The sequence below is a fragment of the Bacteroides sp. AF32-8BH genome, from assembly GCF_003435205.1.
GTDB lineage: Bacteria > Bacteroidota > Bacteroidia > Bacteroidales > Bacteroidaceae > Bacteroides > Bacteroides ovatus.
On record NZ_QVLZ01000020.1, the window covers coordinates 1 to 57,671 of the forward strand.

General features: G+C 53.2%; 50 protein-coding genes, 1 pseudogene and 1 riboswitch. Of the genes and pseudogenes, 13 read left to right on the top strand and 38 right to left on the bottom strand.

All coding sequences use genetic code 11. The features are described from left to right. Nucleotides 1-118 (top strand): annotated as a pseudogene (locus tag DWZ47_RS15095) (DUF5119 domain-containing protein); the annotation flags it as partial. Nucleotides 119-161: 43 nt separating this feature from the next. Then, complete coding sequence (locus tag DWZ47_RS15100; protein WP_117513708.1) at nt 162-1,289, top strand: fimbrillin family protein; 1,128 nt, start codon at nt 162-164, stop codon at nt 1,287-1,289. Between the two features lie 184 nt (nt 1,290-1,473). On the opposite strand, the gene DWZ47_RS15105 is transcribed toward DWZ47_RS15100, so the two are convergent. From DWZ47_RS15105 to DWZ47_RS15195, 19 genes are all read right to left on the bottom strand, one after another. Continuing rightward, a complete protein-coding gene (locus tag DWZ47_RS15105) occupies nt 1,474-2,067 on the bottom strand; it encodes a DUF6549 family protein (RefSeq protein WP_008860767.1) in 594 nt (197 codons plus the stop codon). Further along, on the bottom strand, nt 2,060-2,266 hold the full coding sequence (locus tag DWZ47_RS15110) for a hypothetical protein (RefSeq protein ID WP_008860768.1): 207 nt from the start codon (nt 2,264-2,266) through the stop codon (nt 2,060-2,062). The genes DWZ47_RS15105 and DWZ47_RS15110 overlap by 8 nt, the downstream gene beginning before the upstream one ends. Nucleotides 2,267-2,288: 22 nt before the next feature. Beyond that, nucleotides 2,289-2,588: a hypothetical protein gene (locus tag DWZ47_RS15115; protein WP_004322861.1), complete on the bottom strand. Its 300-nt coding sequence runs from the start codon at nt 2,586-2,588 to the stop codon at nt 2,289-2,291. A 3-nt stretch (nt 2,589-2,591) separates the two neighbouring features. Further along, nucleotides 2,592-2,750: a hypothetical protein gene (locus DWZ47_RS30660; RefSeq protein WP_008860769.1), complete on the bottom strand. Its 159-nt coding sequence runs from the start codon at nt 2,748-2,750 to the stop codon at nt 2,592-2,594. Further along, nucleotides 2,731-3,252, bottom strand: a complete 522-nt coding sequence (locus DWZ47_RS15120) for a hypothetical protein (protein ID WP_009316566.1) — start codon at nt 3,250-3,252, stop codon at nt 2,731-2,733. Before DWZ47_RS15120 ends, DWZ47_RS30660 begins: the two co-directional genes overlap by 20 nt. Then, nucleotides 3,221-3,580: a hypothetical protein gene (locus DWZ47_RS15125; RefSeq protein ID WP_009316565.1), complete on the bottom strand. Its 360-nt coding sequence runs from the start codon at nt 3,578-3,580 to the stop codon at nt 3,221-3,223. The genes DWZ47_RS15120 and DWZ47_RS15125 overlap by 32 nt, the downstream gene beginning before the upstream one ends. After that, complete coding sequence (locus DWZ47_RS15130) at nt 3,577-4,344, bottom strand: PolC-type DNA polymerase III (RefSeq protein WP_008860772.1); 768 nt, start codon at nt 4,342-4,344, stop codon at nt 3,577-3,579. Before DWZ47_RS15130 ends, DWZ47_RS15125 begins: the two co-directional genes overlap by 4 nt. A 6-nt stretch (nt 4,345-4,350) precedes the next feature. Further along, a complete protein-coding gene (locus DWZ47_RS15135) occupies nt 4,351-6,528 on the bottom strand; it encodes a DNA polymerase III subunit alpha (RefSeq protein ID WP_117513710.1) in 2,178 nt (725 codons plus the stop codon). Next, a complete protein-coding gene (locus tag DWZ47_RS15140) occupies nt 6,525-7,067 on the bottom strand; it encodes an HNH endonuclease (RefSeq protein WP_004293556.1) in 543 nt (180 codons plus the stop codon). Before DWZ47_RS15140 ends, DWZ47_RS15135 begins: the two co-directional genes overlap by 4 nt. Then, a complete protein-coding gene (locus tag DWZ47_RS15145) occupies nt 7,060-7,827 on the bottom strand; it encodes a DNA-methyltransferase (protein WP_004293557.1) in 768 nt (255 codons plus the stop codon). The genes DWZ47_RS15140 and DWZ47_RS15145 overlap by 8 nt, the downstream gene beginning before the upstream one ends. Next, nucleotides 7,793-9,550, bottom strand: a complete 1,758-nt coding sequence (locus tag DWZ47_RS15150) for a PHP domain-containing protein (protein ID WP_004293558.1) — start codon at nt 9,548-9,550, stop codon at nt 7,793-7,795. The genes DWZ47_RS15145 and DWZ47_RS15150 overlap by 35 nt, the downstream gene beginning before the upstream one ends. Further along, complete coding sequence (locus tag DWZ47_RS15155; protein ID WP_004293559.1) at nt 9,547-10,587, bottom strand: toprim domain-containing protein; 1,041 nt, start codon at nt 10,585-10,587, stop codon at nt 9,547-9,549. Before DWZ47_RS15155 ends, DWZ47_RS15150 begins: the two co-directional genes overlap by 4 nt. Nucleotides 10,588-11,221: 634 nt before the next feature. Beyond that, nucleotides 11,222-12,577, bottom strand: coding sequence for a DnaB-like helicase C-terminal domain-containing protein (locus DWZ47_RS15165; RefSeq protein WP_004293560.1), 1,356 nt, complete (start codon nt 12,575-12,577; stop codon nt 11,222-11,224). Then, a complete protein-coding gene (locus DWZ47_RS15170) occupies nt 12,574-13,191 on the bottom strand; it encodes a hypothetical protein (protein ID WP_008672745.1) in 618 nt (205 codons plus the stop codon). The genes DWZ47_RS15165 and DWZ47_RS15170 overlap by 4 nt, the downstream gene beginning before the upstream one ends. Continuing rightward, nucleotides 13,169-13,771: an RNA polymerase sigma factor gene (locus DWZ47_RS15175; protein ID WP_004322848.1), complete on the bottom strand. Its 603-nt coding sequence runs from the start codon at nt 13,769-13,771 to the stop codon at nt 13,169-13,171. Before DWZ47_RS15175 ends, DWZ47_RS15170 begins: the two co-directional genes overlap by 23 nt. A 144-nt stretch (nt 13,772-13,915) precedes the next feature. Then, entirely contained in the window at nt 13,916-14,401 is a 486-nt protein-coding gene (locus DWZ47_RS15180; protein ID WP_004293563.1) for a crossover junction endodeoxyribonuclease RuvC, read from the bottom strand. After that, on the bottom strand, nt 14,376-16,700 hold the full coding sequence (locus tag DWZ47_RS15185) for a hypothetical protein (RefSeq protein ID WP_004293564.1): 2,325 nt from the start codon (nt 16,698-16,700) through the stop codon (nt 14,376-14,378). The genes DWZ47_RS15180 and DWZ47_RS15185 overlap by 26 nt, the downstream gene beginning before the upstream one ends. Next, on the bottom strand, nt 16,688-17,755 hold the full coding sequence (locus DWZ47_RS15190; RefSeq protein ID WP_004293565.1) for an exonuclease SbcCD subunit D: 1,068 nt from the start codon (nt 17,753-17,755) through the stop codon (nt 16,688-16,690). The genes DWZ47_RS15185 and DWZ47_RS15190 overlap by 13 nt, the downstream gene beginning before the upstream one ends. Nucleotides 17,756-17,829: 74 nt before the next feature. Then, a complete protein-coding gene (locus DWZ47_RS15195; protein ID WP_004293566.1) occupies nt 17,830-19,089 on the bottom strand; it encodes a hypothetical protein in 1,260 nt (419 codons plus the stop codon). 14 nt (nt 19,090-19,103) lie between these two features. Here DWZ47_RS15195 and DWZ47_RS30665 point away from each other — a divergent pair, with 14 nt between their 5' ends. After that, complete coding sequence (locus DWZ47_RS30665; RefSeq protein ID WP_008672739.1) at nt 19,104-19,262, top strand: hypothetical protein; 159 nt, start codon at nt 19,104-19,106, stop codon at nt 19,260-19,262. A 108-nt stretch (nt 19,263-19,370) separates the two neighbouring features. On the opposite strand, the gene DWZ47_RS30995 is transcribed toward DWZ47_RS30665, so the two are convergent. From DWZ47_RS30995 to DWZ47_RS15240, 10 genes are all read right to left on the bottom strand, one after another. Continuing rightward, nucleotides 19,371-19,730 carry a hypothetical protein gene (locus DWZ47_RS30995; RefSeq protein ID WP_224241394.1) on the bottom strand — a complete coding sequence of 120 codons (360 nt, stop codon included), beginning with the start codon at nt 19,728-19,730 and terminating at the stop codon, nt 19,371-19,373. A gap of 34 nt (nt 19,731-19,764) precedes the next feature. Then, a complete protein-coding gene (locus DWZ47_RS31000) occupies nt 19,765-19,977 on the bottom strand; it encodes a hypothetical protein (RefSeq protein ID WP_191835317.1) in 213 nt (70 codons plus the stop codon). 2 nt (nt 19,978-19,979) lie between these two features. Further along, on the bottom strand, nt 19,980-22,562 hold the full coding sequence (locus DWZ47_RS15205) for a hypothetical protein (RefSeq protein WP_117513712.1): 2,583 nt from the start codon (nt 22,560-22,562) through the stop codon (nt 19,980-19,982). Beyond that, nucleotides 22,559-23,125: a hypothetical protein gene (locus DWZ47_RS15210; RefSeq protein WP_004293571.1), complete on the bottom strand. Its 567-nt coding sequence runs from the start codon at nt 23,123-23,125 to the stop codon at nt 22,559-22,561. Before DWZ47_RS15210 ends, DWZ47_RS15205 begins: the two co-directional genes overlap by 4 nt. Next, nucleotides 23,115-24,008, bottom strand: a complete 894-nt coding sequence (locus DWZ47_RS15215; protein WP_004293574.1) for a hypothetical protein — start codon at nt 24,006-24,008, stop codon at nt 23,115-23,117. The genes DWZ47_RS15210 and DWZ47_RS15215 overlap by 11 nt, the downstream gene beginning before the upstream one ends. Further along, nucleotides 24,005-24,937 (bottom strand): hypothetical protein, encoded by a 933-nt coding sequence (locus tag DWZ47_RS15220; protein ID WP_004293575.1) that lies wholly within the window; start codon nt 24,935-24,937, stop codon nt 24,005-24,007. Before DWZ47_RS15220 ends, DWZ47_RS15215 begins: the two co-directional genes overlap by 4 nt. Further along, nucleotides 24,930-25,607, bottom strand: coding sequence for a hypothetical protein (locus DWZ47_RS15225; protein WP_004293576.1), 678 nt, complete (start codon nt 25,605-25,607; stop codon nt 24,930-24,932). Before DWZ47_RS15225 ends, DWZ47_RS15220 begins: the two co-directional genes overlap by 8 nt. A gap of 110 nt (nt 25,608-25,717) precedes the next feature. Next, on the bottom strand, nt 25,718-26,041 hold the full coding sequence (locus DWZ47_RS15230) for a hypothetical protein (RefSeq protein WP_004293577.1): 324 nt from the start codon (nt 26,039-26,041) through the stop codon (nt 25,718-25,720). 5 nt (nt 26,042-26,046) lie between these two features. Next, the gene (locus DWZ47_RS15235) at nt 26,047-26,334 is read right to left on the bottom strand and encodes a hypothetical protein (RefSeq protein WP_004293578.1); all 288 of its coding nucleotides are present in this window, start codon (nt 26,332-26,334) and stop codon (nt 26,047-26,049) included. A 51-nt stretch (nt 26,335-26,385) separates the two neighbouring features. After that, nucleotides 26,386-31,155 (bottom strand): hypothetical protein, encoded by a 4,770-nt coding sequence (locus DWZ47_RS15240; protein ID WP_004293579.1) that lies wholly within the window; start codon nt 31,153-31,155, stop codon nt 26,386-26,388. A gap of 91 nt (nt 31,156-31,246) precedes the next feature. Continuing rightward, nucleotides 31,247-31,435: riboswitch (cobalamin riboswitch) on the top strand. A 156-nt stretch (nt 31,436-31,591) separates the two neighbouring features. On the opposite strand from DWZ47_RS15240, the gene DWZ47_RS15245 reads away from it, so the two are divergent. The 9 genes from DWZ47_RS15245 to DWZ47_RS15285 all read left to right on the top strand — a co-directional run bounded on the left by DWZ47_RS15245 (nt 31,592) and on the right by DWZ47_RS15285 (nt 43,140). Next, on the top strand, nt 31,592-32,551 hold the full coding sequence (locus DWZ47_RS15245) for a DUF4465 domain-containing protein (protein ID WP_004293580.1): 960 nt from the start codon (nt 31,592-31,594) through the stop codon (nt 32,549-32,551). Nucleotides 32,552-32,604: 53 nt separating this feature from the next. Beyond that, complete coding sequence (locus DWZ47_RS15250; protein WP_087393864.1) at nt 32,605-34,413, top strand: PKD-like domain-containing protein; 1,809 nt, start codon at nt 32,605-32,607, stop codon at nt 34,411-34,413. 1 nt (nt 34,414) lies between these two features. Further along, nucleotides 34,415-36,541, top strand: a complete 2,127-nt coding sequence (locus tag DWZ47_RS15255) for a hypothetical protein (protein WP_008142913.1) — start codon at nt 34,415-34,417, stop codon at nt 36,539-36,541. Between the two features lie 71 nt (nt 36,542-36,612). Beyond that, nucleotides 36,613-37,683, top strand: a complete 1,071-nt coding sequence (locus DWZ47_RS15260) for a glutaminyl-peptide cyclotransferase (protein WP_004293583.1) — start codon at nt 36,613-36,615, stop codon at nt 37,681-37,683. Next, nucleotides 37,683-38,180, top strand: a complete 498-nt coding sequence (locus DWZ47_RS15265) for a transposase (RefSeq protein WP_004303978.1) — start codon at nt 37,683-37,685, stop codon at nt 38,178-38,180. Before DWZ47_RS15260 ends, DWZ47_RS15265 begins: the two co-directional genes overlap by 1 nt. Continuing rightward, complete coding sequence (locus DWZ47_RS15270) at nt 38,177-40,234, top strand: TonB-dependent receptor (RefSeq protein ID WP_004293585.1); 2,058 nt, start codon at nt 38,177-38,179, stop codon at nt 40,232-40,234. Before DWZ47_RS15265 ends, DWZ47_RS15270 begins: the two co-directional genes overlap by 4 nt. Nucleotides 40,235-40,258: 24 nt before the next feature. Continuing rightward, entirely contained in the window at nt 40,259-41,398 is a 1,140-nt protein-coding gene (locus DWZ47_RS15275; protein WP_004293586.1) for an ABC transporter substrate-binding protein, read from the top strand. Continuing rightward, nucleotides 41,399-42,379 carry a FecCD family ABC transporter permease gene (locus DWZ47_RS15280; RefSeq protein ID WP_004293587.1) on the top strand — a complete coding sequence of 327 codons (981 nt, stop codon included), beginning with the start codon at nt 41,399-41,401 and terminating at the stop codon, nt 42,377-42,379. Then, complete coding sequence (locus DWZ47_RS15285; protein WP_004293588.1) at nt 42,376-43,140, top strand: ABC transporter ATP-binding protein; 765 nt, start codon at nt 42,376-42,378, stop codon at nt 43,138-43,140. Before DWZ47_RS15280 ends, DWZ47_RS15285 begins: the two co-directional genes overlap by 4 nt. A gap of 85 nt (nt 43,141-43,225) precedes the next feature. Here DWZ47_RS15285 and DWZ47_RS15290 read toward each other — a convergent pair whose 3' ends face one another. From DWZ47_RS15290 to DWZ47_RS15305, 4 genes are read right to left on the bottom strand one after another with little or no spacing between them, the layout of a single operon-like run. Next, on the bottom strand, nt 43,226-44,536 hold the full coding sequence (locus DWZ47_RS15290) for a hypothetical protein (RefSeq protein ID WP_004293589.1): 1,311 nt from the start codon (nt 44,534-44,536) through the stop codon (nt 43,226-43,228). A 6-nt stretch (nt 44,537-44,542) separates the two neighbouring features. Then, entirely contained in the window at nt 44,543-46,810 is a 2,268-nt protein-coding gene (locus tag DWZ47_RS15295; protein WP_004293590.1) for a hypothetical protein, read from the bottom strand. A 3-nt stretch (nt 46,811-46,813) separates the two neighbouring features. Beyond that, on the bottom strand, nt 46,814-48,502 hold the full coding sequence (locus DWZ47_RS15300) for a hypothetical protein (RefSeq protein ID WP_004293591.1): 1,689 nt from the start codon (nt 48,500-48,502) through the stop codon (nt 46,814-46,816). Then, nucleotides 48,499-49,389, bottom strand: a complete 891-nt coding sequence (locus tag DWZ47_RS15305) for a hypothetical protein (protein ID WP_004293592.1) — start codon at nt 49,387-49,389, stop codon at nt 48,499-48,501. Before DWZ47_RS15305 ends, DWZ47_RS15300 begins: the two co-directional genes overlap by 4 nt. Before the next feature lie 81 nt (nt 49,390-49,470). Between DWZ47_RS15305 and DWZ47_RS15310 the strand changes: the two genes are divergently transcribed. Next, nucleotides 49,471-50,661 (top strand): toll/interleukin-1 receptor domain-containing protein, encoded by a 1,191-nt coding sequence (locus DWZ47_RS15310; RefSeq protein WP_224200102.1) that lies wholly within the window; start codon nt 49,471-49,473, stop codon nt 50,659-50,661. Between the two features lie 9 nt (nt 50,662-50,670). Here the strand turns inward: DWZ47_RS15310 and DWZ47_RS15315 are convergent, their stop codons facing one another. From DWZ47_RS15315 to DWZ47_RS15335, 5 genes are all read right to left on the bottom strand, one after another. Beyond that, on the bottom strand, nt 50,671-51,996 hold the full coding sequence (locus DWZ47_RS15315; RefSeq protein ID WP_004293594.1) for a hypothetical protein: 1,326 nt from the start codon (nt 51,994-51,996) through the stop codon (nt 50,671-50,673). Then, complete coding sequence (locus DWZ47_RS15320) at nt 51,987-52,964, bottom strand: DUF6046 domain-containing protein (protein ID WP_004293595.1); 978 nt, start codon at nt 52,962-52,964, stop codon at nt 51,987-51,989. Before DWZ47_RS15320 ends, DWZ47_RS15315 begins: the two co-directional genes overlap by 10 nt. Nucleotides 52,965-52,976: 12 nt before the next feature. Then, nucleotides 52,977-56,819 (bottom strand): phage tail tape measure protein, encoded by a 3,843-nt coding sequence (locus DWZ47_RS15325; protein WP_117513715.1) that lies wholly within the window; start codon nt 56,817-56,819, stop codon nt 52,977-52,979. A 93-nt stretch (nt 56,820-56,912) separates the two neighbouring features. Next, nucleotides 56,913-57,098 carry a hypothetical protein gene (locus tag DWZ47_RS15330; protein WP_004293597.1) on the bottom strand — a complete coding sequence of 62 codons (186 nt, stop codon included), beginning with the start codon at nt 57,096-57,098 and terminating at the stop codon, nt 56,913-56,915. 11 nt (nt 57,099-57,109) lie between these two features. Then, entirely contained in the window at nt 57,110-57,466 is a 357-nt protein-coding gene (locus DWZ47_RS15335) for a hypothetical protein (protein ID WP_008860783.1), read from the bottom strand. Nucleotides 57,467-57,671 lie beyond the last annotated feature (205 nt).

The following is a 57,671-nucleotide window of genomic DNA, read 5'->3' on the forward strand; positions in this document are numbered from 1 at the left end:
TGTGCATCTGGTGTTGAATTTTGATTATGAGGTACCATCCGAGCCGGGAAGTGGCGGTCCGGGATTTGATGTGGACGTTGATGATTGGGATGATGTGAATGTGGATATAGTGTTGTAATCGAGTTTTATTAATTATATTTATTAACAATTTTATTCATTTTATGAAAAAAAGTACAGTAATGCTTGGGGCAATCTTTGGAACATTGTTGATGGGTTGCTCAGACGAGGAGATTGCGAATGTGGAAACCTCCTCACGAAATGCGATTGGTTTTAACGTGTTAAGTAATGCGGCGGAAACGAGGGCTACCCCTACTACCCCCGACAACTTGAAGAACACCGATTTCGACGTGTTCGCTTTTACGGGGGATGGTACTGCCTTCATGGGAAAGGTAGACACGGAATTTGGACATGACGGAGTGAATATCGTGTACAATAATGGTAAGTGGGATTATAAAAATGCGAGCGACCTTCGTTATTGGCCTACCGGGGCTTTGGACTTTTACGCGTTCAATCCCGGAACGGTTAGTGAAGACATGATGATGAATTATATGTGGGAAGCCTCCGGGACTGTCCAAAAGATAAGTTATACCTGCATCGATGAGTATGGAGCCAACACGGGTCATGCAAACTACGACGTGATGTATGCCATGGCCAAAGGCCAGACAAAAGACATGAACAACGGAATAGTGAAATTTAATTTCAAACATATTCTGTCACAGGTCGTATTCAAAGCAAAGACCCAATACGATAACATGCAGGTGGACATCAACATGATCAAGATTCATAATGTCAAAATGGGCGGCTTCTTCACATTGCCTGCGACAGCCGATGGAACGGGAAGTTGGAGTGATCCTGCTGATTTACCAAGTGAAGTATCAGGTCTGGGCAAATTTACCGTAGTGAAAGACGTAAACATCACGGTCAAAAGTAATACTATAGCTACCGATATTTCCACAACTACTCCTATGCTGAATAGACCACAGGAGCTGACTGCTTGGACTGTTTCCGGAGCCAGCAAAACCAAGAAGGGTGCCGACGATGCGAAGCAATGTTATCTGGAGATCGCCTGCAAAATCCGGCAGTCCGGAGCTTATCTGTTGGGTTCAGCAAGCGAATACAAAACAATTTATGTTCCGTTCGGAGATACATGGGAACAGGGCAAGCGTCATATCTACACGTTGATTTTCGGTGGTGGTTATACTGATCAGGGAGAGGCTGTGTTGAATCCGATCCAGTTTGATGCAGAGACAACAGGCTGGGTTAATGCGGCAAAAGACGTAAACGTTTAATTAATATCGTACCCGTTGGCAGGTTAAACATGAATATATCTGTTATTTAATTTTTCACCTGAAAACTAATCCCGGGGAAACCATTGCATGAATATTCATCTGCCTTTAACACATCTAAAAGCAAAAAGTTCCTTGGCGCACCGGCGTCACAGGAACTTTTCACATATAAAAGACACATGTTCTTTCACTGTATGCGTATATATTCCGAATACCTGATTTCCACATACGGGTTGTCACTGGAAATGGACTGATGGATAGCCTTTACACGCTTCCAGAACCACCATCCCTTGTATTCTACCCAAACCGCCTGATTGAGGGTTACCGGAACTTTGATGTCGCCTTTGAGCCGTTTGTTCTCGATCAACCCGGTAAGTTGGATATACGGTGTAACCATCTCCACCTTCTGCCGCAGCAGTGGAACGGTATCACGGATAATGAGCGTGTCACGGATGGCGGCATCTATCGGGGCTTTCACTTCGACTTCATGCCGTGCAGCCACTTCGAGGTTCCTGATTTTCACGCCTAGCCTTTCGATGGTCTCGGCATCCTTGGCACGGAACTCTTTATACTCATCTATAGTCAGCCGCAATGCCTTGGCATCGAGGACCATCGTCGCTGAATCGATCTGCATCCGCTTCACATCGGAAAGCAGTGCGGTGCTGTTCATGCGGAATCGGTCGCGTTCTTCCGTGAGGCGTATTGTCCGCCGGTGCTGCAGCCAGAGGATGCTACAGAGCAGCAACACCGTTGCCAGAAGTATTCTGTTTAATCTACTCATATGATACTGATTCTTCGGGGATGAACCACAGAAATTCATCCATATAGATTTCTTCCAACAATACAAGGCCGCCCCGGTTCTTTTTTCGGTTCTGCGGGAGGTCTTCAACGACCAGTCCACGGCGACCGACCAGTTCGTCCAACCTCATTTCGGAGAGTTCAGGCGAAGCGATGATGGTAACGTATGCATTCTTTTTCATAACTGGTCTTTCCACGATGTTTTTACTTGTGCGTTCCCTGACATTTGAGAAGTTCACGGATATCGGCACGGATTTCGTGCAGGTCATTCTGTACCGTGTTGAGCTGCATCATGGTTGCCTCGAACACGGACTTGTCCAGCTTCATGGCGTTGATACGGTCATACTGGTTCTTGATTTCCACTTCCAAACCGATACATTTGGTTTCCAGTTCTGCAATTTGGGCGGTGTTGTTGACATGCTGTATGTACAGTGTCAGCGAGAACGAGAGTACCACGACAATGATCTTGAAGTACTTCATTACAAATTCTTTGAGTTGTTCCATATCTTATTCCATTAAAAGTGAGAATGCGTCCCTGATAGCCCTCAGCAGAGTCTCGGCTGCCGCACTATCCCGGAACCCATAGATGACAAGCGCGATCATCATCGCCAGATAGACCCACCAGGCGATTTCTTCCTTAGTGATTTTACGTTTCCGCTTCGCCATCTTTTACAGGATTTTGGGGTACGATTACATTGAAGATAACATTGCCGTCGCTGCCTTCGATACGCAGGCGGTTCTCCTCCTTGTGCCTGATGGGGAAGATATCCATCAGCGCCTTGGCGGCATTGACCGACACGGCCCTGAGCGGTGCCGGAGAGAGCGGCACACCGAAACGGTCTGTATAGTCCGAAGTGGCCGTCTCGTCCATGATTGCCTTGAGAGTCTCGGTCACCTGCAGCTTTACAGCCATCGTCTCCATCTCGAACCGTTCCGAGGAGAGCAATGCCTTGATATGTGCCAGCACATGCGGTTTGTTCATCAGGTAATTGGCCGAAGCATACGGGTTCTTCACCGTATCCTCACCGAATACCTCCACAAAGCATTTTTTCGGCCGTCCGGCATATTCCAGCCCGCCGTTCACATAGAGGTTGCAGAATTGCAGCTCCTGCTCCGTGAGCGGTTTCTCTTCCGGCCTATCCTGCGTGTTCGTTATCTTGTCTGACATCGGTTCTTCCTTCCTTTTCTGAAAGAGTAGCGGGTTTGTATCCCGGAGGTTTTACAAAATCCGCCTTTTCATTGAGCAACTGCTCCATTAATGCGTCATAGAATACCTGGGCCAACGCATCGGCACACGCCTCCGCATCCGCTAGCGAGTTGATGAGCCGCAGGTTGAACTTGATTTCCAGGTCGTAGCCCGATATGAACGCCATCAGTTCGTTCCCGTCATAGCCCAGCGCCCCGTAGGTCATCCGGTCCGCCGTACGGAATGTAATGGTCTCGGGAATCTGTTCCCGGTCAATGCCTTGGGCTTCCTTATTCGTGTCCATACTCATATCTTGAAATATTTACGGGTTTTCTCTTTCTTCTGTGTAGCGATTGCCGCCCCTTCCGTCTGGCGCAGACGGGAGGTATAGACCCCCAGGATGTCAAGCGTGGCCGTCACATCCGCAGCCGCATCGTGGGCATCGTCCAGTTCCACCCCCAATTTTGAGGCTACCAGTTCCAGTTTATACGAAGTAACCTCCGGATCAGCGGCAAAAGCCAACCGTCCCATGACAAGCGTGTCGATGTAGTGCGGCTGGAAGTTGCCGTAATAGTCCTTGGTACCGGAAAAGGTCTTTTCAAACTCGGCGGCCAGTCCGGCATAGTTCATCAGCTGTTGCAGGAATCCGATATCGAAAGCGATGTTCTGTCCGACCAGCACGGGCTTGCACTGATAGCCCTTCGAGAGGGTGCTGCGTTTGGCGAAGGCGATGACTTCTCCGGCGACTTTCTTCATGTCCACACCCTGTGTGCGCAGCATCTCCATGGTAATGGCGGAATAGTCCAATGCCGTCTGTTCGTACTTCATCGGGACATATTCCGGTTCTTTCGCCTGTTCATGGCGGGTACGCAACACCTTGCGTCGGGGAAGCCCCGCGTCCTGTTTCCCGTAGGGGGCGATATACGCCTGATAGCGGTCGAATACCTGCCATGTGTCGAAACGGACGGCTTGCAGGGCGATCTGTGTACAGGCGCATTCACGGCAGTCCAGCCCTCCGGTCTCGAAGTCCAGCCCGATGCCTACATATATCTTCTGTTCTGTCTTGGGTGCCATATCTTTTCAGGATTGAATGAATAACAATGAGTTCCTATAGGTCTGTAATGTATTGCATCCGTTGTAGTCGCTGTAACGGATGACGGCAGTGAGGATGACCACCCGGTCTTTGAGCGACTGGATCTCGGTGCGGTGCTCCATGTAATAGTCGTTCCAGCACACGCACTCCGCCAGGCGGTTGTTCTGGGAGAGTGTCAGCCTGGCGAAACGCTTCCGGCTTCCCGTCTCCCTGTCCTTGTAGGTATGCTCGGCTACATCCACCACCGTGGCGCAGACAGCCGCACGCCTGCCGTCATTCTCGTCCCGTGCCACCTCGTCCAGGGTCAGGTAGGAGGCTTTTCCCTTGACCTGCCCGCTGGCTTCCGAATTGTCGAAGATGCGGCGGTAGTCGATGCTGCCGATACCCGACACGGCAATCTGCTGCTGCGACCAGAAGAAATGCCGCCCGCGCATGTCCTGCGGGAAGTCCTTTTCGGAAAGGGAGAATCCCAGTTCACGTGCGGCGCGTTCGAGCAGCGCGCAGCGTTCGGTAACCGCCCCGGCTTTTTCGATGCGGTCGAAGCATCCGGCAAGGATCATGTGCTTGACATGCCGGGCGTTCACGGGGACTTTCACGGCCTCTTCCGCGTTGTCGGGATCGTCCCAGTAACTGTATTTCTTGAGCTTGTAACGGAATATGCGGTGGATGAAGTTCTCGATACCCGTATATGCCCCGCCCCGGTCGCGTTCCGTGACGATGTATTCCACTGTCCTGAGGCCGACCTGCTTGATTCGGGTAAGCGACCAGAAGATTTCATCGGTGGCATAGTCGGTGAAGAACTCCGTCCCGGAGCGGTTGATGTCCGGCGGCACGATCTTGGCCGGCGAGCAGCGTTCCATCTCCGCCATCAGCGAAGGAATCTCCTTGTCGTCCGCCCATTGCAATGCCACGGTATAGAACGCCGACGGGTAATTGGCCTTGAGCCATGCCCCGCAATAGGCTGTAAGGGCGTATGCCGCGGCATGGGAGCGGTTGAACGAATATTTCCCGGCCACCTCTATCTTGTGCCAGATTTCCTCCGCCTCATAGTCCGGGCATCCGTTCCCGACGGCTCCGGCAATGAAATCCGCCTTCAGCGTGGCCATCAGGTCGGCTTTCTTCTTTCCTATGGCCTTGCGCAGGAGGTCGGTCTTCCCGAGGTCGAATCCCCCGAGCGTATGGGCGACGGACATGAACTGCTCCTGGTAGACCATGATTCCGAAAGTGTTCTTCGTCGCTTCATAACAGCCGTAGTTATAGACCGGGGCCACCTCGCCACGCCTGAAACGGACATAATCATCGGTGGCGCCGATGTCGAGCGTGGCGGGGCGGTACAGGGCATTGACGGCGATCAGGTCCTCGATACACTCCGGCTGTACATCCTGGATAAACCGGGTAATGCCCGGTGAAGAGAACTGGAACACATTCTGCGTGTTACCGTCCGAGAGCAGCCGGTAGGTCTTCCCGTCTTCCAGCATATCCTGCGTGATACGCCCGATGGTGAGTTCCTGCCCGAAATTCCGGTTGACCAACGCGATGACGGCACTCAGTTTGGCAAGTTCCTTTGTCGCCAGCACATCCTCCTTCAACAATCCGATCTCATCGACCGAATAGCCGTCGAACTCCGATACCAGTGCCCCGTCCATCTTGCGGACCGGCAGGAAATCGAAGCATTCGGCGGGCCTGCCGTCCCGCGTGTCCGGTGTGACAACGATGGCCGAGGCGTGTATGGAGGCCGCTTTGGGCTGTCCGAGCAATCCTTGCACGTCCTCGATGACCAGCGGATAGGTCTGGATAAAGTCCCGAAGTTTTCTGTTGGAGGCAGCCTGTCTGAACAGTCCTGTCCAGTCCGTGCCGTCATCTATCATGGCGGTAATATAGTTCACGATGGAGTGAGGCACGCGGTGTACGCGTGCCACGTCCTTCAAGGCGGCTTTCAGTTTCATCGTGGTAAAGGTGCCGGCGGAAAAGACACGCTGGCGGCCGTCCGCGTTGTACCGTTCTTCCAGGTAATCCTTGATCTCCTGTCGCCGGTCGGAGGCATAGTCGACATCTATATCTGGCAGCGAAGCGTGGCCGCCTTCCGTCAGTCCTTTGTCCACAAAGGCATCCATGACCGTCAGCGGCCCGTCTGCTTTCCTGATTCTTATATGTGTTACTTTCATCTGATATATTTCTTGTATCGTATTATCGCGCTTACCGTCTGGCGGCTGACGCCGTACTGTTTTGCCAGGCTGTTCTGGGAAGCCTGGCCGGAAGAATATCTCACCCGTATCTCTTCCGCCTGCCCGTTGGTCAGTTTGGCATTCACGCTTTTTTCGCCGTAATCCCGTTTGAGGCCACCCGCTATGGCATGTTCCATATTCCGCTGGTGCGTACACATCTCCAGGTTATCCGCACGGTTGTTGTCGCGGTTCCCGTCGATATGGTTCACCTCCAGTCCCGGATTCCAGTCGGGCAGGAAATGCTGTGCTACCAGACGGTGCACGGAGAACTTCTTCCCGACACCGCCCTTGTAGAGCCGGACACAGTCATAGAGCGAAGTCGTCCCGCACCAATGGCACATAATGCGTTCGGGTTGTATCCAGGTAATGCCGTCATGCGAAACCTGCCGTTCCAGACTCTTGACACGCCCGAGGTTGCTGATCCTGTACTTTCCTTCATAGTTCTTGATATCCACCCAGATTTCCCGGGTGTCAGCCATGGGTTATACGGTTTAGTGCTGTCTGAAAAATTTCCCGGTCTATCTCCACGCCGACGAACCGGCGTCCCGTATTCCGGCAGGCCACGGCCGTGCTGCCGCTGCCCATCGCAAAGTCGAGGACGATGTCCCCTTCATCGGTGTAGGTGCGTATCAGGTATTCCAGCAGGGCGACAGGTTTCTGTGTCGCGTGCAGGCAGGAGCGTTGCTTGTCGGTCTTGAACTTCAGCACGCTGCGCGGATAGCGTTCCGTGGATATGTAATCCCGGAAATTGTCGTGCTTCCGGTATATCTCGCCGGCATCGCATTTCCGCTGGTGTTCGGCCATCACGACCTTGCGCCTGTGCCCGTCCGTCTTGATCGGATGATACTTCGGCAACCTGTCGTAGAAGACCAGAATGTCCTCGTGCGCCTTCATCGGCATACGCCCGGCATTCAGGAAGCCTGTCGCCTGCGTCTTCTCCCATACCCAGGCATACCGCAGCCTGCGGAGATTGGAACTGCCCAGCAAGCTCGTAAAAGGATGCTGGCAGAACAGCAGTACGGGAGTGTCAGGTCTGGATATGCCCTGTACAGCATTCCACATCCCGGGGATGTCTATCACGGCGTCCCATCGACAATGTGTCGTACCGTATGGAGGGTCTGACAATACCATGTCGGCAGTGATGCCTTCTTCAGCCAGCAGGGGCAGCACATCGAGTGCATCGCCCCGGTAAAGGTCGCAACCGTCATAGGGACGGTGGTGTTCGTAGGTCGGATTCATGGGTTTCGAGTTCCTTTAGGTTCCACAAGCAATCTCGGCGGTCAAAAAGGATTTCGTCGCCACACATCAATTCATCTGCGTATATCGTCCGCTCTTCTCCGTTACGGATTACCCGCATCCGGGCATCCGTGCACAGACGGTAAGTCTTGCCTTCAGATTCCATCTCCACATAGCGTTCGCCCTTGCCGAGTGTGATGTCCGGGGCAAGCACCGTCAGTTCGTCTTTCCAGCTGAGCCCGCAGCGTTCCGGCACGAGGAAGCGCGAGAAGATAAGGTCGTATTTCAGCGGGTCGATGGAGGTTATGCCAAGCAAGTAGGAAACCAGCGAGCCCCCGGCGGAACCGCGACCTATACCAGTTGCGATGCCTCTCCGGTGCGCCTCCCGCACCATATCCCACTGCACCAGGAAATAGTCCACATTGTCGGTCGATTCAATGATATAGACTTCCTCGTCCAGCCGTTCCCGATAGCGTTCCCGCTCCGGTTCCGGCACTTTCCGGTCCAGCCCGTCGTCAAGCAGTCGGAGGAACATCGTACGGCGGTCACCATACCGTTCCCGCTCTTCCGGTCGCATACGGTATTCCGGCATGAACATTCGCCCGGTCTCGAATGAGGCGTCCGCACGTCCGGCAATCTCCACCGTGGGACGGCACATGCGCCTAAACAGGGAATCGAAGTCCCATTGCCCGGAGAACAGAGGACGGAGCGTGTCATACAATTCATCCGCTGTCTTGAAATACTGGTCATCGCTCTGTTCATGGGCGGCTCCCGTGGCAATCTTGTTCACCACGATTCTGTACCCTGCATCGTCCTTGTCCATGTAGTAGCAGTCCGGAATCAGGACTGGTTCTACTGTAAATGAATCCGTGTCGGCATCATAACAGTTGCCGAAATAATATTTCAGGGCTTCTAGTTGCTCCCTGTCGATGCGGTCCGCCTTGTATTCGTTGGCGTCGACCTGGTAATAGACCGCTTCGGCACCTTTCCGGATACGCTTCACCTGTTTGGGGTGTCCGGCCATCCAGTAGACGGAACGGATGGCGAAAACCACCACACAACCTGCGGCATACATCAGCAGCTGTTCATAGCGGAGGGTGTTGTCTTCCGAATCGACCATGACGGCCCGTTGGATGCGCAGCAGATTATGCAGCCCCTCGTTATCCAAGGCATAAATCTTCAGCCCGACACGTTCTTCTTCGTGCATCATTGTCAGCGAGTAGCCGAATATATGTTTCAGCCCGGTATTGGCGCACTCCTTCTGAAGGTTCAGCGTGGCGGCCATTGTATTGCGGTCGCAGATGCCGACAGCCGTATGCCCGAGCCATTTCGCCTTGCGGCACAAATCTTCCGGCGAGCAGCAGGCGTTCAGCAGCTCGTAGGAGGTATGGATGCCGAGGTTCACGAAAGGTACATCATGTACCGGAGGCTTGGGCCGGCCGATATATTTCAGCAGGTTGAAACGGAATTCTTCCCGCAGGTCATAGTAGTACCAGTTCCTGCCGAACGGGAAGGCCACATGGAAGATTCCTTCTTCCATCAGCACATCCGGACTTTCCATCAGGTTGAACACGAGCTTGTCCCCGTCGCCGCGGAAGATGGATTCCACTCCCGACAGGTCGGCCGTGAAAAGCCGCCCGAAGCCGGGAATATCCACCACTTCCGTATCGACCGGGATATAGGTTATCCGTTGTGCATCGAGCCATGAGAAAAGTTCCTGTATCATCTTTCCTGTACTTTTTTGAGTTTGTATTCAAGGACGGACAGCAGGCGGCAGGCGAAAATCCCGTAGATTTCCGCTTCCGTGAGTTCGTCCCAGTCTTTGGCGGCATCAGCAATGTCCGCGATGAAAACCTCGAAATAGGGTTTCAGCCGTTCAGCCGTCCGCTTTACCGACTCGACGGCATCACCATCGTAACCGATGACTACGGTTCTGACGCCTTTCGATTGCAGCTTGTAGATCTGTACATCGGATATTTTCTTTCCGAAAGTGGCCACGGCTGCGACATGGGAATTGTCATAGAGTTCGAGTCTGCGGGTCAGGGCGATGACATCGAAAATACCTTCCGCGAGGATGACCGTATCGGTTTCATCCATACGGACGGCATCGTAGTTATAAAGGAGTCTGGAAAAGTCGTTTTCCGTGGAGTTCCGGTAACGCAGGATCTTGTACCCGCCGCTATGTCTGGTCTTGCGGTTGTGGGCGTCTATATCCTCTTTCGGCCAGGTATGGCGGGAGACATAGCCGACAACCGTACAGTCATCGATGACCGGAAAGACGACATAGTCCGCGTAGCGCGGATTGAGCCTGCCGGTTATCCCGACCGGGAAATACTCGTAATCGTCGAAACAGAAGCCGCGCCGCTGCAAATACGGATGCCGGAAAGTGCGCTTGTAAAAGTCCGGCAATTCGACCGGCACCAGTTCGTCGTCTATTTCTTCCGCCTCGTCCTTCTCCAGCAGGTGCAGGTTCAACGGTGCGGCAATGTCAGCTGTCTGCAAAACCATCAGGTCCATGCGACCGATAGCCGCCAGAAGTTGCTCCAATGTACGGGTGGATGCCCCGCAGGAGAAGCAGTGGGCCATGAAAGGCCGGCGGTGGGCAGTCGCCTTGCCGATGTAGATACCGAACTTACCGCCCGACTTTCCGCAGAACGGGCAGCGCGGAACGATAAGGTTCTTACCGCTCCCGTCCCGTTTGGCACCCGTCTCGCGGGTTATCTCCGAAACCAGATATTGATATTCCTGTACCGACAGTTCCATATTAAGGTATAGTCGTGACCGCTACAGGTTGGTTTGAAATGTTTGGAAAAAGAATCCGGATTAGCCCAATAAAAATAGACCGGCAGAATCATGGAAGGTCTTTCCACCCAAAGGAAAAGAGAAATTGTCTTCCCGGCTGGACAAAAAATGACTGCTTTTGTCTAATCGATAAAACAATATATAAATAAGGAGATTGATAATCAGCATTGGCTGATTATCAGGTGTAGAGATGTACTTTTCTAAAATGATCACTCTCTACATAAAAAAAGCGTATTTTTTGTGCAGTACAATAAACATACTGAATGAAAAGTATCGTTTTCCAATTACTACAAATAACGGATTTGTATTTGCGAGGTCATTCGAACTTTCCTCGAACAAAGGTCGTATGATATCTCGAACGCCAAGACCCGTGAGCGGAAACTGAAAGTCTTGGAGGCGGCAGAGGAATTGAAATGTGAAAACCTGCTGTTGATAACATGGGGAACGGACGATATGGCGGAATACAAAGGGCATACAATAAAAATCGTATCTGTCCGGAATTGGTTTTACGCATGTAAGCTGCCATATATTCTCAACATTCCAGTCGTTACAAGTCAAAAAGCCACCGACACGCCGCATCCGGATCGATGGCTTTTTATTCCCTGTTCAGATTCAGTGTCCTCTGCCCGTCATAGAACACCTCATTGTCGTAGTCGGTGGCAATCCTGATAGTGTCTCCTTTCTTGAAGAACCGGCTTTTGGCCACGTGCAGGCGCATAACGTTCTCCTTTCTTTCAGCCGATGACTGGTTGAGCGAAACAAGGTGCGTGCACGGGCGGGCCAGACCTTTGGCCTCCGAACAGTTGTACTCGGTCAGCACGTTCCGCTCGTCATTCAGCCACTCCCGGTCTTCGATGGTAGACTGGTAAGTCACCACCATCCATACCTTTTCGTCCGCCGCCAGGTCCTTCAGGTCATTAGCCACCGCGATACGCTTCGCCCGTTCATGGTCGGCTCCCCATGAACGGCGGTTGGCATCCGTCAGCAAGTCCATCGAATCCACAATCACGATGTCCGGATTATATCCTTTGAGCTTCCTGTATTCCGAAATGCCGTTCTTGATGTCGAGTGTCGAGACCTGGGCATTGAAACGCGGGTAACTGCGCACCGTGATGCTTCCGGCATACGAGGCGACCAGTTTTTCCAGATGTCTCATCTCCGTATCCGAAATCTTTCCCCGCTCGTAATAGTAGGCGTTCCTGGAAATCAGTCCGCCGGAATAGGCGTTCAACGCCTCTTCTTCCGAACCTTCCAGCTGGAAATGCAGCACATGCAGCCCGTCATCGATGTCCGCCCTGACACCGATCCATTTGGCGATGTGCGACTTTCCCACGCCTGTGCTGGCCAGGAAACAGGTCAGCTGACCTCGCAGGTTACGTCCGGCATTGAGCGCATCCAGATACGGGATGTAGAAGCGGGACACACGAGGGGCGGCCGAGCGTTCCTCTTCCTCCTCGCGCCGGCGGTTCCTCTCGAAACGCTCCTTGAAAGTCGCGGCCACATCGACGAACGAGGAACTCTTCAGCGTGAACCCTGCCAGCCACTCGGCATATTCCCGAAGAGTCTTCTCCGCCTTGTCCTGTTTGTTCTCGTTATACAGTTTCCCGACCTCCGCATAGACCGACTGCAACCGGACCCCCTTGATGTAGGACTCCAGCATGTCGGTCATCACCTCGGCACTCTGTCCCTCGTCATACTCCCGGAAAGTGTCTATCAGCTCGATGGCGTCGTAATCCTCATGGAAGGTCTGTGCCAGCACGGCATACGACGGCGGTGTCTTGTATGTCTTGAAGTGTACGGCTATCGCCTCCTGTACCTGCTGGAACGAACGGTCCGGCAGGTATTCCTTACGCATATGCCGGGCTAGGACAGCACACAACGGTTCCTGTCTGAGCGCCGTGGCATAGAGTTCATACAGGAACTCGGCACTGAGCGGATTGACGGCACTCATGGCTTCGCCTCCTTTTTCCGCCACGCCTCACAGCGGATACGGTACAGTTCCGGATAGCGCGCCTGTGTCCTTCTGCGGCATGGCTCCGCTTTCGCACATTTTGAGCATGACGGGGAGAAAGGCGTCCACATCAGCGTGGAGAGCGCACAGACGAGATATCCCGCTTCGGTGGAGAGCAGTCGCCGCTTGGTCGTCTCCTCGTATTCCGGATAAATAAAACGCCCGAACGGATGGCTGCGGCGGTCTTCCACTGCCCGCGCCAAATCATGCCGTGACAGCCCGAAACTCTTCAGCCACCGGTCCTCCCGGTAGCGGCGTTCCTTTCCCGAGCGGAGATAGCGGCCGATGGCTTTCTTTCCGAATGAATGGGAGACGTTCCATTTCCTGCGATACGCGGTATCATATCCGGAAATGGCATATGTCTGGCAGATACAGAAGTCGGACAGGCGTTCCGCACTGACGGAGACGACCTCCCGGCACAAGCCGTCGAAACACATCCCGAGCTGCCTGTCCGACTTGCCGCCGGTAGGGAACACAAAATCCGCCCACACCGTGGTGCGGACCAGCCGTGTAAAGAGCCTCCGGCATCCGTCAATCCATTCTTTTCTCTCCATCGCGTGTCAATAGTTTGCGCAGCTGCGTCTTGGCTAGGAAGATGCGGCTTTTTACCGTTTCTACGTTCCTGGTCTGCAAAGTACCGTTGTTATAGGTGATTTCCATGATTTCCCCGAGTTTGTAACCAGCCTGCTGCAAGAGCAGGGCTTCCCGGTAAATCGGTTTGAGCCGGTCCAGTGCCCAGAGGATGTCATCGTTATAGAACTCGCGGTAGTTGTCCATCCCCATGCTGTTTCCCGACGGTTCGTCCTCATCCGACAGCGAAGAGGATATTTCCGAAATGTCGATATTGTCGTCCGGGGGCATGCGGTTCCTGTTGCGGTTGTTCAGGTCCGCCACAAGCCGTTTGGTCACGGCATAGATCCAGGTCTTTACCGGACGGGCCGGGTCATAACTGTCCATATACTTGAAGAAGTTGGCCAACGCCTCGAGGTAGTTGTCCTCGATGTCCTCCTGGTTATAGGTATATTTGATACAAATGCTGTATATCAGATTCTTGTGCGGCATCACATATTTTCTGAGAAGTTCCGCCCTCTGTCTCGCGGATTCGTCTTCAGGCTGGAGAACCGCAATAAACACATCTTTCTTTTCCACGTTTCCACTGACTGAAAAGGTTGATAATGAATCTCATGTCCTAATCTGTCAGCTACCGTGAGCGTCAATTGAAAAAACGGGCGGCAGCATTACCGCCGCCCGGAAAAAATCCAAACCGTTGTCGGCTTGTCACAGCCTGTGCCTGCGGATGTAATAGTAGAAGAGGTGGCAGGCATCCGCCGCATTGTCATCCACCGGGACAATACCGTATCTGTCCTTGCAGGCCGCGACCATCTGCGTCTTGGTGGCGTGTCCGTCTCCCGTCGCCCATTTCTTGAGGACAGCCGGGTTGACGAACTCCGGTTCCGGGATATCCAGTTCATCGCACACTTCGAGCAGGATACCCCTGAGTTCCGAGAGCCGCCGCATGTCGTAGAAATGGCGGTTCACGCTCACATCCTCGGCCACGACGCGGCGGATGCCGTAACGACGGAGCAGCGAGAGCAGCGTAGTCCTGAAAGCGCCGTGCATCTTGTTGCCGTTGCGCCGTTTGCTTTCGGTGAAGTTCCATGTCCCGGCCTCATGCAGGGAGAAGTATCCGGTATGCGTGGCGATGTCCAGCGCCAGTACCTGCTCCCGGGTCAGTACGCTATTCTCCGAGTCTCGATTCGCCATTCTCTTTCACGATTACCAGTTTATGCGGATACCCTTCAGCCACATTCCCGTGCGAGACTACCAGCACGGTACCGCCGAGCGAGTTCAGCGCCTCGAACATGGAGGCCAGCCCCGCTTCATCGACCGCCTCGAGTATCTCGTCCAGCACGAGCAGATCCAGTCCCTTGTCCCCGTCGCAGTTGCTGTTCACGAGTTTCTGCATGGCAAGGATGGTCGCCAAATTCACACGGGCGGCTTCGCCTGCCGAAAACTTGCCGAACGAGCCGCAGTCCATGCCGTCGCGCAGCAGTGAGATGGAGATTTTCTCCCTTACCTTACCACTCTTGAGGACGGTATACCCGTCGAAGCGGATACGGATGTCGCTGCCGATGTCTTGCAGGAACTCGTTGGTGATACGGCTGAGCGCCTCGATTTTCGTGTTGGCCAGATAGGTCTTGAACTGCACGAACCGTTCCCGCTGTATCTCCAGGGCACGGACCCGGGCATCGACGGCCGTCTTGCGCCCTGCCGCCTCGTTGGACTTCCCGCGCGTTTCACGGAGAGTGTCCTTGAGCGATTGTATGAGGTCGGGTGAAGCCGCCTCATCCAGCTCCCGGATCGTGGCCTGCAAAGTGTCGATGGCGCAGGCCGCAGCCTGTATATCTTCCTTGCCTACCCGTATGCCGCGGTTCAGTGCGGCATTGCGCTCGTCTATGAATCCGAACACCTCGTCGAATACCTTGCGGCGGACACCTTCGATTTCACTTTGCAGGGCGGTAATTTCGGAAGCGATGCGTTTATGCCCGCTTTCCACCTCTTCCACGTGGCGGGTGGCATTCCTGATGGCCCGTTCGTGCCCGGCCAGCTGCTCCTCCCATCCGGTGCGTCTGCCTTCCAATATCCGGCGCTCATGGTTCAGCCGGTTCTGCTGCAACTCCACGGCATCCGTCTCCTCCTGCTTCTCATCGATACGGCCGTTGATTTCCGTGAGCTGCCGTTGACGGAGCTTCAGTTCCTTCATGCCGGCCTCGATGTCGAACTGTGGTTCTGCCACCAGAAACTCATGCCCGCAGAAAGGACAGGTGATGGAGCCGGCCAGTTTGTTCGAGAGGCCGTCAATACCGGCAGAAACGATACGCCGTTTATGACGCAGTTCCTCGATGCTGCCGGACAGGTCGCGCAGACGGATGTCGATTTCCCGCAGTCTCTCCGCAGTCGTATCGGACTGATCCCTGTATGCCTCACAGAATGCGGCATACTCCTTCTTGAACTGTTCCCAGCCGTCAGTCCTGTTTTTCAGTTCCTGTTCCGCCTGCTTCAAGACGGCATCGCAATCCTTCAGCCGCTCTGTGGCGGTCTGTAACCGTCCTTTCTTTTCGGCAATGACCTTGTCCCAGTCCGTCTGCCGGGCATCGGGAAAGAGGGACATCATTTCCGCTATCTTTTCCAGACATGCTTCCAATGCGGTATCTCCGGCTTCCAGTTCCTGCAAAGCCTCGTCCGCCCGCTGCACTCCGGCAAGCTGTTCCTCAAGCCTGTCCACGTTCTCGTGCCCGGTACGGATCTGCTCCCTCTTGGCCGCTATGGCCGTTTCCAGTCCCATGATACGTTCCACACGGGTACGCCCCCGCTCGGCTCCGGCTTCCTCCTCCTTGCGTATCTGCTCCTGTAACATCCCGATACGCCCGTCCAACCCGGCCAGTTCCAGTTCCACCTGCCGTTTCTTTTCAGAGAGCGGCACGATGTCTTCCTCCACTTTGGCGATGGCTTCATCCACCAGGATACCGTTGGAAAAGCGGTTGATGACCTCTTTCTTCTCCTTGTCCGATGACGAGAGGAAATCCTCATACCGGTATTTGGAAAGGATGAAATTGTTGAGCAGCTCGTCGCGTGTGATACCCAGTTTGTCAAGAATATACCGGTTATAGGCATCCACCGAAGGCTGTACCGCTTCATCGGTTACCACCTGCTTGCCGCCACGGTAAAGCGTACAGCTGACAGAGGAAGCCCCCTTGCGCGGGATACGGCGGTTGACGAGCAGTTCCTCGGCGGCGGAATCGTTGATGAAACGCAAAGCGATACGGCATTCTTCCGCTGCATCGTTGATAATCTCCTCCGAGCGTATCTTTCTAAGCGGGCTGCCCGTGATACCCACGGCAATGCATTCCAACAGGGCAGACTTGCCGGCCCCGTTCGACTGCTGGGACTCATTGTCCCGGTTATCGCCGAAAATCAATGTCGTCACGCCTTGCCGCAGCATGTAGGACAGCGAACGGAAGGCGCAGAGATTTTCGGCTTCTATCGTCTTTAATTTCCACATGATCTGTTTTCTATTCTAGATAAATACTCCAATCCCATCGACACATCCTCGATCTGTTTCTCCCGGCAGAAGTCCTCGTAGGTTTCCCGGATGCGGCGGCTGTCGAATTTCTCGAAGAGCGAAGAGGATACCGCCTCCGGCAGCTGCTCGTCATCGGCAACCAGTTCTACCTTCGCCGCTCCGGCTTCCAGCAAGGCGGCTTTGTCCACCGATTTCATCGCGGCGGCAGGTGCATGGACACGCACCTTGACCTTGTAGCGACCATCGGCCTCCATTTCACGCAGCTCGTCCATCAGGTGCAACCCGGCACGTTCCGCCGGCATATCCATGACACGGTACCGCATGTTCACGCGGTTCTTGACAAACTCGTACGTGCCGTCCGTATACAGCACCGTGTATCCTTTCTCCTCGTCCTCCCCGAAGTTATGCTGGCGCGAGGAACCGATATATTCGATTCCCGTCCCCGGAATGACGGTACGGTTGTGGTAATGGCCGACAAAGACCTTGTCGAAAGGAGAGAATATCCTGGCAGGCAGTTCCTTTTCCGAAGGCTGTGCCAATGCCCCGTTGATACCCTCATGGATGTAGAGGAAGTGCTCCGGTTCTCCGGAAAGCGCTTCCGCAGCCAATCGTCCGAGCCTTTCGGCAAAAGAGCCGTCTTCCGGAAAATAGCTCATTACATGGAGCGCGAACTTCCATTCCGGGCGGCACAGGGTCAGGTACTCATCCACGACAGTCACATTCGGATGCCGGTCGAAGACATGACAATATCCGCGCAGGGATTCCTGGTTCACCTTGTCGTGGTTCCCTTCCGCCAGCGTGACATGAATGTCATGGTCCGCGGCGGATACAAGCATATCCCTGACGGCCAGCAGGACATCGAGTGTCTGGGCGGCACGGGAAAAGAACAGGTCTCCTCCGACAACCACTTCCCGGATATCCCGTTCCCTGCAAATTCCCATGGCCTCCTGCCAGTTGGCCTGGAATGCAGGGATGTTGTCTTTCGAGATGTGGATGTCATTCAATAACAAAAGGCAGGGTTTGTTCTCTTTCATACTAAGTGATTGTGATTAGGACGGGAGGCCCGGATGCCTCCCGTCGGATTAGAATTCAAGAACTTGTGAAAGGCTTATCTGCGGTGGCGGGGACGCCCGGCACGCTCTTCCGTTTCCTCCGGCTGCTCTTCTTCCTCCCCGGGGACATCCTCCGGTTCGTCACTGGGCTTCGGACCCTCCATCTCGCTTTCGATCAGGTCGAGTAGTTCCCGGTTGCTCGTGGAGCGTGTGACACGCACGGAGAGCCCTTCCTGCTCGATGTAGCCGCGGATCATCGCACGCAGCTCCTGGCCTTCCTCGGTCTTCTCACCGAGTTCCTGCCGCTGAAGCTCGTCATAACGTTCGAAAAGGTCGTCCAGCGAGATGCCTCCGCCTTCACGCCCGTTTTCTCTGTTATCTTTCGTACGGCGGTCGAACGAGAACGCGGATATATCCTCCTTGGGCAGTTCACCGTCCAGCGTGTCGATGACCGTCTTCATTTCATCCGTCTCCATGAGCGACATGCCGTAGATACCGTCGCACTGTTTGAGGAACTCGACGGTGGCTCCCAGATGATAACGGGTGTAGCGGTAGATGATTTCCGGGATACGCGGCGCACCCATCAGGGCGGTCAGCTCCTCCTTGGTCAACGGTACCGGTTCCGATTCGTTGTCAATGGAAATGACATACTCGGTCTTGGCTCCGTTCTTGCGCTTTTCAATCTCCACCGGATAGGCGTCATACACCGAGGAAATCGGGCACGGGTAAGACGGATTCTTGGCCAGTTTCTTGCTCCACAGCTTGAACTTCCTCTCATCCAGATCCTTGAACTGGGCATGGGAAAGGGTCATCATCTGCACGCCTTTGGCTCGTTCACCCAGGTCGAATACATAGAGACAGTGGCCGTAACTGTATTTCAGACCGCCTCCGAACGAGCCCCCGGCAATCTTTTCCGCCAGTTTGTCGTCCCCGTCCTCTTTTGCGGCTTCGACGGCCATGCGGCGGTAAGTCTCGATGGGATCAACGCTATATCCGGCATCGGTAGCGCGGGTGACAGTGACATACATCTTTTGGGGCTTGTTCCCCGTAGCGGGTTTCTCCAGCTCCAGAAGCAGCTGGTGGACGGGATACTCATAGCCCGGACGTGTCGGCGAGCCGTCCGGATTGGGAGCGATGGGCAGGATACGGAGACGGTAAGTCCCGAACTTGTCCATGCGGAAGAACTCCGTACGGGCGAACGCCCTGTTCTCCTCCTGGGCACGCAACTGTGCCTCCTGATAAGATTCCTGAACGCCGAGGAACATTTCCTCGACAGACATGCCTTCCATGCCGTTGTTCTTTTCTTCTTCTTGCATAAACGCTTTGTTTTATGGATTTAAAAATGCCCGAAGAATGCGACACGGTATACCCGCATCGCAAAGAAACTGGTAACAGGACGGACGGGTTCGGTTGCACCGTCCGCGTTCAACTGATAAAATTGGGAGAGGATGTCTCGCTGACCGTATCCCGAAAGAGGATACTCATTTGACAATATGGAAAGGTCTTGCAGCGACCGTGGAATACAAAATTAGGCAAATTACCCGGAACAGCCATACATGTACATGAATGTTTCTCACCGGCATTGTCCTTCAGCGCATTACCGTTTCATTTTAAGAATGCTTTTAATCTCTCCGAGCAGTCTGTCGCCGCCCGGCGCGTTCCGCGCTTCGGCAAGCAGCCTCCTGCGGTTCCGGCGGATATACTCTTCTCTCTTGCGGCGGCATATGCCTTCATAGTAGGCTTTGCGCTCCGGCGTGAGCCGTTTCCCGCGCCGGCAATAGACCCCGTCCCGGCGGTACTCGTCCAGGTAGCGGCGGAACTTCGCCTTGCCGCAGGAAGGGTCTTTCGATGCCTCCGCCACCGACCGTATGACCTGCCAGTCCGGCTCGAAGGGCTGCTGCGTGGCGCATAACCTGCGGAGCAGATGATAGACTACCGGCATCTCATACCGGAGCATGAAGCCTATCCGTGTCTCGTCGAAAGGAAAGCGCTTAAGCGTCCCCTGCGGTCTTCCGTCTTCTCGCTTTCGGGGCTTCTGCTGCCGGGGAGACGGTTTCTTCTGCGGCTGCCGCCTGATTTTCTTCTGTTTCATGATGTTGCGGTTGAATGGTTTGCTGTACGGTTTCACGGACGGGAACGTTCCTGCGCTCCGCAATCCTCCGGCGGCTTTCAATATCGCCGTTTACATTGAGTTTATGTTTCATGACTATACAAAATAGGTGAAGTTGAGTTCTACATTGACATTGTACATACCGCGCTCGTAAAGCTGTATCCTGCGCGAACCGCCGTAGATGGTGAACGAGGAGCCCCGGTTGTACTTGTGGTCATCGTTCCAGTCAGCGGCGCTGCAGCGCACGCTGTATCTCGGGGGCTGTATCTTGTTCGGGATGACGGCAACGATGCCGCCCCAGTTGCTGCCGTCCCTGCGTGCGGTATTGATATACCCCTGTATGGACACGATATTCCCGATCTGGCGGATAAACAGCCCCTGGGTATCTGTTCCCGAGCCGCTGTTCTCCATGTGCATCCATCCCGTATCCGCCAGCAGGGGCTGGTATTCTTCCGCATAGGCGGCTCCGATAGCGCGGCAGGCCTGCCGTTTCGCCTCCGCTGTCGGCAAGGACAGGTCGGAAAGTTTGCCGTCCTTGCGCAGGTAGTCCTTGACGATTTCGTCTTTGGACAGCACGTCCAACTTGTTCCGCAGGAGCTGCCGGGCTTCCATGGGGGATTTTCCTTGCCCGGTCAAAAAGTCGATGTAATCCTGGAACAGGTTTTCAAGCGCGGCGAAGCGGGCGTCCGCCCCGACCTTGGTATACAGGTTCAGGTTGGTAGCGATGGTATCCTTTTCGGAAGCGTTGTAGCCGCCCATCAGCCGTTCCGCCTTTTTCTTGAGTTCCCTGACAACCTGCGAGGTCATCACGTATCCCTCGACCTGCGCGTGCGAAATGCCACCTTCATCTATGTAGGCGAACGAACCGGTCTTGATTTCCAGCAGTTTGTCCCTGAGTTCGGCTGTGAAGACAATGCCCTCGTAAGCGGAGTCAGTCCCGAGCTTGCCGTCCATCATCCGGTCTATCTCGGCCGTGGAATAGACTTCGAGGTTCTTGCGTGCCTTGCCCTTGTCCGGAAGGTCGGACAGGTTCGAGGTCTTGGCCAGTTTCAGCTCCCCGATACCTTTCTTTTCGGCATCGAGGGTATCCCTGACGGCCGCCTGCCGCTTTGCTTTCAGTTCGGCGGCTTCCTCTGCCGTCAGCCCGCTGATCTCGTCCGCCGTCAGGCGCACCAGCTCCTTCAATCCTTCGGAGATTTCCAGAAATACCTCCCCGGCTTCCGCTTTGGAATAGACATCGATATTCTTCCGGGCGGCAGCCTTGTCCATGACATCGGAAAGGTTCCCGTCGGCGGAGAGTTTCATTTTCAAAGCCGCCGCGACGGTTCCCGATGTGACATAACCTTCGCCGCCCTCCGTCAGTTCTCCGGTAGTGATAGCCGCCAGTTTCTTCCTGTATTCGGTCGTGAAGTCTTCGGTAGAGAGCTGTTTGCCTTCTACCACATCCACTTTCTTTCCCATCGCCTCCGTAAAGGCCCTGACGGTCACATAGGTGTCGGACACGGATTTTCCGTTGATTTTAAGCGTACCGAGCACATCCACCGCTCCCAAAGGGGCAAGCACGATGTCGCCCAGAACGTTCCTCAGCGCAAAACGGAAACTGTCAGCGGTGTCGAAACCGACGGTGGCGAGCAGCGCGGCGGCACTGTCACGCCAGGTAATCAGGTTTGTCAGCCTGGCATTGTCTTTCGTATAGGCGGTATTCTGAATATCGATACCCCGTCCGGTGCTTTGCAGGGAGAGCAGTCCGCCGACCTGCAGGGTGGCGGTACGCCCGATGACTTTCAAAACAGGTGTGGTGCAGGCTTTTCCGTCATGCACGGCAAAGTCACGGTATTTTGTTCCGCCGCCCTCCGTGCCGTGGTAATTGATACGGATACAACCCTCATCCGTCACATCCGAGGTGTTATAAATGTCGTATCCCTTGATGCGGACAGCCCCGATCCGGGCGTTTTCATTCAGCGAAGTACCGCAGGATATGCCGTCTTCCGTAACCCTGGCCAGTTCCTTGCCTTGTTTCATGAAACTGAACGTGCCGTCCGTCCGGATGACAATCTCGTTGACAAGCAGACCGTGCAGGTAGGCACCGATGGCGGCATGGCCGTCCGCCTTGACGATGCCTTTGAGCATGTAGCCGTTCCCGCCGCTGACGGAGACGGCGGTCTTGGAGCTGATTTCTTTCTGCCCGGTGAACGTTCCGGCCAGCACCAGATCCTTCTTGACGGTCTGCCGGGCAAAAGGTGTATCGAGCAGGACAGCATAGCGGCCGAAGAACTTGTCGATGAACCGGGGTGCATAGCTCTCCGTCACCTCGATGGCCGCCGGCAGTTTGTCAGTAACCGGATCGACCGTATCCGGGACAGCCTTGGCTCCGGCACAGAGATAACAGGTACGCCCGCGCTTGTTGACCTCATTGGCGTAGACCACCGATTCATGCCGGTTGATTTCGTATATATAATAGGGATAGACAGCATCGGCGCAGCCGTCGAAACGGCGTACCTTTCCGCCGAGCCAGACATAACCCGGGGAGACGCGGGGACCCTCGATCTCGCATCCGGAGATGATGAAGTCCGAGCAGCCGTCAAAAACGGCACTCATGCTGAGAGCCAGTTCCTGCAAGTTCAGGATATCGTCCGAGTAGGTATACCGTCCGCCGGTTTCCGCAATATATTCTTTCATTGTCCTGTATTCTTATTGGGGGTGTATTCGTCTTCGTCGATCTTGATCAGGTAGGTCTTGCCTGCTGTCTTATAGGTGTTCACCACATAGGAAAGCATATAGACCAGTTCCCGCGGAGGTATGGTGACGGGCGGGACGCAGACCATGAAGCTGACCTTGTTGATCAGCTTCTCTTCCGCCAGCAGGTAGAACGGACGGGGGCGTTCCGCCTCATTGTCCGTTGTAACCTGTTCCCCGTTGTACCATACGGTGAAAGGACGCTGGTATTCCGCCCCTTCGTGGTACAGGTCCACACCGACACTCGTGCTGTCCTTGATGAAGATGCGGTCCTTGCCGTCCTTGATGTATTTACCGAACCGGTAGTTCAGGAACCACTCGAAATAGATGACCTGTGAGGTCATGCGCGCCTCGATATGCCGTTCCCGTGCAAACGTACGGAACCGTTCGTTCAGGCTTTGCAAGGGATAGAGGCAGCTCTGCACGAAGAGGATGAACCGCCGTCCCGACAGGTAGTGCGGCACGAGCCGGTTCACCGAACGGTCTATGGGCAGCTTATATCTCATGGTTTTCGACTTTGAGCGTGATGGCTTCCCGGAAGGTCGGCAGTTCCGACTCCTCGTCCTTGCGCGAGGACTCTTTCAGGTAGCCCGAGGCGGTGTATGTCATGCGGCCGACACGTTGCAGGGGCTGGATTTGCCCGTCCGTATCGTGGCAAGCAATAAACACGCCCTGCTCGGGGATTGCCGTCTCGTCGATATAGACGTCTGTAACGTGTTCGGCACGGCGTATGGCATCCGTCAGGCGGGAGACATAGACCGCAGCGTCGAAGTCGATGCCCATAATGTAGTCCCGGATACGGGTCTCGATGCTGTCGTACATCTCCGCCTCGGGAACGGCACCATCGTAGAAGACCGTAAGACGCGGCACCAGCACGTCGCCTTTGGTCGAGATGACCTCGATGCGTGTGCCGGCGAATTTCAGCTTGCCGATATAGGCATTGATGGGCACCAGCTCCTCGGCGGGAATAGCTTCCAGATGTCCTTTCGTGCCGGTAGCGATTTTCAGTACCAGCTTGCTGTCGAGGTTGCTGTCGTCCGTGCTCTCCACATAGGAGACCTGCGTAATGATGCGTTTGGTCTCATCGACCTGGGCATACCCGAAAGCCAGTCCGTCCTCGCGGACGGTCAGCTCGTCGCCCTGCTGGTATTGCAGCAGCGCATTGGCGTAGTAGTCCGGCGTGCCGTTGATCCGGTTGTTGATGGCTTCCGAGATATCCACCGCGAAGACATCAAGCAGCGTCTCGAAACTGTAGATGACAGCGGCTACGGTCCATAGGATACCGTTCATGACAGACAGCTTCGAGTCGCTGGCGAACTCCGTCAGTTCCAGCCGCCGGTTGCGTTCCTGCACGGCTTCATTGTATATCTCCTTAATCGTCCGGCTCATTCCACTGTATAGGTTATATCGTCGATAATGAATTTCCACGCGCCACCCTCATTCCAGGCCTCCTCGTGCAGGATGACCCATACGGCTTCCATGCCCGAGGCGATACGGTAGCGCCCCGTTTCGGTATCCCGGTCCGGCTCCCGATAGGTTCCCGTCGGGGCTGTAGGTAAAATGACCGTGCAATTCCGTCGGTCGCCGTAATGTTCCACAAGGGTTGTCAGGTAATGATCTATGACTGTCGGTTTCAGTCGGGCGGCGGAGAGGTCGAGTGTCATCAGTTCCCGGCATTCGGCAAGCGGTGCAAGATCGGCCAACGCGCAATTCGACAGGTTCAGGCTGTAGGTTCCGGAAAGCAGCCGCAGGCTCTCCAAGGAGAGTGTGGCGTGCGTGAGCGTCAGCTCCTCCACCGGCAGTGTCTGCACCAGTACCAACGACCGCGGTTTGAGCCCGCTCCAGTCGATACTCCGGAAGCAGGCATCGGTAAACCAACGGATACGACGCCTGTCCCTGACTTTGTTGTCGAAGGTATGGGTGAGCAGCTGCGGCGTGTCCGCGAGGAGGACGGTCTCGGTGTCGCTGTTGTCGCCCCAGTCGATTTCCAGCTGTCCCGCACCGGAAACGGCACACTGCACGGTGATGATCCCGGCAGCGAGCGTGAGGACGACAGCAAGCGGCAAGGTGAACGTTTTGGGATAGACATGCCGTTCACCGTTAGCGGGGACGATGCCGTGCAACCCGTTATAGGCGACTACATCGGCGCGGATAACGAAATCGTCCGTGTAGACAAGTTCCCGGCCGGCAGTCAATGTCGTGGCGAAGGAGAGATCGGGGTTGTTGATGAGCAAATCCACGACTCCCTCGATGCTGCCGTACAGGTACAGGGCCACATCGTAGATATTCTGTCCGGCTACGACCCTGTACTTACCCATCGTTCTCCTCCTTTTCCTCGGTTTCTAAAAGCAGCTCTCCCGTGGCAGAATCCATATAGGCATTCTTGATGACGACCTTGTCCGACAGGAATTCCGACTGCAGTTTGGCGGCAAGACCGTTGTTTTCCAGACTCGAATGCAGGTAGTCGACGAGGCCGACACCTGTCGTAGAATGTTGGTAGAGATTTCCGGCTGAAGCTTTCAGCAGAAACGTCTCGTTCTGGGCTTTGGCGGCTCCTATTTCGAAGTCGGTCTCTGAGCCGCTGTACACGGCAAGGTAACCGTCCCGTGACAGCAGGTTGTAGACTCCCTTCTCATTGAGGGAGAAAAATGCGGCCAGGGCGATATCGGCCGTGCCGGCTTCCGTCTCCGCCACGACGGGAAACCAATGTTTGCCCGTCGCAGGATTTCTCAGGTACTCCGTGCCGCCCGAACCGCTTTCCATAACCAGACGGACCGTCAGGCGGCGCATGTCGGGCGTATAGGGAATCCTGACATGGAACCCTTTGCCGTCGTTATACGTGTACACGAAGCCGACGGGGACGGTAATCTCTCCGTAGCGGAAGGTGTCGTTGTCCGCACCCGCGACGGCATCGAGCAGGCGGAAGTCGTAGAAACTCTTGCCGGCGATATTGCCGGAAGTCTCCACCTCACCGTATTCGGCGTCCATTGTTATGTCCTGTCTTGCCATGAACGATACTTCAACAAAAAGCCCGACCATACATCAGAGTACGACCGGGCACTCTTTTCAAAAGAGTAGCGGCAGAAAGAAAGGATGGTTTACTTCTCCTGAATGAAATCGTAGATGCGCGACACGGTAGCCCACATATCGTCCGGAAGCTCCTCGTCCGAGATGCGTTCGCAGGCTTTCCGGAGATACTCCATCTCGTCCCCCGAGAACTCCACGGCAAGCGGTTTCTCCTTCTCCACATCCCATTCGATGCGCTTGTCCTCGGCATTCTCGTGAAGACCGATGGCTTTGCGCTCCTCGTCCGGAATGGCGATCTTGCGCAGAATCTCTTTTTTGAGGTTGAAGTCCTTGAAGTTGCCCCGTGCCGGCAAAAAGGACGGCAGGTAAAGGCGGTCTTTGACTGACAGTTCCATATTATTTATGCATTTTGTACGTTACTCTTTTTTATTTCGTCGATCATGGTATCGAAATCATGAAACAGGGGTGCAAGCGGCTCTCCCATAGGAATGTTGCATGAAATAACGCCTTGTTCCATGTAGATGATACCTATCTGCGGAGCGTTCCCCGAGCCATCCGTATCCTTCTTGCGGATGGAGGCGTGGACGCGGGTCAGCGCGTCATTGACGATGGAATATTCCAACTGGTAGTCGGCATTCTCCGTGCTCTCTTCGGCAACCTTGGTTACCGTTACGTTGGTGATGTTCATAATTCGCTTCTGTTTTTATTAAGTGTAGGGATATTCCCAGCAGAAAAGTTTTTAATAAGAGTGATTTAATATCTGGTAATGGAACGAGGGGTAATTGGCGCACAATACCGTAATGGAGTCTCCCTTGGCTAACGTGTAACTGGCAAGATCCCCGTTGTGGTTACGGATATTGGTGAATACAAGGCTATTCCCCCAGTTGTAGTTGTAAATTAGGGTAAATATGCAGGCGAAGTCCGACGGCAGAGTCGAGTAACCGAACATGGTGGCCACGGACGATGCCGACGGCAGGGTCACGCTGTACTTCTGGTTGGCATAAACGAAAAAGATGTTGAACTGCGAGAAATCGATCGTGTAACCGCTGCCTGTGAAATAGACATTCTTGATCTTGTTGCCGATGCAGGCAGGGGCTATAACAGAGGCATTGGACCATATTCCGTAGTTACGGTTACCGTTTTTGACATCGATATAAAGCCCGTAGTTGTTATTAAAGATGCTGTTCACCTTGTTGTTCACAATACGTCCGGTGGCACATGATCCGCCGGCGGATGCCGGTATGGTGTTGCTGCCGAACAGGACATACGAAATGGTGTCCCCCACGCGGAACAGGTCGTCGTAGATGGCAAGGCCGCCGCCTGAGCCGGTTCCTGTCGCCGTCGAGCCGATGCGCCCCTGACCGATGACGAATCCCCCGATGGTGCCGGCATTGGCGTTGATGGTGCCCGTCATCGTGACATTTCCCGAGGCGTCCCATTTGATATTCTGGTTGGCCAGATAACCCGATCCGTCATTGGCAAAGGAGATTTTCCCGCACCCGAACGTGGCGGAACCGTCCGTGTTCAGCGCCCAATAGTTTACTCCGGTGGAAGGGTTGTCGTGGTAAATATATCCTGAAGCCCCCATAACGATGCGGTGCCCCGAGGCCGGAGCCGAAGCGGTCAGGGCGCTTGTTCCGAGAATCCAGCCGCCGATCTTGCCGCTCACGGCCGTGATACCGTTCCTGTCCAGCGTGACCTTTACGCTATTGTTCGCATCCTTGACGGAGATGCTGCCGTTATAGCTGCTCCCTCCGACAGTCAGGGCGGAATCCACGATAATCTGGTTGGCGCGTACGGTTCCCGTGTAAATGCCGTTGGCATCGATGGTGGTCGTGTATTTCTCCGTGGAGGTAAGGTCGAAGACCGTGGCATAGGCCACATACCAGATGACAGGCGTATCGGAAGTCCCCTGCGTGCCGTCCACGTAGAAGAAATGGGTGCTGGAAAAATCGGCGGTGCCGCACACGACCTTGTAGACGTATTCTTTCCAGTCGCCCGTGCCGGCGTTCGACGTAAGCCACCGGTGCGAACCTCCCGTGCCGACGCTGTTCGTCGCCCAACAGAGATTTCTGCCGGCGGGGATCTTGGCGATAATGCGGGCGACGAGCACCTTGCGGTAACCGCATTTCGCCCCGAAATAGAAGCCTCCGTTGCGAGGGCTGGCACTGCCGCTGGTCTGGATTTTCAGGACATACTTGCTGTCATTGGGTGCCGTGGCATCCTGCTGCCGGGTAACGGTCACCATACCGTTCTGGGAGTTGTTGTAAACCACGACACCGTTGTTTCCGTTCCAGAAAGTCGGGTCGCGGTAGAGCATCTTCCCGAACGCCATGGCCGAAGCGAGTTCCTGCGCCGTCGTGATGCCCGTAGTCCACTGGGCGGATACGGATGCGGCAAAGGTAACCGTGCCGGCGGCATTCCATGAGATATTACCCGAGGCTATGTGCCCAGACCCGTCGTTGTTCAGACTCCATTTCGTGGAGTTGGCGATAGATCCGTCGCTGCCCAGCGAGATGTTGTTTTTCCAGATATGGTTGTGGTCGAAGGCCCACCCCGCGATACGGTTGTATACCTCCTTGCTGCCGCTTTTGGTATAGTTCACCGAGAGGCAGAAGTATTCCAGATTGTCCCATGACATCATCTGAAGACCTATGAATCCGGTCTTGACACTGTTGCCGGATGCCGCCACCTGCCCGAGGACGATATGCCCTGCATTGCTGCTCTGATACCACGTAAGGCATATACCCAGCGGCTTGTAGGCTCCCGTGTACCAGTAACCGCTGCCCGTGGAGGCGGAACGGATTTGCAACGGGATGGCACCCACAGCTCCGACGTTCCCTATGGTCATGTTGTCACTGCCGATGGAGAAACCGCCGATCTTGCCCTTCGTGAACGTGCAGCTGAGACCGTTGATGTAATCGGTATTGATAATGGACGACTTGATACCCACGGCATCGAGTTTCGAGGCGCTGATGCTGCCCGCGGCGATACGGTCTGCCGAAAGTGTTCCCGTCTTGATACTGCCGGCATCGATCGCCACGGCGTTGACCTGCGCCGCGGTAAGGGTGCCCGTGTAAATCCCTGTCGAGCCGATATAGGTCAGCGGGTGCGCCGCAAGCGTGCTGTCCGTGCTTTGCGCCAGAGCAATGAACCGATGGCGGCGGATCTCCTCCTCGACGGCAGCCGTGAGGGTGCGCGGCGCGGGGGCATAGGCTTGTGTGGAACCGCTCTGGAAGATAAGGTCGTTGCCGTAAGCGATTTGCGGAGCTGCCGGAATCGGCGAAGGACTATAACTGCTGCTCTCTATCGGCTGGTCGGAGTAGAGGTGGTACACGGCACCCGTATCGCCGCCGCCACGCAGGAAGACGGCGAACATGCAGTAGTTGCCGCACAGCTGCGCCCCGGCGAACATCCGGCAGTAGGTCTCGGAAAGGTCATAGATATCCCATGAATAGGCAATGCCACCCCAACCGCCGAAGTTGGTTTTGATAAGTACGATCAGACCTCCTTTGTGCGTGGATGTGTTCCACGAGACCGGAGCCTGCTCGGCATATCCCCGACGGACGAGAATGGTACGTTTGATGTTCTGGTCGCCACCTTTGAAAACGACTGGATAATAGGTCGCTTCGTCGCCGTTGATGATGAGTTTCTTGTAATATCGATAGCCGAAGTTCGTAACCTTGGCCGCTTCGATGTCGTTCTTCCATTGCAGCGATACGGAAGCCCCGAACGTAACGTTCCCGGCAGTGTCCCATGCAATGTTGCCCGAGGCGATCTGCCCCGAACCGTCGTTGTTCAGTTTCCATTTCGTGGAGTTGATGATCGAGCCGTCGCTGCCCAGCGACACGTTGCCCTTGCGAATGGAAGTCGTGTCGATCGTCCAGCCGGCTATGCTGTTGCTCGAACCCAGCTGTGCCACGCAGTACCCTGCACTGTCCGTGGTATAGAGCCCGAAGTCCGTGTCGCTGTTGTAGTAGAGCTGCACCCGCTGCCCGCTAGCGACACCCGAATTGGCCCCGTACACCGCGATGCGTCTGTTGCCGCTGTCTATCGAGATATGCGTGGCAGTGAGGGCCGAAGCCCCGATCATCCAGCCGCCGATTTTTCCTTTGGTGAAGGTACAGCTCAGGCCGTTGATATAGTCCGTGTTGATGATGGAGGACCTGATGCTGGCGGCATCGAGCTTCGAGGCCGCTATACTGCCTGCCGCTATGCGGTCGGCGGAGATGGTTCCTGCGGTAATCTGCGAGGCGGTGATACTGCCGGTATAGATTCCGTCGGCCGTGATCTTCGTCAGCTTGGGATAGCCGCTGCCGCCCAAAGCCGTGGTGAGGGAGCCGATAGGTGCCGTCCACAAGGCACTGACCGTCGAGGCGAACGTGACGTTGCCCGAAGCGTCCCACGCGATGTTGCCGCCCGCGACCGCTCCGGCTCCCGAGGCATCCAGCCGCCATTTATAGCCCCGGATACCGTTCGAGCCGAGCGTAATGCTACCTGCGGCAGAGGTGCAGCTCCCCACAGTGTTGTTCTTCGTACCCCGGTAAAGGGAGTCGGCATCCACCGTCCAGCCGCCGATTTTCCCTTTTGTAACGTTCAAGGTCAGAGCTTCGATGTTTCCGGCGGTAATCAAGGAGGCTTTCAACGCCGCCGTGTCGATGCGTGCCGCAGCGATAATCCCCGATGTGATCTGGGAAGCACTGATGGAAATCGTCTTAATCGTATCGGCCGAGAGTGTTCCGGTAAAGACGCCGTCCTTGTCGATGTAGGTCGCACCGACCCAGTTCAGACTCACTCCGCTGCCGAACTCGACCTTGCCTGTCGTGGCGTTATACCTGACATACTGGTCGCCATAACCCAACTGGGCGTTACCGCCGTTATCTACATAGAAGGTTTTGTAGCCATCCCTAAATCCATAGATGCCGTTTACCGCCTCTGCGGCGATCGTTCCCGAGGAGGTCTTCGTATTGAGTGTAAACGAGCCTATGGCTATCCCGGAGACGGTGCCGTCGCTGTTTTTCGTGCCCGCAAAGAGTTTGGGGGTGATGACCGTGTTGCCGTTGATGAGCGTCTTACCCGTATTCCACTCCTTGACCCAGTCGAGCATGTCGGCATCGACCCCGTCCTTGCCCGGGATACCCGCCTTGGCTTTCGACCAGACGAACGACAGATGATAGACAATACCGGAAATTGTCACGGGAATATCTATTGTTCCGTGGTCGGCGAGGGTCGTCGTACCGGCGGTGATAACGTAGGTTAAGGTCTTCGTGCCGTTATTGACGGTAACGGATGAGAATCCCGCCGGCTTACCCACCGCACCGATGGTAAAGGCCGTGAGTTCCTCGTCCCCGCACATCACCCGTACGGTCGAGGTGAGAGTGACGGACGAGAGAATCTTCCCCGTGTCATCCGCGGGGAACACGTATTCACCCAAAGACTGGGTTATGGTATACCCGTCCTTCTGGACATAGATGGTCGCCTGTCCCCGGGCGATGAGAATCTTTGCCATGAAACCTTTTTCTGAAAGTATAGTGCGGAATGATTCCGGCAGGTTGCGGATTTTTTTTCGTGTAAATGATATTATTATAAAAAATATTTGTATTTTTGTAATTGGAAATGGTTCCGGGCGGTTCGCCGCCACGGATGAAAAGGGAATCCGGTGAGAATCCGGGACAGTACCCGTTGCTGTAAGTCCCCTCAAGGTTGCCGCAACCTGCCACTGGTGTAATGCTGGGAAGGCGCGACGACTGGGACGAGTCAGAAGACCTGCCATGACCGGAAAAGGATTTACACCCGCGGGAGAAAATCGGGTTGCGATCAGATACGGAATGCCGTAGGAGTCATTCTCATATTTGAAGACAAACATAATCCCGTTCGTGTAAACCTGCGCGAACGGGATTTTTTGTGTTTGTTAAAAATATGTTTTATTAAAAAACAAGTAAGCTATGAAAAGAAACTTACGCTTTCTGGCGGGAGCTTTCCTGTTGACGGCAACCGCCCTGTTCACCGGCTGTAATTCAGACGATGACTTTTTGATGAATCCTCAAACTGATTCAGTAACTCCCGAAACCCGAGCCAACTTTAATGATGATGGCACTACAACCATTACATTCGATGACTTCGATGAAACATTCATGGCGGTTTCGCCTAAAGCAGAGAACTACTACACGCTTTATGGATATACTGCAGAGAACCAAATCAGGGAAATATACGATCCCGATTTTGTGTTTGTCTCCGACATGAATACTGTAACCAATTCTTATGGAGCGTATACTGAATTTTCCAGTGGTGCCATTGCGTTGTCGAAATACAATTATCGTTCTGATTCTGCTGCCGGCAAGACTTCTGGAACTAATTGGTGGTATACTTGGGAGAATCAATGTAGTGTCTATAATACAGCATCCACAGATGGGGCCAATACAGGGGCAGGTCACAGCGGTTCCAATTTTGCTGTTGTATACGGCTACTCTGATTTCGGAAATACGGAGTGGATGGCCAAACCTGAATTCTATTTTGACTCCCCTCGCAAATTCAAGGGTTTATGGTATTGTAACACAGCATATACCTATGGTGTGATTATAAATGGTAATCAGTTCGGAACATCGGGTGTTGCAACACCGTTGAGTAATCTGAAAGATTCTGACGGCAACAATATAGGATATTTCCAAGTCAACATCGAATGTTATGACGTAGATGGAAATTTGATCACCACTGTATCGAAATTGTTGGCCGACTACCGATATGATAAACCAACAGTGTCCCCCGTAACTACATGGACATATTGGGATATTAATGTAGCGGATGTGCAAAGTGTAAAATTCAATTTTGAAGGATCTGATGTCGATCCTATATATGGACTCAATACTCCGGCGTATCTTTGTATAGACGACGTTACAATAGAATAACAATTTAATATAGTTTGGCATAGAACTGATTTCAGTTCTATGCCTTTTTTATTATGAAGGCTTTCATATTTAGTATTCTTGTACTTTTGTTTTTTATTACAAGCTGTAATAAGAACGATGTAATTACTGAAGCAATAAAACAAGCTCCTATAATTGAACTCGATAGTGAGACTGGCATTTACACTATCAAAGTTGGGCGTGAACTGACAATTGCCCCGACATATAAATATGCGAATAATGCACTTTATGCATGGACAGTAGATGGAAAACTTCTTTCATCTGAATCAATATTGAAGTATACATGGAATCAGGAACAACATCTATATATCAAATTGCGAGTTGATACACCAGAGGGTTATGCGGAAGAAGAGTTAAAAGTAGAAGTATTGGAGTTAACTCCACCTACAATTTCAATCATAATCCCCTCTAAAGGATTAAAAGTGCCTCAAAACACGGATTATATTTTATCTCCAGATATTCAACATGACGATCTTGAAAATTTTAGAATTGAATGGGTACGCGATGGAGAAATCGTCGGAACAGAAAAAGCATATACGTTTCACGAAAAAGAACTCGGTACATATTCGATAACAATCCGGGCATCCAATATAGACGGAGAAACAATCCGTGATTTCGACGTAGAAGTTGTGGAAACAATGCCTTATTCCGTACGGTTTCCGACACCATCCTATACACAAACTTCTACGGATCGTTATACTTTTGCAGGGCGTCCTGTATATTTGCGGCCTTTGCTGGAATATTTCGATTATCCACAGTATCAATGGCAGGTCAATGGAAAAATTATGGAAGCCGCTACCGACAGGGTTTTTAAATTCACGCCGACGACTCCTGGAGAATATTTCGTTGCTGTTACTGTTACAGAAAAAATGCCCAACACACAGCCACTTTCACGTAACATAACACGTAGTAATACTTCAATTACAACGACAGTTAAGGTTATTTGTGAAGAAAAAACGGAACAAGAACGCTATCGGCAAGCGACAGCGACAAGTTCAGGTATTTGGGATAAGGTTTATGAATTCATTCCTGCTCCCGGACAGTTTATTAATGAGTTATCCCAAAATACCGGATTTATAGGAAATGAAACGACGCCCCAACAAGCCATAGAGTATGCAACGAAACGATTGAACAAAAAAGCGCATGTTTCACTGGGATCTTTCGGTGGTTATATCATCATCGGTTTTGACCATAGTATTGCTCCGAGTGGCCGAGAATACGATTTTGCAATACAAGGAAATGCTTTTAACAGTTCGAGCGGTGGCTCAAATGAGCCGGGCATTGTTTGGGTAATGCAAGATATAAATGGCAATGGCCAGCCAGACGATGAATGGTATGAATTAAAAGGATCTGAAACCGGCATCGATGGTACAATACAAGACTACGAAGTAACTTACTATAGACCTGCACCCAGAGCACATACTCCGTGGGTAGATAGTGAAGGTAATTCAGGTTCTGTCGATATGAATGCATACCATGGCCAAGAATATTATTATCCCAATTGGATTAAAGAAGATAGCTATACATTATATGGGACGCGTCTGACTCCTCGCAACAATCAAGATCCCGTTACAGGATATTGGGCGAATAACGCTTATGAGTGGGGGTATGTGGATAATATGGGTTCAGATAATCTGGTAGGAGGAAATGTCATTGATGGTAGCGGTCAGCGCAACGGATTCAAAATAGCCAATGCAATATATCATGACGGGACTCCAGTAAAATTGCAATATATAGACTTTATCAAAGTTCAGTGTGGAGTATTATCGAAAAGTGGTTGGCTTGGAGAGATATCCACAGAAGTATTTTCATTTGAAGACTTATCAATAACTAATAATCAATAATATGAGACAGTTTTGGCTTTTACTATTCATTGCCCCATTTCTTTTTTTATCATGTTCAGAAGATAATCAGACTCCAGAAAGTCCTGCTGATGCCGATGACAATTTTATCACATCAGTCGTGATGACTGTGGCAAGTCAATCCTATACAGCGGAAATAATTGACAATATAATTACCATAACAGTTCCATATACTGTTTCGTTAAATAATGCTCAAGTCGAATTCAAATACACATCCTCGGCAACAATTATTCCCGATCCGGCAAGCATTACTGACTGGGATACGGAACGAACGTTTCGTGTAACCTCTTACAATGGAGAAGCGAATGATTATACATATAAAGTCATTAAAGACGAGATTCGCTATGAAGGGGATGTGGAATTGAAGACAACAGCGGATGTTACGGCTTTCATTGATACGGACGTAACGGTTATCAAAGGTGATTTGATTATCGGGTCGGATGCTGAGGATGCAGAAGAATTGTCGGATATCGCCGCATTAAAAATATTGAAGGAAGTCGAAGGAAACATCATCATTCGGAAAAGTTATGTTGGACAAGATCTTACGGGACTTGATAATATCACTTCAATTGGAGGTTTGCAAATAGGAACTGAAACTGCCTTTGCGACCAACAGTAAATTGCAGATGGTCAGTATGAGATCTTTGCAGCATATTACTGGCGACATCGTTGTCTGCAACAATCAAGTAGCATATGTGCAATTCGACAACCTTGAAACGATTGATGGAAATATAATATTCAGGACTTCATCTCTACAAAGTTTTGAATTCCCTAAATTAACCACTGTCGTAAAGGATTTTGATCTCCAGTGTCTGACAAGTGACGGAGAACCAGGAGGAGAAATCACATCTTTGAGAATTCCTGAATTGACAAAAGTAAACGGTCGCTTAGGGGTTAATAATTTAGGCAAAATGATTTCTTTGGAATTTCCGAAATTACAAGAAGTTGGAAGTGTGGATTTTGCTTCTATACCGATTCCGTTGGAGACCCTTTCATTGCCGGAATTATCGGTAGTAAACGGCGACCTTAATCTCGTTTCCAGTTATATTGCGTCCGATGCTTTTACATCTACGGGAAATAATAAATTACAAGAAATAGATGGACTGTCTAACTTGTCGATTGTTAAAGGCACATTGACAATATCTAAATTCCAAGTCTTGAAAAAATTGCCGGATTGGAGTAAATTAGAACAACTCGGAGGACTGACCTTGCTGCGTTTATTGGAGTGTTCTGATCGAATTTTAGATTTGAGCAAAGTAAATTTTGTACCTTTTGAGGATAACGAACCTTTAATTTCTATTACAGACGGGACTATATTCTCAAAAATTATCACAAAAGAGGATATGTCGCAAGTTAGCATGTTTCTAGCTCCGAGCGGTATTACCGGTTCAAGTGTTGGAATAGATCCAGAATTGAATTTTAAGAGTATTAAGAATTTTAAGTATTCTAGCAATATGACAACAGATCCTGTATTCCAATTTGAACGAGTTTACGGGAATATGGAAATTATAAGAGGTTCAAAAAAAGGCGTTTCAGCCCCTAACTTGGTAAGTGTAGATGGATATTTAAGCATCGAAACTACAATGGCAAACAATATCTCGTTCCCGAAATTGGAAATTGTCGGAGGTCAGTTATGTATTATCGGTAATCTGAACGCTGTTTCTAACTATGATTATGATTTTACGAATTTAAAGTCAGTCGGTTGTTCAAGCAATCCTCAATATATCAAAGAAGGGGTGATTAATAATATTTTATATGGTTCTTTAGATTTTATGGCATCAAATAAAGATTTTACATTTCCGTCATTGGAACATGTCGGGGGTGTTGGTATGACTGTTCGTACCGTAAAAACTATTTCATGCCCCAAATTGCAGGCCATTGATGGAACACTTTGTGCTGCAAATGCAGCATCGCTTACGACTTTCAATATGCCAACTTTAACAAAACTCTCAGGAGTTCGATTTATCCGGTTGACACGGTTTGTTGATTATACGTTCTTCAAATCTTTTGTAGAAGAAGAGCAAATCAAGAAAGAAGACTGGCTTGTAACCAATTGCGGTTATAACCCCACCTACGAGGATATGCAAGCCGGTCGCTATACCCAGCAGTAACACCCATTATTTTACAAGGGAACAGGGTACTGGCCAAAAGACCGGTACTCTTTCCCGTTTATAACAAGCCAATGAAACATCTGATACGACATATCATTCTTCTATGCGGGTTGCCGCTGTTGCTGGCGGGCTGCATGGAGTGGGACTACGGAGATGCGGTGGAAGATTTCAACGCTACCGGAGCCGGGTTGTTCATCACCAACGAGGGCAACTTCCAGTACGGCAATGCCACGTTGTCGTACTACGACCCCGAAACCCAACAGGTGCAGAATGAAGTGTTCTTCCGTGCCAACGGCATGAAGCTGGGCGACGTGGCGCAATCGATGTGCATCCACGACAATAAGGGCTGGGTCGTGGTGAACAATTCCCACGTGATTTTCGCCATCGACCTCAATACGTTCAAAGAGGTGGGCCGTATCACGAACCTGACTTCGCCGCGCTATATCCATTTCCTCAGCGACGAGAAAGCCTATGTCACCCAATTGTGGGACAACCGCATCTTCATCATCAACCCCAAGAAATATGAAATCACCGGTTACATCCAGGTGCCGGACATGACGATGGAAAGCGGCTCCACGGAGCAGATGGTGCAGTATGGCAAATATGTCTATTGCAACTGCTGGTCGTACCAAAACCGCATCATCAAGATCGATACCGAAACGGATCAGGTGGTAGAAGAACTGAAAGTCGGCATCCAGCCCACCTCGCTGGTAATGGACAAGAACCACAAGATGTGGACGATCACCGACGGTGGGTACGAGGGTTCGCCCTACGGCTACGAAGCCCCGTCTCTCTACCGCATCGATGCCGAGACGTTCACCGTAGAGAAGCAGTTCAAGTTCAAGATGGGCGACTGGCCTTCGGAGGTGCAGCTCAACGGTACGGGCGACAAGCTCTACTGGATCAACAAGGACATATGGTCGATGGACGTGGATGCGGAACGTGTTCCCGTGCGCCCGTTCCTCGAATACAGCGGTACGATTTATTACGGCCTGACCGTCGACCCCGTGCGTGGCGATGTCTACGTGGCCGATGCCATCGACTACCAGCAGCAGGGCATTGTCTACCGCTACTCGTCCGAAGGTGAACTGATCGATGAATTCTATGTCGGGATAATCCCCGGCGCATTTTGTTGGAAGTGATGGGCAGGATACGACACCTATACCATCTCATCTTCGTTACCAAAGGACGCAAGATGACGATTCCGACAACGGGAAAAGGATTGATGCTCGAGCGGATGACACGGATTTTTACAGGGAAAGGTTGCCGCGTACATGCCGCCAATGCCTTTCTCAACCACGTGCATGTACTTGTCGAGATTCCGAATTCCGGGGATTTCAGCAAGATCGTGAACAAGGTGAAAGGCGCCACGGGAACGGTATACCAGAAAACCCCGGAATATGCCGACTTCTCCGGTTGGGCTGCCGGATTCGACTCGTTCAGCGTGTCGTTCAGCGACCTTCACCGGCTCAGACGGCACATCGAGGAGCAGCATACAATCCATCAGGAGATCTCGTTCGAGGAAGAATACGGACAACTGCTTGAAGAGAATGGGTTCGACCCGCATCAAACGTCCGTGCCGGCATCCTCCACGGTACATTTTTCCGCGAATACCCACCCTAAAAACGGAATCAAATGATTTATACGAAATACATACTTTTCTCGCTACTGCTCGTCTGTCCGTCCGTATTGTCCGCGCAGGGAATCACACGACGCATCCACCAGATAGACGAGGTCACGGTGTGGGGCAAACGCCCGATGAAAGAAATCGGCGTGCAGAAGACGAAGTTCGACTCGCTCGCACTGAAAGAGAACATTGCCTTATCGATGGCCGACATTCTGACGTTCAATTCGTCCGTGTTCGTCAAGAGTTACGGACGCGCCACGCTCTCCACCGTTGCTTTCCGCGGCACGTCGCCCAGCCACACGCAGGTGACGTGGAACGGCATGCGCATCAACAATCCCATGCTGGGTATGACCGACTTTTCCACCATACCGTCCTACTTCATAGATCAGGCCTCGCTGCTTCATGGCACGTCGTCGGTGAATGAAACGGGCGGCGGACTCGGCGGACTTGTCAAACTCGGTACTACGCCGCAGGTCGGCGAGGGCTTCCATGCCCAATACGTGCAGGGCATCGGGTCGTTCCGCACGTTCGACGAGTTCGCCCGCTTCACCTACGGCAGCGACCGATGGCAGGTCTCGACCCGCGCGGTCTATTCGTCGTCGCCCAACGATTACAAGTACACCAACCACGACAAGAAGATAAATATCTACGACGAGGAGAAGAACATCATCGGACAGTATCATCCCAAGGAACGCAACCGATCGGGTTCGTTCAAGGACCTGCACCTGTTGCAGGAGGTATATTACAACACCCTGAAAGGCGACCGTTTCGGGTTGAACGCATGGTATATCAACTCCAACCGGGAACTGCCGATGCTCACGACCGATTACGGCGATGAGACCGCCTTCGAGAACCGCCAGCGGGAGCAGACGTTTCGTGGTGTCCTGTCATGGGACCATATCAAAGAGAAATGGAAAGTCGGCGTGAAAGGCGGTTATATCCATACGTGGATGGCCTACGACTACCGTCGTGAGGTGGCGCCGGACAACTGGGCCTCCATGACCCGTTCGCGGAGCAAGATAAACACGTTCTACGGACAGGCGGAAGCGGAATACTCGCCCGGCAGGAAATGGTTCTTCACCTCGAACGTATCCGTGTACCAGCATCTCGTGCGCAGCGAAGACAAGAACATCATCCTTCAGGATGGCAACAAAGCCGTCGTCGGATATGACAAGGGGCGTGTCGAGCTCTCCGGTTCTGTATCGGCCAAATGGCAGCCTGTCGAGCCGTTGGGCTTGTCGCTGGTCTTGCGCGAGGAGATGTCGGGCGACAAATGGGCTCCGCTCATCCCGGCATTCTTCATCGACGGACTGATTTCGCGCAAAGGGAACGTGATGGTGAAAGCCTCCGTATCGCGCAACTATCGTTTTCCGACTTTGAACGACCTCTACTTTCTGCCGGGCGGCAACCCCGACCTTAAAAACGAACACGGCTTCAGCTATGACGCCGGAGTGAGTTTCGATGTCGGCAAAAAGGGGGTATATAAACTGGGCGGCAGCGCAAGCTGGTTCGACTCCTACATCGACGACTGGATCATCTGGCTGCCGACGACCAAGGGGTTCTTCTCGCCGCGCAACGTGAAGAAAGTCCATGCCTACGGTGTCGAAGTGAAGGCCAACCTTGCCGTGCAGCCGGCAAAGGACTGGCTGATAGACCTGAACGGTTCCTATTCGTGGACCCCCTCCATCAACGAGGGCGAAAAGATGTCGCCCGCCGACCAGTCGGTGGGAAAACAACTGCCTTACGTGCCGGAGCACTCCGCCTCGCTGACAGGACGGCTGTCATGGCGGACGTGGGCGTTCCTCTACAAGTGGGCTTACTACTCGGAACGTTTCACCATGTCGAGCAACGATTACACGCTGACAGGCCACCTGCCCCGGTATTTCATGAGCAATATCTCACTGGAGAAAATGCTGTCGTTCAAACCGCTGGATGTACAGTTGAAACTTGCCGTCAATAACCTGTTCAACGAGGACTATCTCTCGGTGCTGTCGCGTCCTATGCCCGGCATCAACTTCGAGTTCTTCATCGGCATCACCCCGAAATTCGGGAAAAGCAGAAAATAATGTAAACGTAAATAAGGTAATGATATGAAAGTATTAAAGAATTTGAGCCTGATGGTGCTGCTTGCGCTGGCATTTGCAGGCTGTCGTGGCAAGAGTTCCCAACTTGCCGATTTCAACAAACAGCTTTACGCTCCCGAATATGCCTCGGGATTCAAGATTGAAAGAGCAGACGGCAGACAGAGCGTGCTGGTTTCCGTCATGAATCCGTGGCAGGGCGCGGATAGCGTCACCACCCGGTTGTTCATCTCCCGTAACGGGGAACCCGTTCCCGAGGGTTTCGACGGGCAGGTCCTCGAAGGGGATGCGCAGCGCATCGTGGCGATGTCCTCGACCCATATCGCCATGCTCGACGCCATCGGCGAGACGGCACGTGTGGTCGGCGTTTCGGGACTCGACTATATCTCCAATCCCGACATTCAGGCACGCCGCGACAGCATCGGCGACGTGGGTTACGAGGGAAATATCAATTATGAACTTCTGTTGTCGCTCGACCCTGACCTTGTGCTGCTTTTCGGCGTGAACGGGGCCAGTGCGATGGAGAGCAAACTCAAGGAGCTCGGCATCCCGTTCATGTATGTCGGCGATTATCTCGAAGAATCTCCGCTGGGCAAAGCCGAATGGCTGGTGGCGCTTTCGGAGGTCGTCGGGAAACGCGCGAAGGGCGAAAAGGTATTCGCGGATATTCCGATCCGATACAATGCGCTGAAACAGAAAGTGTCCGGTGCCGTTCTCGATGCCCCGTCGGTCATGCTCAATACGCCCTACGGCGATTCGTGGTTCATGCCCTCGACGGAAAACTATGCCGTGCGGCTGATTACCGACGCCGGAGGCGACTACATCTACAAGAAGAACACGGGCAACTCTTCGACGCCTATCGACTTGGAGGAGGCATACCTGCTCGCTTCGGAGGCCGATATGTGGCTGAACGTCGGCATGGCGAACACACTCGACGAACTGAAAGCCGCCTGCCCGAAGTTCGCCGATACCCGCTGCGTCCGAAACGGCTATGTCTATAACAACAACGCCCGCACCAATGCCGCCGGAGGCAACGACTACTACGAATCGGCCGTCGTGAATCCCGACCTTCTTCTGCGCGACCTCGTGAAGATATTCCACCCCGAGTTGGTCGAAGAAGATTTCGTATACTACAAACAACTGAAATAGATGCGTTCACGCCCCGTCATCCTGTTCACCGCGTTGTCCGTGCTTACGGTCGGCCTCTTCCTGTTGGATTTGGCTGTGGGCGCGGTTCGCATTCCCGTCGGCGACGTATGGGCGGCCCTGACGGGCGGCGACTGCCCGCGGACTACGGCGAAAATCGTACTGAACATACGGCTGATAAAGGCGGTTGTGGCTCTGCTGGCCGGGGCGGCGCTATCGGTCAGCGGCTTGCAGATGCAGACATTGTTCCGCAATCCGCTGGCCGGCCCCTACGTGCTGGGCATCAGCTCGGGTGCAAGCCTCGGCGTGGCGCTCGTGGTGCTGGCAGGCGTCGGCTCGTCGATAGGCATCGCCGGAGCGGCTTGGCTGGGTGCGGCCGTCGTGCTGCTCGTAATCGCTGCCGTCGGACACCGCATAAAGGACATTATGGTGATATTGATTTTGGGTATGATGTTCTCGTCAGGCGTGAGCGCTGTCGTGCAGATATTGCAATATCTGAGCAAAGAGGAGGCGTTAAAGGCGTTCGTCATCTGGACGATGGGGTCGCTCGGCGACGTGACGGTGCCGCAGCTCGCCATCCTCCTTCCGTCGGTCATCGTCGGGTTGCTGCTGGCCGTATGGACGATCAAACCGCTCAACCTCCTGCTCTTCGGCGAGGAATATGCCGTAACGATGGGACTGAATATCCGCCGTTCGCGCGGTCTGCTGTTTCTCTCGACGACGCTGCTGGCCGGCACGGTAACGGCTTTCTGCGGCCCGATCGGCTTCATCGGTCTTGCCATGCCTCACGTCGCGCGGATGCTCTTCCGCGAGGCCGACCACCGCGTGCTCCTGCCGGGAACCCTTCTCTCGGGGGCGGCGGTATTGCTTCTTTGCGATATCGTTTCCAAAATGTTCACTTTGCCCGTAAATGCCATTACCGCACTGCTGGGAATCCCGATAGTCGTATGGGTGGTTTTACGCAATAAATCGATGACGGTATGATAGAACTGTGCGATTTTTCCATAGGCTACGCAGAGAAGAGGCTTCTCGATAAGGTCGATGCCTCTTTCAAAAGAGGACAGCTGACTGCCCTTATTGGCAGGAACGGCACGGGGAAATCTACACTTCTCCGTGCCATAGCCGGACTGAATCATAATTATTGCGGTAAAATCCTGCTCGACGGACATTGTATCGCAAACATGAGAACTCCGGAGAAGGCAAGGCAACTGGCATTTGTCACGACCGAGCGCACACGCATCGCCAACCTGCGGTGCGAGGATGTCGTGGCTATCGGCCGCGCCCCTTACACCAACTGGATCGGCCGCATGCAGCCTCAAGATAGGGAAATCGTCATGCGGTCGCTCTCTTCGGTCGGAATGGAGGCGTATGCCGGCCGCACGATGGATAAGATGTCGGACGGTGAATGCCAGCGCATTATGATAGCCCGTGCTCTGGCTCAGGAAACGCCCGTCATCCTGTTGGACGAGCCGACCTCGTTTCTTGACATGCCCAACCGTTACGAATTGTGTTCCCTGCTCGCACGGTTAGCGCATGCTGAGGGCAAATGCATTCTGTTCTCCACTCACGAACTGGATATAGCCCTCTCGCTGAGTGACAGAATAGCCCTTATCGATACGCCCGTCCTTCACTGTCTGCCGACCTCCGAAATGATCCGCAGCGGGCATATCGAGCGGCTGTTCAACAATGCCGCCGTACAATTCGACCCCGTGAGCGGGATCGTGAAATCCATGCCAAGAGACTGACTTTCCTGTCGGGAAACACGTCAGACGCAATGAGGGTGTCCCAAAAAGTATTTGGCACCCTCGTATTCGTTGTAAGACATGTCGTTTATTTCGATACCTCGCACATCAGCACGCCTTTCCCCGTCACATCGGCTTTCGAGACCGTGATGGATTTTCCCGTGTAGGTCTTCACGACGGAAGTCCCGGCAGAGTTCCACAGTTTCCATGTATAGGTATAAGCTGTCCCGCCCGTGTCGATTTCCTCACCGCCCCTGTATAACACGGCTTTGGCATCCACGTCATTGCCGTTGTTCTTGATGGTGAACCCCTTCTGGCTGACCAGATCAACCGTGATGGGGTCGGACATATCCGTGAAGGAGATGATGTCGCAGACGACCTTGTTCGCCGAGGCGTTGCCCGCCGAGGTGTCCGTATCCTTGATGGCGCACTTGAAGGTCTCGAAGTTGAGAACGGCATCTGCCGTAATCGTGATTTCGTTTGTCGTCCAGCCTGCCGTCACGCCCCGAGGATTGGTCGAGGTAAGGCATGCCCAGCCGGCACCCAGCATGGAGTTGTAGTAGGGACACGAAACGGCGGCTCCCGATGCGGCTGCGGCACTCAGTGCGGAGGTCAGCGTCACGACCTTCGTGGAGGCGTTGACTGCCGAAATGGTGTACTGTGCCGATCCTATGGTTATCCTGCCTCCCGCCTCCATGTTCATTACCGAAGCGACCGTTATGGTCGTGGCTCCGGCTGCCGCGGCAGCTGTCAGTGTCGTGCCCGCGAATACCGCCGAATCCTTGATGCCCCACGCGTAGGTGACGTTCGTCGTGTCGATAGAGGCTCCGCGCCACAGGTCGCAATGCGCCCTGAGCGTCGCCACCTCGTCGTTCTTGAATACGATGCCGTCGGGTGCATACGCCACGGCGGCGATCATCGCTCCGGCGTTCAGGTGCTGCGTGAACTGAATCTCCGCCCGGAACGGAATCTCCAGCCCGTTGGCGTCGATGTAAACCGCCTCGAAAGTATAACGCACTTGCGGAGCGGAAACGGTCATGTGGTTGGCTTTGACGGTAAGGGCATACTTGGCCGATGCCGCGCCGATGGTGCAGCTGTCCTGTCCGGAGACGATCGCCGTACCGTTCTTGTACCACTTGGCCGAGCCGCTCTTCACGCCTGCCGTAAGCGTCGCGGCATTGCCTACCGAGGTGATCTGGTCGGTCGCCGCCTGACCGCTGACGAAGAGCGAAGGGGTAAGTACCAGATAGGGAGAAGCCGCCCACGAAGGGGCATAGGCATTGTTGTCTCTGTTGTACACCTGTGTCAGGGGCTGCGAGGAGCCGATGAATGCCTGCAACGATACCGCGTCGTTCTGGTCGATGATGGTGACCTGCCCGCGGGCTACTTTTACTGCCATAATAGATTATCGGTTATTTGTTATTTCCACTTCGCAATCGAAAACGGCCTTGCGCCACACGTCCCCGCCGGTTATCTCTATCTCCCTGCCGTAACGCGGTGCGGCGTTCCATATCCTGTCACTCTCCGTATCGCGGCTCGTCCGTATCCAGCGGAAATTGCCGTCGGGAATGAGCGATGTAATCTCTTCACCGCCCCTGTACACCCTGGCACGGAGTACCGTCGAGACGATTCCGTTGCGGAATGTCGTGCCGTTTTCAGACTCCACATAAACAGTATAGGAGGGAGATCCGTCGTAAAGTTTGAAAAAGGTATGGGTCGCACTGATTTTTTCATTACGGTATGTTGCCGTGTAGCGGAGGGTCAGCACGTCGCGCCCTTCCCAGCCATGAAACGGGGGTGTCATTTCAAATACGGCGGCATTGCATCCGGCATCTTTCCATATGCCGTCAACGGCAAGGTATTCCCACTGCCGACTTTCCGGCTCGAAATTGTATTCGGTCGCCACAAGCGGGATATTCTCCGGCTCGCATGCGCCTGAAAGCTCGTCCTTGAAATGGAACGCCGTGCCGCCTGTCAGGGAGACGGAACGGGGCTTGAGCAGTTCCTGCGCCTCCTCATCGAGGTCTTCCCAGCGGATGGTCACATCGCGCAGTTCGATGGTATCCTTGCCCCACTTGAACCGTCCCGAGGCGAAATGGCCCGTCCCGTCCGGATGGATGACGAAAGAACCGTCCCGTGAAACGATCGAGCCGTCTTCGTTCAGCCGCAACAGGGGATTCTGTATGGTACCCCCGATACCTCCCTTATTGAACCAGGCACCGTAATCGTCCGTGTAGGACAAGGCTTCATCGGTCGCCTGATAGGGGGTCACGTTCCTTCCGGCCTCCAATTGAGGGGCGGACAACGACAGGGGGACGGAAGCGGCAATGCCGAGACACATGACGGGGGAATCTGACCCGCGTATGAGGAACGGGACATTATAACGGACCCATCCTTTACCGGCAGCCACCGTCCGATCACCGACAAGATGTTCATCCTGATAGAACCGGATGGCTGCCGTATCTTCCGCTTTTATCCAGACTGAGAAACAATAACAGACTCCTGTATGAGCCTCCCGCCAGGCGGCACTTTGCGCACCAAGAAGACTGTCTCCGGCTATCCGTACACACCGCCCGAGTCCGGCGGGAGATGTTTCATCCAGCTCTTCCGAATGGCTGAACCGGCAGGACAGGCTGTCGGGTATGACATTCTTGTGGATTTTGCCCACATAAAACGTGCTTGAAAAACCGTTCTCGTCTCCCGCGGTAAGCGTGCCGGCTATATTGACATTGCGTGTGGCATAGAGATTCTGGAAATAGGCCCCGTAACCATCCAACATGCCGAAGACCGGATCGATGATGCCGCTGACCTTTCCCACACGGGCCTTGCTCGCCTCGCTGAAAGCGGATACGGAGGCAAGACGAACAATGTTCAGGTCGGCGACCTCGCACCAGTCCCCCTCGGAGGCCAGGCTTGATGTCAGGTCAAGAAACAGGCTCCGGCTGTACTGTGCCGGGTAATCCACGGTGATGACCCATAACTTGTACTTCCATTCCCGGCCGATGGAGATTTCATCTTCCGCATCCGTCTTTTCACGGTTCGTATAGCCGAATCGGATCGGTACGGAACCTGATGTTTTGGAAGACCTGACCTTGAACGATACCAGCAGGCGCTCCGGGTATCCGACCGGTTCTTCCAATGTCAGCATCAGCCCGAAGGAAGCGTTTCCTGCCGGTTCCGCGTTGCGGATAATGCGGACAATGCGTGTCGCTTCCGAATCGGCATCCAGATATTCCGTTTGCAGCATGCTGCCATAAACGGCGTACCTGGACTTGTCCGGCACTCCCGCCATGCCTCCGTCCATGACGGGATAGCACAGGGAGCGTTCGGTCGCCATGCCGTCGATGACATCCATATAGGGTGAATCGCTGTCAGAAGCCGTCAGGTACAAGGCGCCGCTACGTGCCGTATCGAACAGGTTGGTAATCCGCACGAAGTCCAGCAGTTCACCGCCCTGCGGTTCGTCCCCGTCCAGCAATGCCCCGATGAAATAAGGGGCGTCCTTGTCTCCGACAAGCTCCGTTCCGGTTTCTGTCACGCACATCAGCGAATAGACGGTACGCTCCCGTTCGGCATATTGCCTGCGGATGATATCCCCGGCTTGCAGTCCCTGTGTCTTCTGCGAGTCGGGGGCAATACGGATCTTGTATGTCGGATAACGGAATACGGACATGGATTATGACAGTTTTTCCACGGTGTCTCCCGAACAGCTGTCGCTGATCCAGAAGGAACCGTTGGTTACCGAAGTCTTTTCGACCTCGAACTCATAGGCGCGGAACTTACGGCGGGCCACCACCTCGTCGAATGTGGCGGAGACGCCTCCTGTCGTCCGGTTCCGGCGGACAGCCCATCCGCTTCCGGAAAGGCCCGGGGAAAAGAACTCCGAAGAGAGCGACCCGGTAAAGACGCTGTTTCCGTAATGCCGGATACCGTCCTCCACCGCTTGCAGGCGTAACGCCTCTGTCAAGTATAGGATTCTGTCAGTAATCCGGGTGGGCGACGCATGGATTCCGATATGCCCGGCTGCTTCCAACGGAACAGCGACCGTAACGAAATCGGCATCGGTGCGGATATGGAACGATTCGCTGTGACGGTTCTGCGGGGCATAACAGCTCACGGACGGACGGTGTGAAAAATCCGTGCTGTGAGGGATAGCCGTCCTTACGTCCTCTTCCTCGTAGATTACCTCGGAAGAAAGCGATACGCGCTCCCTGTCGCCTGTGAACATAAATCCCTCTGCTGTGCCCATCCGCAAGCGCTTGTGGATAACGATACCTTCATCGGAAGTGTCTACCCGGTATGAGGAGAGCAGGTCGGCGCCGTAGTTGTGGCGGACAGTCAGCGAGCCCGGAAAACAAGCCTTTCCGTAAGGGGAAAGCATCAGACACTCGCCGTCCACGTCCGATATGCCGGAGAACAGGCGTATCTTCGGGGTATGGTCGCCGCCTAAAAGAAGGTCACCGCCGATACTCCCGAACTGTATCTTGTCCTTGTCGGTACAGAGCAGTACGGGAACATCTCCGATCCGGATGCCGAATCCGTCCAGGAACGAGAGGAACCCGCCGAGCGCGACATCCTCTTCCGAAAACGAAAGCAGACATTTCCCTTTGTCGCCCAGTTCCACGCCTTGCAAGGCTTTCAGTCCGCCATCCATGACCGTACTCCCTCGCACCGTCAGATTCCGTCTCACCATGCCGTCCCGCATCGTCCAATCCACCGTGTCCGTATTGGCGTTGCCACGATGATAGACATCCTGCCCGCCCACGGCCAGCCGTGTCGGGGAGATGGATATTCCTGTATCCTCGTCCCCGATAATCCATGCCCCTTTGGAATGTACCGTCGCATCCAGAAAGTCTATATGGGAAGCGTTGATTGTAGCGGTGGCCTTGTCCGCGTCGTAACGGAGCAACTGCCTGCCGCCGATATGCAGGCTGTCGCCCCCGACTTTCAGGTTGCCGGTAATCCTGATACCGTACTCGATGGCAGTTACCACACCTTCCGGATCGGTAATGTCCTGCGAATAGGTTTCCAGGATACGGGTGTTTCCAATGCCGGCTTCGAAACCGTAATTGGCACTGAGCTTGCCGGTCATGTCACCGCCCGATTTCTTCAGGTAATCCAACAGCAAGCCACCGCTTCCGGAACCGCCTTCTCCCGTAACGGCTCCGGCAATGGCGGATGCAAAACCGTAAGCGGTATTCTTCAGTCTCAGGCTGGTCTCGTCGCCTTCCTCGATGCCGTAAGGATGCTCGTCGTCCTTTTTCTGCTGGGCATTGAAAAAGTTATGGTACAGCTGTGCATAGATGGAATAGCACAGGCTCTCCTTGTCGAGGGTTTCTATATCGGGATGCAGTTGTACGCTCATTTGGTATAGCTGGTCTTGGAAAGAAATTTCTGGATACGTGATGTCAGCGAGATGAAGTTCGGCATATTGATCGGCGACATCGTGCCCATCAGTGTGGGAGTCATGATTTTCGAACATTCCGTCAGGAAGTCGAGCATCAGCCGGGCAAGCTCATTACCCAGAACCAGCGGCTCGGTGGCATTCTCGTCACCGAGCGTCACCTTGTTGTCGGCAACGGCAACGGTCGTGGAATTGACCTTTTGTACCACTTTATCTGCTGTCTGTCTGACTTCAGACTTGTCCACCGTATGCGTGATGCTTTCCGCATCGATAACGGTTGTCGCTTCCTTGTCCTTGTCATTCCTGACGGTTGTTGTGACGGCAGTCGGCGTATAGTGGGTGGAGGTCTCGTTACCGGTGGTTTCCAGTTCGTCGTAGTCCGGGGAAGAGTCGTTTTCCGGATCCAGTTCCTCCATTTCGGTCACGCCGATGACGGTTTCCGTGCGGGCATTGAGCCGCAGGATATCCACATGGGAGAAGTTAACCACATAGGCATAACGGGTGGCGGCATCCATGAAGATGGTCACGTCGGAAAAAAGTGCGGGGACGATCAGGAAGCCGCCTTCGCTGTTGGTGGCGGCCGAGAGCAACACGCCTTTATGGATAACAGGTTCGGCGGAGGCCGTCTCGTCCGGGTACTCGCCGACATCAATGGTACCGCCGTAGTCGGAAAACTCCTCGTCCGAGGGGTTGTCGTGTATCTTGGCTACATAGCCGTGTATCATGCGGGCCGTACCGATACCGGACATGCCTCCGGGAGCCAGATTGATACGCTCCATACTCCGTCCCAAGGCTATCTTGCGGATAGCCTCACGGATAAGCAACTGGTTGGATTTGTCTGAAGACATGAGTTTTTTGAAAGAATAGGAGGAGCATAGTTTATTGGTTGCCAATTATTTTGTACTTTTGCAAAGACAATGATATTACTTATGAAACAAGAAATTTTAGAATCCTATATTACATATATATTTGATTTCTTTCAAAAATCAAGATGCTTTAAAGCCGGGCAAGGTAACATGCTCAGAAATTTTAGATTTGCAGCTGAAAAGCAATTTACTCGTAATCAATTGGGTATATTGTATTTCCTGGTAAATACCCTCATTGATAATGGCTATCTCTACTTAAAAGATAGAGATTTTATAGCTCTTACGGAGAATGGTGCCGATGTTATAAATGGGGGAGAGTGTGTTATTCCTAAAATTTCCCTTGAGCGGACAATTTATGAAAAAGAGACCAGTAGATCAGATATATATGAACAGCTTTGGAATATTATCGGATCGAACAAAGAAAATGATTATGCGCCGCTGTATGTAGATGGACCATTGTTTTATAATACAATCAGGCCATATTTAACAACATTGTCGTTACCTCATACATATGGGGAATATATGGCAGAATTGCGGGAAAAGGAAGAATTTACATCAAGAATTAAATGGTATAGGACTTTATTTTTAGCTCTTGATGAGAATGATGTACAAAAATTCCTCAAAGATTTGTCTATCAAAATAAACAGGCTGCTGCTAATGAATACTCCAAAAGATGCGATACAAGAAGCTTTGAATCCTTGGGCAGATGTAGACATTCCTACAATCGATAATACGCCTCTGCCTGAAATTCTCAATAAAGTGGCGGAAGAACCAATTGTGAATAAAAACAAGCCGTTTGTGTTGATTTCGTATGCGTGGGAGGTAGAAGACAATGTCTTTATGAATTGGATTCAAACTTTCGCCAAAGATTTGCGAAGACGAGGGATTGATGCTCAAATAGACCAGTATCAACCTCATGGAACTGACTTGCCTAAATTTATGCTTGAAAGCATCCGTAAGGCAACTAAAGTTCTGTGCATTCTGACTCCAAAGTATAAAGAGAAAGCTGAATCCGGTAAAGGAGGTGCCGCTTATGAAGGGGGTATAATATCACATGAAATATATAACAATCAGGGAACCACTAAATTTATACCGGTTGTACGCAAAGGGTCTTTTGAAACTTCGACACCGGATTTCATTAGTGGAAGAAAAGGTTTTGATTGCTCTACTGACGATAAATACAATAGCGAACTTCCGAATATTATCAAGGTAATAAACGAAGAACCATTGATAGAAATTCCTCCTGTTGAATAACGGTAAATCTTATTTCCTAATTTTATACGGAATACTCAGTTGTTGCCTGTATCCACCCACCCCGAAAGTAGTCGTTACCTCTTCCACGAGGTATACGCCGTTCTTGGAAGGATTACGGTAGTCGATCAGTTCCACCTGTACGGCAGGAGACAGTCCGAAATCCCCGAATACTGTCACATTGCCGGTGATTCCGTTCAGATTGTAATTCCGAAAGTATTCCGTCGTCTCTTCTACAAGCCGGTCGGAATTGATTCCGACATGAGGTGACATATATGGTACGATGGTATATGTGGATAAATCCACCTTGGTCCTGGTCTTCGCTCCTGATGCCGTCGTGTTGCCCGTTACTTTGTGCGTCTTTTTTGAAATCTGCGTGGCATTGACCGTCTGAAACTCCTTGCTGCCCGGCGTCGCCGGGTCGTATTCAGGATTCATGCGTACTGTCACCTCAAAGAATTTTTCATCCGTCCCGAGTGCCTTGCCCGTCACCGCCAAAAACTTCGGATCGGTCTTGACCACTTTCAGGTTGCTCTGCGCCACATGCTCGTTGAAGTATATCCTGTACGGTCCTGTCGATTCATCCTCCGGGAATACCGGCTGAGCCTTGCTGGACGAATAAGGACGCCCGACGGCAATGGACGGTATGGCCCCGTCATCATCGGCATCGTATTTTAAAAAACAGTAGACCTTGTACTTCGACCATTCGGAAAGGATATCCGCTACCGTGAAGTTGTCCGTGACCTTTACCTTGCCGATATGTATCTCAAACCGCTTCGTATCCGAGTGTATCCTGAAGCCGGTATCTTTCAGGATATTATACTTGCCTTCCAGCACCTCGTTCACCGTCGTCCCTTTCGCCGGGGTCTCGAAATGAGGTGCCTGTTTCAGTTTGAGTTTGTAGGCCATATTCTCACACTGGATTTCCAGCGTGCTGTCCGAATTGTATCCGGTAATGTATCCGTCGAACATATTTTTCAGCACGCCGTTGTAGCCCAGCTTGATATTGATGCGCTGTCCGACCTTGAATGTCGTCTCGTCAACCAGACGCTGCGCGCTGCGTTTCTCGATGATGACACCGTCCTGCATCACCTCCGTCGTTATCCTCGACACGTCCTTGCCCTCCAATGTCACGTTCCCGATAATCGTGGAGCGGCATACCGACCCTTTCGGGAATATCACTTTGGCCGTTCCGATCAGCTTCTTGTAACTCTCGTTGATTTCGAGCGACTGGACTTCCGTAATCTCCACGCCGTTCTGTATCCTCATCGGATTGGATGGGTCGGCATCCCCGATGGTGATGCGACAGCAGAGGATATCCATTGCAGCTATACCCATAAACGTGTCAGTTTAAGCAACGAGGCGGGGTCGATGACCTCCGTACCGAATTTAACATACTTGATCCACTTGTTCGTGTGCTTGATGGCCGTGTCCACCTTTTCCTGTTCCGCCAGTTTCAGTTCCACGGCTTCCGATGGCTCCACGGCGACACAGTTCAGCGAATACGGCTGCACGTTCCGGCAATCCGTAGGCTGTAAGGTATAGCCCTGTATAATCAACCGTGAAATGTTGAACTGGCGCAATACCGTGTTGTCGCAATCGATGACACCCTTGTATTGTACCAGCCTGATAAACTTGGACACTTCCGCCTCGGGATACACGTCCGGGTATTTGGAGGTGATCTTGCCGTTGATGGTAATCTCGAGGTCACCCCCGGATATATATTCCTTGCGGGTATAGTCCCGCCCCTGTACCCGGGTCAGCAGGATATTGTTCCGGCTGCTGACCTGTACCTGCGGTCCCAGGTCCACGAATGTCACCAGTCCATACCGGCTGTTCGGCAAAACCTTGCACTCGCTGTTGTCATAATACTTCCCCTCCTCTGATATGGACAGTTCCAGAAAATCCGCCACTGTCCGGCCGACGATGGAATCGATATGGTTTTTCTTCTGCGCCACCGCCTGCTGTTCCCTGATGAGCTGGTAGTACTGTCCGGTCTTGTTCGCAAGGCTGGACTGCGACTGTGTCTGAAGATATTTGTCCCGCACCTGCTGTTCCCAGTATTTGAGGTATCGGGGATAGGAACGTAGCAACCCGTAAGCCGTCTGCGAGGCAACCTGTATGGCTGCCCGTTTGAGCAGGTCATGGTGCCTGGAGAAGTAATGTACCTGCCCGTCCTGCAATTCGGCAAGCCCCATGCCCAACGCCAGACGCGTGGCGTTGCTGATGTATCCGCCAAGCGAACCGTGGTTGAGTATGCCTCCGCTCAACAAAGTCGAGGCCGCGATTTGTATCAGTCTTCCCATAATCCTTTCATTTTATGCGTTCCAGGAGGCATCGAAGTCATGCACGACATCGATGAGCGCCTGTGCCAGTTGTTCTTTCAGGTTCTGTATCTCTTCCGTCTGCCCCTCCTTCGACTTCATCAGGTCGATGGTCCTGACACTGAGCAGGCTCTCTATGTTCACGATGACCTGTTTAGGTGCCGCCGAGGACAACCGCCCCGTGCCGGAATAGTTGCCGCCGGCCCCTCCGTCATCCAGATGCGTGTTGGTAATCGGGTTGACAGCAAACGGACGTGTATCGTTGGAATCCGGTTCGTTGCCGTACTGGTCGGGAGTGAAGCCCGCCACGCGGAGGATGTTCTCGGCTGCCTCCGCCGAACCTCCGAAAGTCTGCCGGAGCGATGAAAAGAACTTCACGAGTGTCGTATGTGCCAGCTTGCGATGCGCGATGTTGTCTATACGCTGCGCATCGGTGGCGTTCTGCCCCAGTGCCCGCTGTTTCCATAGCCCGTTTTCGTCCTGCTCGAATCCCCAGGCCCTGAACTGGTCAAAGTCGAACCCTCCCTTACGCATCAGCTCATGCGCATTGGCGGCACTCGATATGGCATTCCGATAAGCGGTGGCGGCACGCACAATCTCCGGAACGGTCTGCGTGTTCATGTACCGGGCATAGTCGTATGTGCGGGCGGCAACCGCTTCCGACCTGTCCCCGATATCATTCACATAGACGGCCTTGCCATCCTGCATACGCCACAAAGACTTGTCGAGATCCTTCTCCTGTTGCCCGAAACGCTCCTTTACCGTCTTGAGGAAAGCGTCCACTTCCAATACCGTACCCATCTTCCCGAACTCGGCGTACGCGGCATCGATACGTGTCTGGCTGTCGCGTTTGGCAAGGGTGACAAGCGCATCCCTTATGTCATCCTGACGGGCTTTGTCCATGTTATACACATGGTCTCGCGATACCATCCCCTCAGATGAAGCGATGGCAAATTCCCCCAAGAACCCGGCCCACCAGTTGGATGTGAAGGCTCCGATTTTATGTCCCGAAGCCTCTTCGATACTTTTGCCGGCAACGACCTCGTCCACGGCACGCTTTGTCTTGACAGCCATGTTATAGGTCTCGCTCAGGGAGGAGTAAAGTGCCTCTATGGACGGATAACGGTACTTGCGGTTCGATTCGATCTCTTCCAGTACGGCATCCTTCGCCTCCTTTATCTTCCAGGTCTTGTAAGCCACCCATCCCAAAGTCCCGACCAATGCGGCTATACCTGCCGTGGCGGCAACCGCGCCTGTACTGATGGCACTCAACGAGGCGGCAGCACCGGTCAGTCCGCTGCCGGTAGCCACCTGTGTGGCAAACAGCGACTGCAGGACTCCTTTGGCTCCGATGACACCGCCCCCGGCCATCAAGGCGCGGTTCATCGCTCCCCGTCCCGCCACGCCTGCGGACTGCATGGCCGACACGATGGCCCGCTTCTGGGCAAACGAAACCTTACCGATACCACCCGCCCCCAGCAGCCCCTGCACGGCACTGATTGATGTCGTGGCCGCAGACTGTTTGCCGATAAACCCCATGGCGATGCCGATATTCGTCAGGGCTCCCGCCACCTTGAACAGCCGGGTCGCAACAACGCCTGTAAAGACAAGCGGTTCTATCCAATGGAAATTGCGGGTCACCCATGCGCCGATATTGCCGATCACGGTGAAGATGTCCAACAAGGCATTCCCGATGGACACCAGGCCACGGGTAAATTCCGGAGCCTTGAACTTTGCCAGAAAAGTGCGGAGCACAGTGCGGATAGAGGGTTCCAACACCTCGTATGCCTGCATGAACCCTTCGGTCAGCTGGGAGGTCACCTGCGCCCACAATCCCTTGGTCGTATTCTGCTTTACCAATGCCAGTTCTGAGGAAACGCCCTGGGACCCCCGGTTATATGAAGTCAGTTCTCGTAGTTTGTCGTAGTTCTTCAGGAACATCATCGCCGCGTTACCGCCAATTTTCCCGAAGATTGCCTGGACATCCGCCATCGACGCGCCCTTCTTGTTCAATTCCTCGAAAATGTCCGCTATAGGACGGAGTTTCTCGACCTGCACCCCCTCGATGTCGCGCATTTCCGTGAACCGGATGCCCAGGCGGTCCAGAACTTCCTGTGCCTCCTTGGTAGGTTTGGCAAAACGTGTGGAAAGAGCACGCAACGAGGTTCCCGCCAGCGTTCCCTTCAGACCCATATTGCCCAAAAGACCGATGGCGGCACTGCTTTCCGTGAAGTCCACGCCCGCCATACGCAGGTAACCGGCAGCCATCTTGTATGACTCCGCCATCTCCACGATATTCACATTCGAGCGGGAAATGGTGGAGGAGATAATGTCCGCCACGCTGTCCATGCTGTCGTTATGGATATCATAACCGGCCATGATGTTCGTGGCCAGGTCGGCGATATACGACACGTCGTTGTCACCGATAAGTGCCAGGTTCGTGATCGGGCGGATGGACTTGTTGATTGTCTCGATATTCATGCCCGCCATCGACAGGTATTTGACGGCACCGGCAATCTCCACGGCTGTGTATTTCGTGTCGATGCCGATTTTACGGACATGACGGGCCATACTGTCAAAACGGGTCTCGAATGTCTTGAGGTCGCTGTCCGCCACACGGAGGATGGAATGTGCCGATTCCATGATGTTGGAATAGTCGATGGCCTTCGTCAGTTCCGAACGGATCAGGCTGTAACCCATATAGGCATTGAGCATCGAAGCGAACGGGAGGTTCCTGAGTGACGGCGCTTTCGAATACTGGATACGGTTGATGGCGGCACGGCGTTTACTGCGGTAGAGCGTACCGGCTGCAGTATGTTCCCGCTGCATGAGCCTGACGGACTGCATCGCATTGCGCTGTTCCTGCCGTCTTGCAGCCTGCTCGGCCTTTATACGTTCCGTTTCTGCCTTACGGCGTGCCTGTTCTGCCTGCCGGCGTATTTTCTCCGCAGCACGGGCGGCATTCTTGCACTCCCGTTCTTTAGCCCGCGCTTCATCGGCACGCCGCTTTTCCGCCGCGGCGGTTTCTGCCAGAGCCGCCTTACGGCGCTGGTCTGCGGTAAAGAGCTCCTCCGCGTGGACCAGTTTCTGGCGATGCAGCTGCTGTCCTGCATAAAGCCGTTCCATCAGTTTTTGCCGGGCCTTTTCGGGCATTACGAAGGCCTGCGGAGCATATGGCACCGGAACGGAAGGTGTGAGTCCTTCGGATGGTATGCCTCCCTGCATGTTGAAAGAAATGACAGAAGCACTTTTGATACGACCCAATAGGGAAAGTATCTGCTGCAACCTGTTTTCCGCCGTCCCGGTCTTGATTTGCAGTTCCCGGTCACGTTCCATGGAAACCAGGGCGGAGTTGATTTTCCCGATGGCTTTGGTAATGCGTTTCTGCGCGTCTGCCATCGTGCCAACGGACGAGGCGGCATTCTTTTCGATCTCCGCTTTGCGTATCTCGGCAGCCTTTTTCTCGTAAAGGCTTTTGGCGTTGGCCTTGATTTTCTTGCTGTCCAAAGCCTGACCGGCATTGATGGTCAGGCTGATGCCTTTGGAAAGCGTGGAAATATCCGTGAGTAACCCCTTGATACGTTCCAGCTTCTCTTCGCTTTTTTTCGTATCGATGGTCAGGCGGTAATCGAAATTACGTTTCTTGCCGTTCTTGGTGCGGAACACGCGGTCTATCTCGTCCATCATATTCTTGATGTTCGTGACGGCCGGAGTCAGGGACGCTTTCGCCTGTACCAGCTTGCCTACCGCCTCACCGAAGGCGATAACCTGCTTGGTGCCCTGAGAGGCATCCACGTTGATGGAGTAGTTGACCTGATAGTTCTGTTCCTGAGCCATGGTAATGGGTACTGCGTTAAAAGAATAGTCTTTCCGCAAGGGCGGAGATTATGAAACGAAGGCCGCCGCAAACCGGAAGCTTACGGCGGCAGGTCAAGGAGTCCTCTCCGGCAATGACATCGGAACGGGCATACGGCTGATGAGCATCTGCTCGTGCAGCCACAACGCCTCTTCGGAAAGCATCGCGAACTCCTCGTCGGAAATCGTGTCGAGGTTGACGCCGGGAAAGTAGTGGCGGACATAGATCATCCGCTGGCGGATGCGCTGCTCGTCGGTCACTACCCACCGGCTTATAAGTTTACCAGGACACTCTGGCGGGTGGTGATCAGCTCGGAAAGCTGTCCCATCAGACCGAACAGGAAGAGCGACTCGTCGTCCACGAGTTCCTTATCTCCGTCCACGAAGCAGTCGCGGGCCAACGTGCGCATGGCGATTACCTCGTCCTTTTTGGAAGCGGCCATGAATTTGCTGAACTGCGGAAAGCTCGGTTCGGACATGTAGGCCACATAAATCTCTTTCTCGCCGTTTGCGGTGTCTCCGAAAACGACCATCGGACAAATCTTGCGGAGTTTCTTCTCCTCTTTCAGTTTGAGGGCTTTTTCCTTGATCTTGATCTCCTGTTCCAATGAAAGCATTTTTTCGTCCATATCGAATTTGTTTTGATTCACCGAAAGAGTAGGACAAAGAATCGTGGAAAGGTTGAAGACACGGTTCTTATTCACTTGTAATCCATATGTTATACAAAAAACTTCTTTGCTCCTGATATTCCCAGATCAGTCTTTAAAGGAAATTTCGCTGAATATATTTCATATATTTCTTTGATATATAGTATATAATCGTTAATTTTGCATA

Bases quoted from the DNA above. Each gene is read 5' to 3' on its own strand.
- DWZ47_RS31000 (WP_191835317.1), bottom strand. From the start codon at position 19,977: ATGAAACATAAACTCAATGTAAACGGCGATATTGAAAGCCGCCGGAGG.
- DWZ47_RS15115 (WP_004322861.1), bottom strand. From the start codon at position 2,588: ATGGAACAACTCAAAGAATTTGTAATGAAGTACTTCAAGATCATTGTC.
- DWZ47_RS15105 (WP_008860767.1), bottom strand. From the start codon at position 2,067: ATGAGTAGATTAAACAGAATACTTCTGGCAACGGTGTTGCTGCTCTGT.
- DWZ47_RS15305 (WP_004293592.1), bottom strand. From the start codon at position 49,389: ATGTCTTCAGACAAATCCAACCAGTTGCTTATCCGTGAGGCTATCCGC.
- DWZ47_RS15320 (WP_004293595.1), bottom strand. From the start codon at position 52,964: ATGGGAAGACTGATACAAATCGCGGCCTCGACTTTGTTGAGCGGAGGC.
- DWZ47_RS15265 (WP_004303978.1), top strand. From the start codon at position 37,683: ATGGGCAGGATACGACACCTATACCATCTCATCTTCGTTACCAAAGGA.
- DWZ47_RS15220 (WP_004293575.1), bottom strand. From the start codon at position 24,937: ATGGGTAAGTACAGGGTCGTAGCCGGACAGAATATCTACGATGTGGCC.
- DWZ47_RS15210 (WP_004293571.1), bottom strand. From the start codon at position 23,125: ATGAGATATAAGCTGCCCATAGACCGTTCGGTGAACCGGCTCGTGCCG.
- DWZ47_RS15110 (WP_008860768.1), bottom strand. From the start codon at position 2,266: ATGAAAAAGAATGCATACGTTACCATCATCGCTTCGCCTGAACTCTCC.
- DWZ47_RS15270 (WP_004293585.1), top strand. From the start codon at position 38,177: ATGATTTATACGAAATACATACTTTTCTCGCTACTGCTCGTCTGTCCG.
- DWZ47_RS15155 (WP_004293559.1), bottom strand. From the start codon at position 10,587: ATGGAACTGTCGGTACAGGAATATCAATATCTGGTTTCGGAGATAACC.
- DWZ47_RS15280 (WP_004293587.1), top strand. From the start codon at position 41,399: ATGCGTTCACGCCCCGTCATCCTGTTCACCGCGTTGTCCGTGCTTACG.
- DWZ47_RS15195 (WP_004293566.1), bottom strand. From the start codon at position 19,089: ATGCAAGAAGAAGAAAAGAACAACGGCATGGAAGGCATGTCTGTCGAG.
- DWZ47_RS15310 (WP_224200102.1), top strand. From the start codon at position 49,471: ATGAAACAAGAAATTTTAGAATCCTATATTACATATATATTTGATTTC.
- DWZ47_RS15230 (WP_004293577.1), bottom strand. From the start codon at position 26,041: ATGGAACTGTCAGTCAAAGACCGCCTTTACCTGCCGTCCTTTTTGCCG.
- DWZ47_RS15255 (WP_008142913.1), top strand. From the start codon at position 34,415: ATGAGACAGTTTTGGCTTTTACTATTCATTGCCCCATTTCTTTTTTTA.
- DWZ47_RS15145 (WP_004293557.1), bottom strand. From the start codon at position 7,827: ATGAATCCGACCTACGAACACCACCGTCCCTATGACGGTTGCGACCTT.
- DWZ47_RS30995 (WP_224241394.1), bottom strand. From the start codon at position 19,730: ATGCTCCGGTATGAGATGCCGGTAGTCTATCATCTGCTCCGCAGGTTA.
- DWZ47_RS15120 (WP_009316566.1), bottom strand. From the start codon at position 3,252: ATGTCAGACAAGATAACGAACACGCAGGATAGGCCGGAAGAGAAACCG.
- DWZ47_RS15250 (WP_087393864.1), top strand. From the start codon at position 32,605: ATGAAGGCTTTCATATTTAGTATTCTTGTACTTTTGTTTTTTATTACA.
- DWZ47_RS30665 (WP_008672739.1), top strand. From the start codon at position 19,104: ATGGATTTAAAAATGCCCGAAGAATGCGACACGGTATACCCGCATCGC.
- DWZ47_RS15205 (WP_117513712.1), bottom strand. From the start codon at position 22,562: ATGAAAGAATATATTGCGGAAACCGGCGGACGGTATACCTACTCGGAC.
- DWZ47_RS15150 (WP_004293558.1), bottom strand. From the start codon at position 9,550: ATGATACAGGAACTTTTCTCATGGCTCGATGCACAACGGATAACCTAT.
- DWZ47_RS15225 (WP_004293576.1), bottom strand. From the start codon at position 25,607: ATGGACGCCGAATACGGTGAGGTGGAGACTTCCGGCAATATCGCCGGC.
- DWZ47_RS30660 (WP_008860769.1), bottom strand. From the start codon at position 2,750: ATGGCGAAGCGGAAACGTAAAATCACTAAGGAAGAAATCGCCTGGTGG.
- DWZ47_RS15245 (WP_004293580.1), top strand. From the start codon at position 31,592: ATGAAAAGAAACTTACGCTTTCTGGCGGGAGCTTTCCTGTTGACGGCA.
- DWZ47_RS15295 (WP_004293590.1), bottom strand. From the start codon at position 46,810: ATGTCCGTATTCCGTTATCCGACATACAAGATCCGTATTGCCCCCGAC.
- DWZ47_RS15190 (WP_004293565.1), bottom strand. From the start codon at position 17,755: ATGAAAGAGAACAAACCCTGCCTTTTGTTATTGAATGACATCCACATC.
- DWZ47_RS15300 (WP_004293591.1), bottom strand. From the start codon at position 48,502: ATGAGCGTACAACTGCATCCCGATATAGAAACCCTCGACAAGGAGAGC.
- DWZ47_RS15185 (WP_004293564.1), bottom strand. From the start codon at position 16,700: ATGTGGAAATTAAAGACGATAGAAGCCGAAAATCTCTGCGCCTTCCGT.
- DWZ47_RS15170 (WP_008672745.1), bottom strand. From the start codon at position 13,191: ATGGAGAGAAAAGAATGGATTGACGGATGCCGGAGGCTCTTTACACGG.
- DWZ47_RS15135 (WP_117513710.1), bottom strand. From the start codon at position 6,528: ATGAAAGTAACACATATAAGAATCAGGAAAGCAGACGGGCCGCTGACG.
- DWZ47_RS15315 (WP_004293594.1), bottom strand. From the start codon at position 51,996: ATGGGTATAGCTGCAATGGATATCCTCTGCTGTCGCATCACCATCGGG.
- DWZ47_RS15140 (WP_004293556.1), bottom strand. From the start codon at position 7,067: ATGGCTGACACCCGGGAAATCTGGGTGGATATCAAGAACTATGAAGGA.
- DWZ47_RS15130 (WP_008860772.1), bottom strand. From the start codon at position 4,344: ATGGCACCCAAGACAGAACAGAAGATATATGTAGGCATCGGGCTGGAC.
- DWZ47_RS15125 (WP_009316565.1), bottom strand. From the start codon at position 3,580: ATGAGTATGGACACGAATAAGGAAGCCCAAGGCATTGACCGGGAACAG.
- DWZ47_RS15235 (WP_004293578.1), bottom strand. From the start codon at position 26,334: ATGAACATCACCAACGTAACGGTAACCAAGGTTGCCGAAGAGAGCACG.
- DWZ47_RS15335 (WP_008860783.1), bottom strand. From the start codon at position 57,466: ATGGACGAAAAAATGCTTTCATTGGAACAGGAGATCAAGATCAAGGAA.
- DWZ47_RS15260 (WP_004293583.1), top strand. From the start codon at position 36,613: ATGAAACATCTGATACGACATATCATTCTTCTATGCGGGTTGCCGCTG.
- DWZ47_RS15215 (WP_004293574.1), bottom strand. From the start codon at position 24,008: ATGAGCCGGACGATTAAGGAGATATACAATGAAGCCGTGCAGGAACGC.
- DWZ47_RS15325 (WP_117513715.1), bottom strand. From the start codon at position 56,819: ATGGCTCAGGAACAGAACTATCAGGTCAACTACTCCATCAACGTGGAT.
- DWZ47_RS15180 (WP_004293563.1), bottom strand. From the start codon at position 14,401: ATGGCGAATCGAGACTCGGAGAATAGCGTACTGACCCGGGAGCAGGTA.
- DWZ47_RS15100 (WP_117513708.1), top strand. From the start codon at position 162: ATGAAAAAAAGTACAGTAATGCTTGGGGCAATCTTTGGAACATTGTTG.
- DWZ47_RS15285 (WP_004293588.1), top strand. From the start codon at position 42,376: ATGATAGAACTGTGCGATTTTTCCATAGGCTACGCAGAGAAGAGGCTT.
- DWZ47_RS15165 (WP_004293560.1), bottom strand. From the start codon at position 12,577: ATGAGTGCCGTCAATCCGCTCAGTGCCGAGTTCCTGTATGAACTCTAT.
- DWZ47_RS15240 (WP_004293579.1), bottom strand. From the start codon at position 31,155: ATGGCAAAGATTCTCATCGCCCGGGGACAGGCGACCATCTATGTCCAG.
- DWZ47_RS15290 (WP_004293589.1), bottom strand. From the start codon at position 44,536: ATGGCAGTAAAAGTAGCCCGCGGGCAGGTCACCATCATCGACCAGAAC.
- DWZ47_RS15275 (WP_004293586.1), top strand. From the start codon at position 40,259: ATGAAAGTATTAAAGAATTTGAGCCTGATGGTGCTGCTTGCGCTGGCA.